This is a genomic window from Hafnia sp., from assembly GCF_036648275.1.
Taxonomy (GTDB): Bacteria; Pseudomonadota; Gammaproteobacteria; order Enterobacterales; family Enterobacteriaceae; genus Hafnia; species Hafnia alvei.
Genome location: NZ_JAVXIQ010000003.1, coordinates 1 through 57,671 on the forward strand (window position 1 = coordinate 1; position 57,671 = coordinate 57,671).

General features: G+C 50.0%; 56 protein-coding genes (1 of these 56 running past the window's edge). 23 read left to right on the forward strand and 33 right to left on the reverse strand.

The window, feature by feature from the left end; all coding sequences use genetic code 11:
- Positions 1-59: 59 nt before the first annotated feature.
- From tusB to fkpA, 5 genes are all read right to left on the reverse strand, one after another.
- Positions 60-347: a sulfurtransferase complex subunit TusB gene (gene tusB / locus RSC70_RS04150; protein WP_040046970.1), complete on the reverse strand. Its 288-nt coding sequence runs from the start codon at positions 345-347 to the stop codon at positions 60-62.
- Positions 348-365: 18 nt separating this feature from the next.
- Positions 366-725 carry a sulfurtransferase complex subunit TusC gene (gene tusC, locus RSC70_RS04155; protein WP_063586279.1) on the reverse strand — a complete coding sequence of 120 codons (360 nt, stop codon included), beginning with the start codon at positions 723-725 and terminating at the stop codon, positions 366-368.
- A 9-nt stretch (positions 726-734) separates the two neighbouring features.
- A complete protein-coding gene (gene tusD, locus RSC70_RS04160; RefSeq protein WP_423785526.1) occupies positions 735-1,124 on the reverse strand; it encodes a sulfurtransferase complex subunit TusD in 390 nt (129 codons plus the stop codon).
- Entirely contained in the window at positions 1,124-1,846 is a 723-nt protein-coding gene (locus RSC70_RS04165) for a helix-turn-helix transcriptional regulator (RefSeq protein ID WP_008815470.1), read from the reverse strand. Before RSC70_RS04165 ends, tusD begins: the two co-directional genes overlap by 1 nt.
- Before the next feature lie 207 nt (positions 1,847-2,053).
- The gene (gene fkpA / locus RSC70_RS04170; protein ID WP_040046973.1) at positions 2,054-2,872 is read right to left on the reverse strand and encodes an FKBP-type peptidyl-prolyl cis-trans isomerase; all 819 of its coding nucleotides are present in this window, start codon (positions 2,870-2,872) and stop codon (positions 2,054-2,056) included.
- 272 nt (positions 2,873-3,144) lie between these two features.
- On the opposite strand from fkpA, the gene RSC70_RS04175 reads away from it, so the two are divergent.
- A complete protein-coding gene (locus RSC70_RS04175) occupies positions 3,145-3,378 on the forward strand; it encodes a SlyX family protein (RefSeq protein ID WP_025799204.1) in 234 nt (77 codons plus the stop codon).
- 65 nt (positions 3,379-3,443) lie between these two features.
- Here the strand turns inward: RSC70_RS04175 and slyD are convergent, their stop codons facing one another.
- From slyD to kefG, 4 genes are all read right to left on the reverse strand, one after another.
- Positions 3,444-4,040, reverse strand: a complete 597-nt coding sequence (gene slyD / locus RSC70_RS04180; protein WP_025799206.1) for a peptidylprolyl isomerase — start codon at positions 4,038-4,040, stop codon at positions 3,444-3,446.
- Between the two features lie 107 nt (positions 4,041-4,147).
- Positions 4,148-4,342, reverse strand: coding sequence for a YheV family putative zinc ribbon protein (locus RSC70_RS04185; protein ID WP_040046974.1), 195 nt, complete (start codon positions 4,340-4,342; stop codon positions 4,148-4,150).
- A gap of 26 nt (positions 4,343-4,368) precedes the next feature.
- Entirely contained in the window at positions 4,369-6,183 is a 1,815-nt protein-coding gene (kefB, locus tag RSC70_RS04190; RefSeq protein ID WP_063586277.1) for a glutathione-regulated potassium-efflux system protein KefB, read from the reverse strand.
- The gene (gene kefG / locus RSC70_RS04195) at positions 6,180-6,734 is read right to left on the reverse strand and encodes a glutathione-regulated potassium-efflux system ancillary protein KefG (RefSeq protein WP_043489384.1); all 555 of its coding nucleotides are present in this window, start codon (positions 6,732-6,734) and stop codon (positions 6,180-6,182) included. Before kefG ends, kefB begins: the two co-directional genes overlap by 4 nt.
- Before the next feature lie 151 nt (positions 6,735-6,885).
- On the opposite strand from kefG, the gene RSC70_RS04200 reads away from it, so the two are divergent.
- A complete protein-coding gene (locus RSC70_RS04200; RefSeq protein ID WP_115349111.1) occupies positions 6,886-8,814 on the forward strand; it encodes an ABC transporter ATP-binding protein in 1,929 nt (642 codons plus the stop codon).
- 269 nt (positions 8,815-9,083) lie between these two features.
- Entirely contained in the window at positions 9,084-9,236 is a 153-nt protein-coding gene (locus tag RSC70_RS04205) for a Hok/Gef family protein (RefSeq protein ID WP_040046978.1), read from the forward strand.
- Between the two features lie 70 nt (positions 9,237-9,306).
- Here the strand turns inward: RSC70_RS04205 and tauD are convergent, their stop codons facing one another.
- From tauD to RSC70_RS04230, 5 genes are all read right to left on the reverse strand, one after another.
- Positions 9,307-10,170, reverse strand: a complete 864-nt coding sequence (gene tauD / locus RSC70_RS04210) for a taurine dioxygenase (protein WP_332541794.1) — start codon at positions 10,168-10,170, stop codon at positions 9,307-9,309.
- Positions 10,167-11,012: a taurine ABC transporter permease TauC gene (tauC, locus tag RSC70_RS04215; RefSeq protein WP_332541796.1), complete on the reverse strand. Its 846-nt coding sequence runs from the start codon at positions 11,010-11,012 to the stop codon at positions 10,167-10,169. Before tauC ends, tauD begins: the two co-directional genes overlap by 4 nt.
- Positions 11,009-11,791, reverse strand: a complete 783-nt coding sequence (gene tauB, locus RSC70_RS04220; protein ID WP_332541797.1) for a taurine ABC transporter ATP-binding subunit — start codon at positions 11,789-11,791, stop codon at positions 11,009-11,011. The genes tauC and tauB overlap by 4 nt, the downstream gene beginning before the upstream one ends.
- A 10-nt stretch (positions 11,792-11,801) precedes the next feature.
- Entirely contained in the window at positions 11,802-12,800 is a 999-nt protein-coding gene (tauA, locus tag RSC70_RS04225; RefSeq protein WP_234618659.1) for a taurine ABC transporter substrate-binding protein, read from the reverse strand.
- 214 nt (positions 12,801-13,014) lie between these two features.
- Positions 13,015-13,620: a LysE family translocator gene (locus RSC70_RS04230; RefSeq protein ID WP_046460040.1), complete on the reverse strand. Its 606-nt coding sequence runs from the start codon at positions 13,618-13,620 to the stop codon at positions 13,015-13,017.
- A 98-nt stretch (positions 13,621-13,718) separates the two neighbouring features.
- On the opposite strand from RSC70_RS04230, the gene RSC70_RS04235 reads away from it, so the two are divergent.
- The 4 genes from RSC70_RS04235 (at position 13,719) to RSC70_RS04250 (ending at position 17,802) form a co-directional block, all read left to right on the forward strand.
- The gene (locus RSC70_RS04235) at positions 13,719-14,699 is read left to right on the forward strand and encodes a hydrolase (RefSeq protein ID WP_332541907.1); all 981 of its coding nucleotides are present in this window, start codon (positions 13,719-13,721) and stop codon (positions 14,697-14,699) included.
- Positions 14,696-14,932 (forward strand): YheU family protein, encoded by a 237-nt coding sequence (locus RSC70_RS04240; RefSeq protein WP_234618660.1) that lies wholly within the window; start codon positions 14,696-14,698, stop codon positions 14,930-14,932. The genes RSC70_RS04235 and RSC70_RS04240 overlap by 4 nt, the downstream gene beginning before the upstream one ends.
- 105 nt (positions 14,933-15,037) lie before the next feature.
- Positions 15,038-16,897, forward strand: a complete 1,860-nt coding sequence (locus tag RSC70_RS04245; protein WP_332541800.1) for a DUF4153 domain-containing protein — start codon at positions 15,038-15,040, stop codon at positions 16,895-16,897.
- A gap of 35 nt (positions 16,898-16,932) precedes the next feature.
- Positions 16,933-17,802 carry a phosphoribulokinase gene (locus tag RSC70_RS04250; RefSeq protein WP_025799235.1) on the forward strand — a complete coding sequence of 290 codons (870 nt, stop codon included), beginning with the start codon at positions 16,933-16,935 and terminating at the stop codon, positions 17,800-17,802.
- Between the two features lie 9 nt (positions 17,803-17,811).
- On the opposite strand, the gene RSC70_RS04255 is transcribed toward RSC70_RS04250, so the two are convergent.
- Positions 17,812-18,993, reverse strand: coding sequence for an amidohydrolase (locus RSC70_RS04255; protein WP_332541802.1), 1,182 nt, complete (start codon positions 18,991-18,993; stop codon positions 17,812-17,814).
- Between the two features lie 15 nt (positions 18,994-19,008).
- Positions 19,009-20,214 (reverse strand): MFS transporter, encoded by a 1,206-nt coding sequence (locus RSC70_RS04260; RefSeq protein ID WP_332541803.1) that lies wholly within the window; start codon positions 20,212-20,214, stop codon positions 19,009-19,011.
- A gap of 191 nt (positions 20,215-20,405) precedes the next feature.
- Between RSC70_RS04260 and RSC70_RS04265 the strand changes: the two genes are divergently transcribed.
- Positions 20,406-21,317 (forward strand): LysR substrate-binding domain-containing protein, encoded by a 912-nt coding sequence (locus tag RSC70_RS04265; RefSeq protein ID WP_332541804.1) that lies wholly within the window; start codon positions 20,406-20,408, stop codon positions 21,315-21,317.
- A gap of 5 nt (positions 21,318-21,322) precedes the next feature.
- Here the strand turns inward: RSC70_RS04265 and RSC70_RS04270 are convergent, their stop codons facing one another.
- Complete coding sequence (locus RSC70_RS04270; protein ID WP_025799244.1) at positions 21,323-21,730, reverse strand: OsmC family protein; 408 nt, start codon at positions 21,728-21,730, stop codon at positions 21,323-21,325.
- 329 nt (positions 21,731-22,059) lie between these two features.
- Here RSC70_RS04270 and crp point away from each other — a divergent pair, with 329 nt between their 5' ends.
- Together crp and RSC70_RS04280 are read left to right on the forward strand one after the other, a co-directional pair.
- On the forward strand, positions 22,060-22,692 hold the full coding sequence (gene crp, locus RSC70_RS04275) for a cAMP-activated global transcriptional regulator CRP (protein WP_004090925.1): 633 nt from the start codon (positions 22,060-22,062) through the stop codon (positions 22,690-22,692).
- A 43-nt stretch (positions 22,693-22,735) separates the two neighbouring features.
- Positions 22,736-24,814 carry a YccS/YhfK family putative transporter gene (locus RSC70_RS04280; RefSeq protein ID WP_040046988.1) on the forward strand — a complete coding sequence of 693 codons (2,079 nt, stop codon included), beginning with the start codon at positions 22,736-22,738 and terminating at the stop codon, positions 24,812-24,814.
- Here the strand turns inward: RSC70_RS04280 and argD are convergent.
- On the reverse strand, positions 24,811-26,031 hold the full coding sequence (gene argD / locus RSC70_RS04285) for a bifunctional acetylornithine/succinyldiaminopimelate transaminase (protein ID WP_149228449.1): 1,221 nt from the start codon (positions 26,029-26,031) through the stop codon (positions 24,811-24,813). The genes RSC70_RS04280 and argD overlap by 4 nt on opposite strands.
- A gap of 225 nt (positions 26,032-26,256) precedes the next feature.
- Between argD and RSC70_RS04290 the strand changes: the two genes are divergently transcribed.
- Complete coding sequence (locus RSC70_RS04290; RefSeq protein WP_332541805.1) at positions 26,257-27,786, forward strand: helicase HerA-like C-terminal domain-containing protein; 1,530 nt, start codon at positions 26,257-26,259, stop codon at positions 27,784-27,786.
- An 87-nt stretch (positions 27,787-27,873) separates the two neighbouring features.
- Positions 27,874-28,449 carry an aminodeoxychorismate synthase component II gene (locus RSC70_RS04295; protein ID WP_063586266.1) on the forward strand — a complete coding sequence of 192 codons (576 nt, stop codon included), beginning with the start codon at positions 27,874-27,876 and terminating at the stop codon, positions 28,447-28,449.
- A gap of 64 nt (positions 28,450-28,513) precedes the next feature.
- Here the strand turns inward: RSC70_RS04295 and ppiA are convergent, their stop codons facing one another.
- Positions 28,514-29,080 (reverse strand): peptidylprolyl isomerase A, encoded by a 567-nt coding sequence (gene ppiA, locus RSC70_RS04300; RefSeq protein WP_040046992.1) that lies wholly within the window; start codon positions 29,078-29,080, stop codon positions 28,514-28,516.
- 437 nt (positions 29,081-29,517) lie between these two features.
- Between ppiA and RSC70_RS04305 the strand changes: the two genes are divergently transcribed.
- The 3 genes from RSC70_RS04305 to tsgA all read left to right on the forward strand — a co-directional run bounded on the left by RSC70_RS04305 (position 29,518) and on the right by tsgA (position 33,259).
- Complete coding sequence (locus tag RSC70_RS04305; RefSeq protein WP_332541806.1) at positions 29,518-30,825, forward strand: 6-phospho-beta-glucosidase; 1,308 nt, start codon at positions 29,518-29,520, stop codon at positions 30,823-30,825.
- A 66-nt stretch (positions 30,826-30,891) separates the two neighbouring features.
- Positions 30,892-31,869: a LacI family DNA-binding transcriptional regulator gene (locus tag RSC70_RS04310; protein ID WP_234618668.1), complete on the forward strand. Its 978-nt coding sequence runs from the start codon at positions 30,892-30,894 to the stop codon at positions 31,867-31,869.
- Between the two features lie 205 nt (positions 31,870-32,074).
- Positions 32,075-33,259: an MFS transporter TsgA gene (gene tsgA / locus RSC70_RS04315; RefSeq protein ID WP_025799261.1), complete on the forward strand. Its 1,185-nt coding sequence runs from the start codon at positions 32,075-32,077 to the stop codon at positions 33,257-33,259.
- Between the two features lie 69 nt (positions 33,260-33,328).
- On the opposite strand, the gene codA is transcribed toward tsgA, so the two are convergent.
- Positions 33,329-34,612: a cytosine/isoguanine deaminase gene (gene codA, locus RSC70_RS04320; protein WP_332541807.1), complete on the reverse strand. Its 1,284-nt coding sequence runs from the start codon at positions 34,610-34,612 to the stop codon at positions 33,329-33,331.
- Complete coding sequence (gene codB, locus RSC70_RS04325) at positions 34,602-35,873, reverse strand: cytosine permease (protein ID WP_130934883.1); 1,272 nt, start codon at positions 35,871-35,873, stop codon at positions 34,602-34,604. The genes codA and codB overlap by 11 nt, the downstream gene beginning before the upstream one ends.
- Positions 35,874-36,233: 360 nt before the next feature.
- Between codB and nirB the strand changes: the two genes are divergently transcribed.
- From nirB to RSC70_RS04360, 7 genes are all read left to right on the forward strand, one after another.
- Positions 36,234-38,786, forward strand: coding sequence for a nitrite reductase large subunit NirB (gene nirB, locus RSC70_RS04330; RefSeq protein WP_043489549.1), 2,553 nt, complete (start codon positions 36,234-36,236; stop codon positions 38,784-38,786).
- Positions 38,783-39,115, forward strand: coding sequence for a nitrite reductase small subunit NirD (gene nirD, locus RSC70_RS04335; protein WP_025799268.1), 333 nt, complete (start codon positions 38,783-38,785; stop codon positions 39,113-39,115). Before nirB ends, nirD begins: the two co-directional genes overlap by 4 nt.
- Before the next feature lie 195 nt (positions 39,116-39,310).
- Complete coding sequence (nirC, locus tag RSC70_RS04340) at positions 39,311-40,114, forward strand: nitrite transporter NirC (RefSeq protein ID WP_332541810.1); 804 nt, start codon at positions 39,311-39,313, stop codon at positions 40,112-40,114.
- A gap of 73 nt (positions 40,115-40,187) precedes the next feature.
- The gene (gene cysG, locus RSC70_RS04345) at positions 40,188-41,570 is read left to right on the forward strand and encodes a siroheme synthase CysG (RefSeq protein ID WP_332541811.1); all 1,383 of its coding nucleotides are present in this window, start codon (positions 40,188-40,190) and stop codon (positions 41,568-41,570) included.
- A gap of 223 nt (positions 41,571-41,793) precedes the next feature.
- Complete coding sequence (locus RSC70_RS04350; protein ID WP_332541812.1) at positions 41,794-43,116, forward strand: collagen-like triple helix repeat-containing protein; 1,323 nt, start codon at positions 41,794-41,796, stop codon at positions 43,114-43,116.
- A gap of 104 nt (positions 43,117-43,220) precedes the next feature.
- Positions 43,221-44,942: a ShlB/FhaC/HecB family hemolysin secretion/activation protein gene (locus RSC70_RS04355; RefSeq protein ID WP_332541813.1), complete on the forward strand. Its 1,722-nt coding sequence runs from the start codon at positions 43,221-43,223 to the stop codon at positions 44,940-44,942.
- 315 nt (positions 44,943-45,257) lie between these two features.
- Positions 45,258-45,431, forward strand: a complete 174-nt coding sequence (locus tag RSC70_RS04360) for a YhfL family protein (RefSeq protein WP_071892161.1) — start codon at positions 45,258-45,260, stop codon at positions 45,429-45,431.
- Positions 45,432-45,691: 260 nt separating this feature from the next.
- Here the strand turns inward: RSC70_RS04360 and trpS are convergent, their stop codons facing one another.
- From trpS to RSC70_RS04420, 12 genes are all read right to left on the reverse strand, one after another.
- Positions 45,692-46,696 (reverse strand): tryptophan--tRNA ligase, encoded by a 1,005-nt coding sequence (trpS, locus tag RSC70_RS04365; RefSeq protein WP_040046997.1) that lies wholly within the window; start codon positions 46,694-46,696, stop codon positions 45,692-45,694.
- Positions 46,697-46,715: 19 nt separating this feature from the next.
- Complete coding sequence (locus RSC70_RS04370; RefSeq protein WP_130933904.1) at positions 46,716-47,432, reverse strand: phosphoglycolate phosphatase; 717 nt, start codon at positions 47,430-47,432, stop codon at positions 46,716-46,718.
- Positions 47,425-48,102: a ribulose-phosphate 3-epimerase gene (gene rpe / locus RSC70_RS04375; protein WP_025799279.1), complete on the reverse strand. Its 678-nt coding sequence runs from the start codon at positions 48,100-48,102 to the stop codon at positions 47,425-47,427. Before rpe ends, RSC70_RS04370 begins: the two co-directional genes overlap by 8 nt.
- Before the next feature lie 39 nt (positions 48,103-48,141).
- Positions 48,142-48,954 (reverse strand): adenine-specific DNA-methyltransferase, encoded by an 813-nt coding sequence (gene dam / locus RSC70_RS04380; RefSeq protein ID WP_040046999.1) that lies wholly within the window; start codon positions 48,952-48,954, stop codon positions 48,142-48,144.
- Between the two features lie 146 nt (positions 48,955-49,100).
- Complete coding sequence (locus RSC70_RS04385; RefSeq protein ID WP_332541817.1) at positions 49,101-50,210, reverse strand: SPOR domain-containing protein; 1,110 nt, start codon at positions 50,208-50,210, stop codon at positions 49,101-49,103.
- A gap of 84 nt (positions 50,211-50,294) precedes the next feature.
- Positions 50,295-51,380: a 3-dehydroquinate synthase gene (aroB, locus tag RSC70_RS04390; RefSeq protein WP_332541818.1), complete on the reverse strand. Its 1,086-nt coding sequence runs from the start codon at positions 51,378-51,380 to the stop codon at positions 50,295-50,297.
- Positions 51,381-51,543: 163 nt separating this feature from the next.
- Positions 51,544-52,062: a shikimate kinase AroK gene (aroK, locus tag RSC70_RS04395; protein ID WP_004090980.1), complete on the reverse strand. Its 519-nt coding sequence runs from the start codon at positions 52,060-52,062 to the stop codon at positions 51,544-51,546.
- 322 nt (positions 52,063-52,384) lie between these two features.
- Positions 52,385-53,692 carry a DNA uptake porin HofQ gene (gene hofQ / locus RSC70_RS04400; RefSeq protein ID WP_332541819.1) on the reverse strand — a complete coding sequence of 436 codons (1,308 nt, stop codon included), beginning with the start codon at positions 53,690-53,692 and terminating at the stop codon, positions 52,385-52,387.
- Complete coding sequence (locus tag RSC70_RS04405) at positions 53,689-54,042, reverse strand: hypothetical protein (protein ID WP_282807605.1); 354 nt, start codon at positions 54,040-54,042, stop codon at positions 53,689-53,691. The genes hofQ and RSC70_RS04405 overlap by 4 nt, the downstream gene beginning before the upstream one ends.
- Positions 54,039-54,548, reverse strand: a complete 510-nt coding sequence (locus RSC70_RS04410; protein WP_282807604.1) for a hypothetical protein — start codon at positions 54,546-54,548, stop codon at positions 54,039-54,041. The genes RSC70_RS04405 and RSC70_RS04410 overlap by 4 nt, the downstream gene beginning before the upstream one ends.
- Positions 54,541-55,071 carry a PilN domain-containing protein gene (locus tag RSC70_RS04415; protein ID WP_332541820.1) on the reverse strand — a complete coding sequence of 177 codons (531 nt, stop codon included), beginning with the start codon at positions 55,069-55,071 and terminating at the stop codon, positions 54,541-54,543. The genes RSC70_RS04410 and RSC70_RS04415 overlap by 8 nt, the downstream gene beginning before the upstream one ends.
- A complete protein-coding gene (locus RSC70_RS04420) occupies positions 55,059-55,901 on the reverse strand; it encodes a hypothetical protein (protein ID WP_103008625.1) in 843 nt (280 codons plus the stop codon). Before RSC70_RS04420 ends, RSC70_RS04415 begins: the two co-directional genes overlap by 13 nt.
- 120 nt (positions 55,902-56,021) lie before the next feature.
- On the opposite strand from RSC70_RS04420, the gene mrcA reads away from it, so the two are divergent.
- A protein-coding gene (gene mrcA, locus RSC70_RS04425) for a peptidoglycan glycosyltransferase/peptidoglycan DD-transpeptidase MrcA (protein ID WP_040047004.1) crosses the window boundary here: on the forward strand, positions 56,022-57,671 show its 5' portion. Its footprint extends 921 nt past the window's final position; 1,650 of the gene's 2,571 nt are visible here — the first part of the coding sequence; its start codon is at positions 56,022-56,024; the stop codon falls past the right edge of the window.

Here is a 57,671-nt window from a genome sequence, read left to right on the forward strand (position 1 = left end):
GGACGCAGAATTTTATGGCTGCCCAGTATAGGTGTCAAGAAATATACAAGATCGCATTCTCACCAAGATACTTGCTGAGGGTGTTTGGCACTCAGTTCAACGAACTGATTATAGTCTAACAACACGATATTGGATGAAATTCGAGCACTCAAACCTCGAGCAATAACATCGACATTCAGCGCATATAGGGATGTGGAGGCAGAAATGAGCTTTTCAAGGGCATGGGTATTTGTGAGCCCGCACAGAACACCATCCTGAAGAAGCACGATAGCGTCATTATTGCCCACAATAGCGCAAAGAGTTGTCAGATCTGCTGAGGTTGGAGACTTTGCCAGCGTATGTAACATGTAAAGTATCACCAAAGACTAAAAGGTTAGCACAACATCGCGTTGTTCAAGGTTTTGTCGAATCTGTGCCGCAGTTCGCAGTTGAACATCAATAATCCACTGCTCATTGTCCTGTAAACCTCTTTCACGCAGTGACTCAGAACAGATATAAACGTCTTCAATATCGTAAAGCGGCATCACGCCAAAGGTTGAAACATAGTCTCGACAAAGAATTTCAGTCGGTTTTTGATTGGGCAAAAGTTGAAAAACGCCATCCCCAATAAAAAACACCTGAATATCTTCACTGAAAGCAGAAGCAGCCAGTAATGCATCCAGCCCTTCACGTCCTGCGCTTGATGTATGCGGAGGCTGAGTAAAAATAAAAGCTAAACGTTTCATCCCATCCTCTCAGAATTGCATGATGCGATCGCAGGTCAATGCAGCTTCAGCCAGTGAACCTAACCCACTTAAGGCAAAGCCATCCTGCAAATTAGCAGCCGGCAGGCCCAACTGTGCCGCTTCATCTTTTGAAACCACGCCGCGGCGCAACGCTGCCGCGACACACACATTGAGCACTACACCATGATCCCGCGCTAATTTCTGCCACGCACGAACGAGATCGAATTCATCACTCGCCGGAGATGTCAGCTGATTAGCGTTGCTCACGCCCTCTCGATAGAAGAATACGCTGACCAATTGATGTTCGCTGGCCACCAGTGCCTGAGCAAACTGGTAGGCGCTACTCGCCGCCTGCGTGCCATAAGCAGGGCCTGTCACAAACAAGGAGTAGCTCAGCATTAGCGATCGCTACCCTGTAGGTCGCCGCTTTTGAACTGACGAATATACAGATACACCGTGTGCTTAGAGATATTCAGACGGTCGGCAACCTGATTAATGGCGTCTTTGATATCAAAAATGCCCTTTTCATGCAGGTTCAGCACAATTTGGCGATTCTTCGCATTGTTCGATACCGAACGGTCGGCATTCACTTCTTCGATCGTAAACTCCAACGTCTGCGCCACCAAGTCGTCTACGGAAGAGGCAAAATTCACGGATGAAGCAACATCTTGCGAAGCCTTAGGAATGAAGGTTTCCATGATCTGAGAGAAAGGCACATCCAGATTCATGTTGATACATAGCAGACCAATAACGCGCTGCTCCTTGTTACGAATAGCAATCGTAACCGACTTCATCAACACACCGCTTTTTGCACGTGTGAAGTAAGCTTTTGACACGCTGCTATCTTCACCGGCCATATCGTGCAGCATGCGCAGGGCTAAATCGGTAATAGGCGAGCCGATTTTGCGCCCCGTATGTTCACCGTTTGCAATACGTACCGCTGAACATTTCAAGTCCTCAAGCGAATGCAAAACGATTTCGCAATGAGAGCCAATGAGCATAGCAAGACCATCAACAACGGCTTCGTATGATTTCAGAATTTCATGATCGGTCTGGCTGAACGGACGCTCATCCAGTAAATCTAGCTCGCTGGTATCACCAGGCATAAGCGTATTGGACATTGAAGACAACCCCCACGGAGGATTTAGCTACGCATCCATCTATGGATGCAGATTCAAGAAAACGTGCTAGTTAGCAAATAAAGTTTAGCAAAGCTGCCCTATTAAATTCCTTGAGGCCAGCGGGGTAAAAGTTTTTTTTACCTTCCAACGATAAAAAACAAAAAAGCCGTGGAATATTCCACGGCTTTTTTTAAACATTCAAGTTAATTACTTGCCTGCTTTCGCTGCGTCAGCTTTTGCTGGAGCTTCTGCTTTCGCATCAGCTTTAGGTGCAGCTTTAACATCCAGCAGTTCTACATCAAATACCAGCGTAGAGTTTGCTGGGATGCCTGGGACGCCAGTTTTGCCATATGCCAATTCTGGTGGGATGACCAGCTTGATTTTGCCGCCTTTTTTGATGTGTTTCAGGCCTTCGGTCCAGCCTGGGATAACGCCATCAAGACGGAAAGACAATGGCTCACCACGGCTGTATGAGTTATCAAACTCAGTACCATCGGTCAGAGTACCTTTGTAGTTAACCACTACGGTATCGCTGTCTTTTGGTTCAGCACCGGTACCTTCTTTATCAACTTGATACATCAGGCCAGTTTTGGTGGTTTTAACATTTTTCTCTTTAGCGAACGCATCACGGAATTTTTTACCCGCATCTGCGTTAGCTTTAGCATCCTGTTCCATCTTAGCCTGTGCAGATGCTTTTACGCGTGCTTCAAAGCCCTGCAAAGTGCCTTCGATTTCTTGGTCGGTCAGCTTGCTTTTACCTGCGAAAGCATCTTGAACACCGGCGATCAGCTGGTCTTTATCCAACTTGATACCCAGTTTTTCCTGCTCTTTCAGGGAGTTTTCCATATAACGTCCCAGAGAAGCACCTAATGCGTATGCTGCCTGCTGATCGTCATTCTTGAATTTGCTGTTAGTTGCTGTCGGCGCAGCATCTGCAGCTTTAGCTGCGTCAGCGGCGAACGCTGATGCATTCAGAGCCAGAGCCATTGTGGTTGCCAGCACAGTAACTTTAAAAAAAGATTTCATCCATTTCTCCAAACTTTAAGGCAAATTACCTTAAATAACGATGAGCTAAATGTAGTTGGGTACTATAGCGGTCTGTTGACGCATAAAACAATCACTAAGCGTGCCAGTCTGATAAATTCAGACTACAACATGCCCAAAAAGTTTCACTCGCTTAGCCAATCAACAAGCGTAACGCGCAATTCGCCTGCTTTACGGGTAAAATAACGATTATGAGGTGAAATTTCACCTATGAAATTGTGAACAGAAACTACACCGTTTTCAGAGGAAAGATTATGCAACCATCGGCTTGGGATCGCGAAGAGCTTGAATCCCGATTTGAAATGCTCGAAAGCCGACTGGCTTTTCAGGAAATAACGATTGAGGAGCTCAACCAAACGGTTATTGCTCTTCAGCTAGAGATGAATAAATACCGCGAACAAATGCATTTACTGGTGGATAAGCTTAAAGCAGCTCAGCCGTCGATGATGGCTCACCCATCAGAAGAAACACCGCCGCCTCACTATTGAGCGATGATTCAACAACAAAAAAGCGGCCAAGGCCGCTTTTTTCATTCTGCTTATCAATCACAGAATTAATGACAGCCGCAACCACCGTTGCCTTTGCCATTACCACCACAGCAACCGCCTTCTTCACCATGGTCGTGACCGTGTTCGTGGCCATGACCACCACAGCAGCCTTCGCCGTGTTCGTGGTGATGATCGTGCTCGCCGTGTACGTGACCATGCTCCAGCTCTTCAGCTGTTGCTTCACGGATTGCGATAACTTCAACGTGGAAGTTCAGGTTCTGGCCAGCCAGCATGTGGTTACCATCAACAACAACGTGGTCGTCGTCAACTTCGGTAATTTCAACTGGAACTGGACCCTGATCGGTTTCAGCCAAGAAACGCATGCCAACCTGCAGTTCATCAACGCCCATGAAAACGTCTTTAGGAACACGCTGAACCAGATTTTCATCATAGTTGCCGTAAGCGTCATTCGCGCCAACGTGAACGTCAAAGCTATCGCCTTCAGCGTGTCCTTCCAGAGCTGCTTCCAGCCCAGAAATCAGGGAGCCATGTCCGTGCAGATAATCCAACGGTGCACTCACCGGAGATTCATCAACTAAAACACCGTCTTCTGTACGTACCTGATAGGCCAAGCTGACCACCAGGTCTTTTGCTACTTTCATGATATCTCCTAGCGTTGGAAACTAAATTGGCGCAGATTGTAGCGGAATTTTGCGCCACTGTACCCACAAGGATAAAAAATCCCTCGCTGAAACGCCACCCTTGCCGCTTATTCTGGCTTAAAAATACCGATCATTTGGTTGTTATGCTGTACATGGTCGCTGACATCCGCCTCTGGCTGGCTTAGCTGATGCCCACACTTAACACACTCAGCATGCTCGATATTATTCTCTCGCCAAACCACCAACGTATCCTGCGCCTTACAGGCGGGGCAGGTTGCTCCTGCAATAAATCTCTTTTTCATTTTGTTACCTTATTCGTAGACCTTTTTCACAGGTCTTCTTCGTCCCAGTCATTCATTTGCCGCCGCTCATGCTGCATCTCACGCTGAAAAATATCCTCCAGCTCGCGTCTGGCCTCTTTGACACGTGAAATTTGCGTCACATCGCCCTGATGATGAGGCATCAGCTCACGCAGCATGCGCATATCCAAACGACGAAAATGCTGCTGTGCCCGATGCGCCTGATGGGGATGCATACCCAACTCCATCAGCGCTTTGCGGCCCAGCTCCAGCGCACTAGAAAACGTTTCACGGCTAAATTGATTCACTCCAGCCATCAACAATTCATGAGCCTCAACGCGGCCACGTGCACGCGCCAGAATTTTTAAATGTGGGAAATGCTGCTGGCACAAATGCACCACGGCGAGGGTGTCTTCTGGCTCATTACAGGTCACAACAATCGCCTCCGCTTTCTCTGCCCCAGCTGCACGCAGCAGTTCAAGCTCAGTGGCATCACCGTAATAAACTTTATACCCATATCGACGCATCATACTGACAGCGCTCACATCACGTTCTAAAACTGTGATCCGCATTTTATTCGCCATCAGCAGGCGACCAATAACCTGACCAAAACGCCCAAAGCCGACGATAATCACCTGAGGATCATCATCCTCCACAAACGGCGCTTCCTCATCCTCTTCCTGCGGGTTGTAGCGTTTTTCTAGAATACGATCGACCAACTGCATTAACAGCGGTGTAGTCACCATTGAAAGCGTCACAATCACCAGCAACAGCGCCATCTGATCGCCCTGCAATAATTTTTGCGTGCTGGCCGCAGAGAACAATACGAAGGCAAATTCGCCCCCTTGGCTCAGCACAGCGGCAAACTGCATACGCACCGAACGACGGATACCGGCAATGCGAGCGAGCAGATATAACACGCCGCCTTTTACCGCTACCAAAATAGCGACGCCAGCCAATACCTCTGGCAAATGGGTGTATAGAATGCCCAAATTCAGCGCCATACCTACGGAGATGAAAAACAGCCCCAGCAGTAGGCCCTTAAACGGTTCAATCGCAATTTCTAGTTCATGCTGGAACTCACTCTCCGCCAGAAGCACGCCCGCGATAAACGTCCCCATCGCCATCGAAACGCCTAACGCATCCATGAACATGGCTGAGCCAAGCACCACTAACAACGCAGCGGCAGTGAAAATCTCACGCACGCCGGTCGCTGCGATGTAGCGGAAAATGGGGCGCAATAAGTAACGGCCACCAATCAGCATGCCCAGTAAAGCGCCCACTTTGATGGCAATAAACGTCCAATCCGTATCTTTGTTGCTGGAGCCGACTAAAACAGGAATTAGCGCCAGCGCAGGGATCACGGCCATATCTTGAAACAGTAATACCGAGAATCCGAGCTGACCGCCTTCGTTGCGGTTCATCCCCTTCTCTCGCATCATCTGCAAAGCCATCGCGGTGGAAGACATCGCCAACCCAATTCCGCCAATAACCGCAGCCTGCCATGAAAAATCCGTTAACAGCAATAAACCGCCTAGAATGACTGCGGTAAGCAAAACCTGCCCAGCTCCCACGCCAAAAATCGAGCGTCGAAGCGACCACAGCTTGCTAGGATTAAGCTCTAGCCCAATGATAAAAAGCAGGAATACAACACCCAGTTCCGAAAAATGCAGGATCTCATCCACATCGCGGATGAACCCTAACCCCCACGGACCAATCGCAATACCCGCAATCAAAAAGCCAAGCACGGTACCAATACCAATCCGCCGCGCAATTGGCACTGCCACGACGGCTGCAAATAGGAACAGCAGTATCGCTGGTAAGAGTGAGCCCTCTTCAGTCATAAACTACCGCCTCCCGCCAAAGGTGATTCCAACCATTGCCCGTAGGCTTTGGCATGCGTTTGCAAAACGTCGGGCTTAAGCCGGCGAGCCCAATAAACCACCATCGGCGTCATCCAATGCATATGGCACATGCCTGCCGTTAGCTCAAATGGACGCAAAACTTCATCCATGGTGTAACGGTTGTAGCCGCCCATTTGATAAGCCCCTTCAGGCTCACCGGTTGTGACAACGCTACGCCAATATTTTCCGCGCAGGGCATTTCCGCCAACGCCGCTGGCAAAACCGCGCGACAGCACGCGATCCAGCCACTCTTTCAATAAGGCAGGACAGCTATAAGTATAAAGAGGATGCTGAAAAACAATGACTTGATGCTCACGCAGCAGTTTCTGCTCATGGTGAATATCAATAAAAAAATCAGGATAGTGCGCGTAGAGATCGTGCACAGTGACATGTTCCAATTGTTGTGCCGGCTGCAGTAGAACTCGATTCGCAACCGAGTCTTGTGATTCCGGATGGGCATACAGCAGCAATACTTTCGGTGGCTGCGACATCTATTCCCCTCCCCAAAGCGTCGTCATCGGTGAGCATTTCAGCTACCATGCAGCGCTAAGATTAAAATTAATAGTGTGCGTGTTCTGAAAACTTATTATTGTTCACGCAAAAACAACCGTAATTTAACACATTTCTAATAGACGGCGCTTTATGATTGTTTTCTCATCGCTACAAATTCGACGCGGTACCCGCGTTCTGCTAGACAATGCCAGTGCAACGGTTAACCCCGGCCAGAAAGTGGGTCTGGTGGGTAAAAATGGCTGTGGGAAATCAACGCTGCTGTCGCTGTTAAAAGGTGAAATGAGTGCCGATGCTGGCAGCTTCAACTTTCCTGGTAACTGGGCGCTGGCGTGGGTCAACCAAGAAACCCCAGCGCTCGACGTGCCCGCTTTAGAGTATGTACTCGACGGTGACCGTGAATTCCGCCAGCTAGAGTCTGAACTCAACGACGCAAACGAACGTAACGATGGCAACGCTATCGCATTAGTGCACGGAAAGCTGGACGCCATTCAAGCGTGGACAATCCGCTCTCGCGCTTCCAGCCTGCTACACGGTTTAGGCTTTAGCCAAAGCCAGCTCGAAGAGCCGGTAAAATCCTTCTCCGGCGGCTGGCGTATGCGCCTTAACCTTGCACAAGCACTGATTTGCCGCTCCGATTTACTGCTTCTCGATGAGCCCACCAACCATCTCGACTTAGATGCGGTGATTTGGCTAGAACGCTGGCTGAAAAACTATACCGGTACATTGATCCTTATTTCGCATGACCGTGATTTTCTCGATCCGATCGTCGACAAAATCTTGCATATCGAACAAGAGCAGATGTTCGAGTACACCGGCAACTATTCATCGTTTGAACAGCAGCGCGCCACCAAGCTTTCACAACAGCAATCGATGTATGAAAGCCAGCAGCAGCGCGTCGCGCATCTGCAAAGCTACATCGATCGCTTCAAAGCCAAGGCCTCTAAAGCTAAACAGGCACAAAGCCGTGTGAAAATGCTAGAGCGAATGGAACTGATTGCACCTGCCCATGTCGACAATCCATTCCACTTCAGCTTCCGCGAACCAGAAAGCCTACCGAATCCATTGCTGCGGATGGAAAAAGTGAGTGCCGGCTACGGTGACAAAACGATTTTGGATTCCATCAAGCTGAATCTGGTTCCCGGTTCTCGCATTGGTCTGCTAGGCCGCAACGGCGCAGGTAAATCCACGCTGATCAAGCTGTTGGCCGGTGAGTTAGCGCCGCAAAAAGGCGAAATCGGTTTAGCCAAAGGCGTGAAGCTGGGCTACTTCGCTCAGCATCAGTTGGAATATTTACGCGCAGATGAATCGCCGTTGCAGCATCTTACCCGCATCGCCCCACGCGAAACGGAACAGCAACTGCGTGACTATTTGGGCGGTTTTGGTTTCCGCGGCGATAAAGTCACCGAGCACACCGCGCGTTTCTCCGGCGGCGAAAAAGCGCGTCTGGTATTAGCACTGGTTGTATGGCAGCGCCCTAATCTATTACTGCTCGATGAACCGACTAACCACCTCGATTTAGACATGCGTCAAGCGCTGACCGAAGCCCTGATCGACTTCGAAGGCGCGTTGGTGGTGGTTTCCCATGACCGTCACTTACTACGTTCAACGACCGACGATCTGTACTTGGTACACGATGGCCAAGTTGAGCCGTTTGCTGGCGATCTGGAAGATTATCAACAGTGGATGATTGACCTGCAACGTCAACAGGCACAGCAAGATTCCAATAAAAGCGAAGGCGAAACTAGCGGAAATAGTGCTCAAGCGCGTAAAGATCAAAAGCGCCGTGCAGCCGAATTCCGCACCCAAACTCAGCCGATCCGTAAGCACATCATGAAGATGGAACAGCAAATGGAAAAACTGAGCGCGCAACTAGCCGTACTCGAAGAAAAATTGGCCGATAGCGAACTGTATGACATCAGCCGCAAGGCGGAACTGACTGAATGCCTACAGCAACAGAATCAAACCAAGGCCGCGCTAGAAGAGGCAGAGATGGAATGGTTAGATGGGCAGGAAACGCTAGAAGTCATGACCCAAGCCTTTGAGGCTGAAAGCGAATAAGCCTCGCAAAGAGGCTGCAATCTATTGCCAGCGATGAAACATTCGCTGGAATCCACTTCGCATAATCTAACAAACCCGCTGTTAAGCACCCGAAAGCGTATTTACTCTGCGCTTGGGTGCTTAGGACTGTCTGTCTTAAGCATAGAGTGGTATGGCAGATAGGAAAAAGCCCCACCTGATATTTAATCAAGGTGAGGCCAACCCTCATACTCAGCAGTGTGAGGTTAGCCTCTTCCCCGTTGCAAAACAAGGAAAAGGAAAACCAAAAAATGCCACAAAAAACTGTTATTTGGTGTCTATTGATCGTCTGTATAACTCTATTGGCGTTCATTGGGATCACACATGGATACCTGTGTGAAATACACATCAAAAACGGTAATAAAGAGGTTGCCGCCGTTTTAGCCTACGCATCTAAACGGTAAGCACCTTTACGTCGAGGTATTCCGCAAGGAATACCTCGTTCGTTGGCTGCACTCTGTTGTGTATCAGTCTCTAAGCACCCTTCGTTTCACTGCGATAAAACGGCTTATCCCCCAGAATAGTCGCTCGATGCATAATTCGGCGCTGAGGCAAATAGTCTGCATTGGCATAATGCTGCGTCACGCGGTTATCCCAAATCGCGATATCGTCCTGCTGCCAACGCCAGCGAACTTGGAATTCAGGCTTAGTCGTATGTCGGAAAAGGAACTGCAACAGCGCATCACCTTCCTGCTGAGGAATACCTACCAGACGCGTGGTAAATCCTTCGTTAACGAATAGCGCCTGACGCCCACTCACAGGATGCGTCCGCACCACCGGATGCAACAGCGGCGGATGCTGACGTTTTGCCTGCTGCCAGCGCTGGTGTTCTTCTTCCGAACGCAGATGTTTATATTCAGGGAATGACTTTTCAAAATCATGCTCGGCTTGCAGGCTGCTCAATAATATCTTGAGCTGAGGTGAAAGCGCCTCGAAGGCGGCAATGCCGCTCGACCACAACGTATCGCCGCCTACTTCTGGCAGACGTTTTGCTGCCAAAATCGCGCCCAGCGGAGGATTCTCGATAAAGGTCACATCGGTGTGCCAGTTATCGTTGTCCGGAGGATTATCGTTATGCGTATCGAGCTCAATGATCTCCTCCACGCCCGCCGCATGCGGATAGACCGGATGTATATGCAGATCGCCAAAACGTGATGCTAGCTCGCGCTGCTGTAACGGCGTAATGGCCTGCCCACGCGCAAACAATACCTGATGCTTTAGCAGTGCGTGATAAAGCTGTTCAAACTGTGAATCACTCAGCGGGCGGGTGAGGTCTATATTGCTAACGACTGCACCAATGGCAGGGCTTAAAGGCTGAATAGCGAGACGTTCATTCATTTTTTCACTCCATGCCACGGGGTTAAGCGGCGCTGCAAGGCTCTCAGGCCCAATTCCAATGCAAAAGCAATCAACGCGATAACGCTAATGCCAGCGATAACAACATCCGTAGCTAAAAACTCACCAGCGGACTGAATCATAAATCCTAAACCGCGCGTCGCGGCAATCAGCTCTGCGGCCACCAGCGTAGACCAACCCACGCCGAGCCCGATACGCAAGCCGGTTAAAATCTCCGGCAAGGCATTGGGAAGCACCACATACCACAACACCTGCCAGCGATTTGCCCCTAACGCTTGAGCCGCGCGCACGCGAACCTGCTCTACGCTCCGCACACCTGCGGCAGCAGCCAGTGTGACAGGCGCAAAAATCGCGAGATAAATCAGCAATATCTTGGATGTTTCACCAATGCCAAACCAGATAACCATCAACGGAAGATAGGCCAGCGGCGGTACCGGACGATAGATTTCAATAATGGGGTCTAAAATACCGCGCACGGTGGGGTTGAGCCCCATCGCAATTCCCACGGGAACGCCAATAACCACGGCGGCAAGCAGCGCGACCAGAATGCGCCCCAGGCTAGCGGCTAAATGCTGCCCCAGCGTGGCATCCATAAAACCTTGCGTGCTGATACTCAGCAGCTGCTTAAACACCTGCTGAGGTGCGGGCAGAAACAGCGGGCTGATAAACTGCATCGCGGTGACGCCCCACCACACCAATAAAATAGCCAGCAACGTGAGTGCACTGATGATTACGTTTGATGGGATAGTTCTTTTCTTCTGGTATACGGTCAGCTTATGCGCGTTATCAGCGGTATTACCCTTCAGCGTAGAATGAAGACTCATGACCAAACTCCTTGCGTATGCGGTGTCCGCTGCTCGAAGACGCGGCTAAGCACATATTCACGACGTTCAATAAACGCAGGATCGGATTTAATCGCTCGGCATGGCTCACCATCGGCATAGCGCTGGCCAAAACTCAGCGCCAAGCGTTCAACAATGCGCCCAGGTCCCGGCGACAACAGGATCAGCTCAGAGGCTAAAAACACCGCTTCTTCAATGTCATGGGTAATCAGTAAGATCTGTTTACCCGTTTTACGCCAAACGCCTAGCAGCAATTCTTGCATTTGCTCACGCGTGAACGCATCGAGCGCGCCAAAAGGTTCATCCAATAACAACAGTTGGGGATTGGCCGCCAGTGCACGGGCGATGCCCACCCGCTGGCGCATTCCGCCCGATAGCTGCCAGATAAAGTGCCGTTCATAACCTTCTAGCCCAACCAAGCGCAGCATCCGCAGCGCAATAGCGTTTCGTTCATCGCGTGCTACACCTTGTAGCTGCAAACCAAACACCACGTTTGCTAAAACATTTCGCCACGGCAGCAGGCCTTCATTTTGAAATACCACGCCACGCTCAGCGCTTGGCCCAGTGACTTCACGGCCAGACAGCGTTATCGAACCCGAATCTGGCTGGCTAAATCCCGCCACCAAATTCAATAATGTGGTTTTTCCACACCCAGACGGCCCGAGTACCACCACCAGTTGTCCACTCGCAATTTGTAATGAGACGTCTTCCAGAACAGCTTTTCCATCATAGGAAGCACTGAGATGATTCACTGACAGCATGGGTAACTCCTTATGACTGAGGCTCAGCCTGCACTTGCTTCACAAACTGGTTATTCACAAAGCTACGGTAATCTGCGGCCACCTGAGGAATTTTGCCCTGCTGCTGCAAAAACACGGCGGTATCATGAATGGCTTTATCTACCGGCTGGCCCAGCTCATTAACCTGCTCGGCAACGGGCAGATAACGGTTTCCCTTCACCAATCCTGGAACCTGATCTTGCGGTACACCGCTCAGTTTGGAGAGCTTGTCGACATTCTGTCCGTCTTTCAGCCACTGTTCAGGCGCTGCCAAATAGGCCTTCTGTGCCGCTAACGTCGTGCGCGCAAATGCGGTTACAACATCGGGATGCTGCTGTGCAAAGTCTTTACGTACAACCCATACGTCCAGCGTCGGTGCGCCCCATTTGCCAACCTGTTCTGAGTCAGTTAATACGCTACCTGTTTTCGCCAATTCGTTAACCGCTGGAGCCCAGACATAAGCGCCATCGATATCACCACGCTGCCATGCCGCCGCAATCGCCGGTGGCTGAAGGTTTAAAATGGTGAGCTGATCGGGTTTGATACCCCAATGCTTAAGCGCCGCAAGCAGGCTATAGTGCGTGGTTGAAACGAAAGGAACGGCAATACGCTTACCGATAAGATCCTGCGGAGATTTAATCTCTCTTTTCACCACCAGCGCTTCTGAGTTCCCCAACTGAGAGGCCAGCAGGAACACTTCAATGGGCAAGCCTTGGCTCACCGCCGCGGCCAACGGGCTAGATCCGATATTGCCAATCTGCACGTCACCGGAAGCTAAGGCTTTCACCACGCTTGAGCCGCTATCGAACTTGCGCCAATCCACCTTCGCGCCAGAGGCTTTGGCAAAGGCGTTATCCGCCTGTGCCACTTTGGCCGGTTCTGCGGAAGTTTGATACGCCACGGTCACATCAAGTGCATAGGCACTCGTTGCGGCTAACGAGAGGGTGAGAAACGCAGCCACGCTACGTAAAGAAAAGGGTTTATTCGCCATCATCTGCTCCGCTTATTTTTCTGTGTCAGGAGCACAATGCCCTGCGTTGAACACAGTTTTAGCTGAGCGCGATTTAGTTAAGAAGGAATAAAAAAGTATTCTTTATTCCAAATAGAGATAATTGAAGTTTGGCGTCTGAGCGACTAGGGTCAATGTTATCGACGGCATATCACTAAGAAATGAGAGCGTCTCCAGCGAACCGGAGACGTAAGAATCAATGCCAAATGAGCAAGACACAGGCGGCGGTCAGCAATCCCATGGAGATATTAAACGTAAACCAGGCGCGGCGGCTGTTCAGCAAGCGGCCAATCACGGTGCCAAAACCTAGCCAAATAATACCGGAGACTAAATTGACCAAGACCATCGCGACGCTGATCGCAATAATGGAATGATTATATTCAGAACCCGCAAGGCTGAAACTGGCGACGGCCCCTAATCCCATCAGCCATGCTTTGGGGTTTAAAAACTGAAGCAACCAGCCTTGGTACCAGTTAACCGGCTTTTTGACTTTTACCGCGGTAGGGTCAAGCTTTTCATAGCTGGAGGTCGCTATTTTCCAAGCGATGTACAGCAGATATAAGCTGCCCAATATTTTTAGGGCGGTATGCAACGTAGGGTAAACCAGCAGCAGGCTACCAACGCCAAACGCCACTAAAAGCAGCAGCGACTGCATTCCAAGCATAATGCCCAACATCAACGGCACCGAACGCATAAAGCCAAAGTTCGCCCCCGACGAGGTCAGCAGCATATTATTTGGCCCAGGCGTGATCGCCGCGACCCACAAAAACCCTAGCATTGAAAGAAATAGACCAAGTTCCATTTGTTGGGCACTCCCACCCCTTTATGTTTGTCGTGACCTTGAAGCTATCAGTGTGATATTGATCGCACAAGAACGATGACATGAAAATTAATCACCTTATGAATAATCAATTCTCTCCTATGCGCGGAATAAGTAATCCGCACCTGCAAACCATTTTGCCAAGGTTATTCCGGCGCAAGCCGCTATTACAGCCACACTGGCAGCGCTTAGCCTTACCCGACGGTGACTTTATTGACCTAGCGTGGAGCGAGCCGCCCGAACAGGCGCAGCATAAGCCGCGAGTGGTGCTATTTCATGGTTTGGAAGGGAGTTTCTACAGCCCCTACGCACATGGTTTGCTGCACGCATGGAAAGAAGCCGGATGGCTAGGCGTGGTCATGCATTTTCGCGGCTGTAGCGGCGAGCCAAATAAAATGAACCGCATCTACCATTCAGGCGAAACCGAAGATGCTCGCTTCTTCCTCAACTGGCTACGCGAAACTTACAGTGAGGCGCCGACTGCCGCCGTGGGTATTTCACTCGGCGGCAATATGCTGGCTTACTATTTAGGCCAAGAAGGCGCCAATGCCACGCTCAATGCCGCCGTTATTGTTTCCGCCCCGCTGATGTTGGAGCCCTGCTCATATCGGCTAGAACAAGGCTTTTCGCGCGTTTATCAAAGTTATCTCTTAGGCCAGCTCAAGCAGAACGCTCAGCGTAAGCTCGAACGCTACCCAAACACCTTACCGTTGAACTTAAAAACGCTGAAAGGCTTAAAACGCATTCGCGATTTTGATGATGTGATTACCTCGCGTATCCACGGATTTGATAACGCCACGGATTACTACCGTCGCTGTAGCGCCCTGCCGCTGTTGCCAAAAATCACCGTGCCGCTGCTCATCATCCACGCTAAAGACGATCCGTTTATGACGCCGGAAGTGATCCCACGGCCAGAAGATTTACCGCCTAATATTGAATATCAGCTCACCGAATTTGGTGGACACGTTGGCTTCATCGGTGGCAGTTTTAACAAACCTCAGATGTGGTTAGAACAACGCATCCCCTCTTGGTTAACCCCATTTTTGGAGAACACGCAGTGATTATCCCTTGGGAAAACTTGGCCGCAGATACGCTGGATAGTTTGATCGAATCCTTTGTTCTGCGCGAAGGCACGGACTATGGCATACATGAAAAGTCATTGACGCAAAAGGTTGAAGACGTGCGTCGGCAGCTAAAAAATGGTGAAGCCGTTTTAGTGTGGTCAGAGCTGCACGAAACGGTCAATATCATGCCTAAAGGGCAGTTCCGAGATGCACCGGAAGAGTATGAGTAGCCTTTAAACATCCGGTTAATAAAACCAATATTAAGTAAAGGCATCCAAATATTTTGACTGGTTTGATGTCAAAAAGCGGCGCTTAAACAATCAGGAGAAGCAGGGATGTCTCTACGTTCACAAAACGTCACCCAACATAGTTTCGAATCTAAAATATCGCCCTCGGATTTACCGTTCAACACTCGCATATTGATTATTATCGCGTGTCTCATGCAGGGTGCTTTGCTCTACCTAAGCAACGACTTCAGCACTCAAGAGTGGAGATTAGCCCATAAGACCACGCTGCTGTATGTGCAGGTATTATCACTATCTCTACCTTTGTTGTTCGTCTTGTCGGTTAATACATTACGCAACAAAACGCTCTGGAAAGCGCTGCTCGCCTATACCGTTGTTTTTGTCGCCATGACTACGTGGGTAAATTGGAACGACGTCGGCATAAGGGATTATGGAACCAACATCCTGACCACATTTTATTTTTCTCTTGCCGCGATTATCTTTGTCACCCTGCCATGGCTGCAGGTGCGAATAGAAAACCCAAACTCACCAGCCAACTACGCTGATTTGCACGACTCTATTTGGAAAAATACCATCACCGTTGTATTAACCCTGCTTATTGCGGGCTTGATGTGGGGAATTTTGTCGCTGGGCGCAGGCCTCTTCAAATTGATTGGTATTGATTTCTTTTACAATCTTTTCTTTAAGCACCAAATATTCACATACTTTGCCAATAGCTTAGTTCTCGCCATCGGCGTTCTAATCTGTCGGACCAACCAAAAGTTAATCATCACGGTACGCAAACTACTCTCTCTGGTGGTGAAAGGCTTGCTTCCGCTGCTGTCGTTTTTCGCGCTGATTTTTATCTTCAGTTTACCGTTTACAGGGATAAACACCTTAGCCAAGCAGTGGTCGTCAGCCACTACGCTACTTACCACCATGTCTCTGCTATTGGCTCTGTTGGTTAATGCGGTATACCTCAGCGCCGACAATGCTGAGCAGAAACCCTATCCAAGAGCCATTCGCTATATCATCAACGGCTCCCTGCTTGCTTTGCCCATCTACGCGATATTGTCCACGTATTATTTAGGTCTACGGATCGTGCAATACGGCTGGACACCCGAGCGGCTATGGGCTGCTGTCGTTGTTGGTTTATCGCTTTGTCTGAGCATCGCATACGCAACCGCCGTAGTACGCAAAAACACAATCTGGCTTCACTCTCTGGGCAATATCAATAAAAAGATGATGTGCCTGATCGGGGTTATTCTCATTCTGTGCAATTCGCCAATCCTCGACCCGTATCGTATTAGCGTAAACAACCAGATGCAGCGTTATGCCACAGGAAAGGTATCACCGGATAAGCTGGATCTCAGCATGCTACGTTTTGACGCAGGCCGTAGAGGCAACGATGCCCTTCAAGCACTACGCCACGATGCCAAATTTATCAGCGATCCCGGTCGAAAATTAAAACTGGAAAAAATACTGATACAAACCAATCGCTGGGGGGGTTATGACAATGATGGTAATCAACAAAAACCCGCGATACTTACGGTGGAGAACGCACGTAAAAACATACAGCTCGCCGCAGGAGTCACTCCGCCAGCCCCAAGTTGGTGGGCATCGCTATCAGAAAATAGCTATCGAGCAGAGCGCATGGATGATTGCTATCTGCTAGCCAATAGCTGCGTTTTAACAACGTTGGATCTGAACGGGGATGGGAAACAAGAACCTATCCTATGCAGTTTCAGCGATCCCCAAGCGCCATTCTGTCAAGTTTATGCCCAGCGTGAGGGGAAATGGACCGTGATTAACAAAATGGACTTTGATGACTACTTAGCTCAAAACAAGCACGATAGCGCTAAGCTCAAAAGTCTCATTTTGAATGGCCAATTAAAAACAAAACCAAAAGAGTGGAGCGATATCCAGATTCAGGATACAACCATAGAGATGAATTATTACGGTGTAAGATAAACCGTTAATCCCCAATCACTGGAGCCGTGTTATCTATGTCAGCCAAACACCCGATTATTGCAGTAACCGGCTCCAGTGGTGCCGGTACCACCACCACCAGCGTCGCCTTCCGTAAAATTTTTCAGCAATTCCATCTCAAGGCTGCTGAACTGGAAGGCGACAGTTTTCACCGCTATACGCGACCAGAAATGGACGCGGCAATTCGTAAAGCTCGCGAACAAGGCCGCCACATCAGCTATTTCGGCCCCGAAGCCAATGACTTCTCTTTTCTAGAACAAAGCTTTCTTGAATACGGCCAGCACGGTCGCGGGCGTTCCCGTAAATATCTGCATACCTACGATGAAGCCGTTCCCTACAATCAGGTTCCGGGTACGTTTACCCCATGGGAAGCGCTGCCAGAACCTACTGACGTGCTCTTTTACGAAGGGCTGCACGGCGGCGTTGTCACCCAGCAGCATAACGTGGCGCAGCACGTCGATTTACTGGTAGGCGTGGTGCCAATCGTCAATCTGGAGTGGATCCAAAAATTAGTACGAGACACCGGCGAGCGCGGCCATTCACGTGAAGCCGTGATGGATTCGGTGGTGCGTTCAATGGAAGATTACATCACTTACATCACGCCGCAGTTCTCTCGCACCCATATCAACTTCCAGCGCGTGCCTACGGTCGATACTTCCAACCCTTTTGCCGCCAAAGCGATCCCTTCCTCCGATGAAAGTTTCGTCGTGATCCATTTTCAGGGCTTAGACAACATTGATTTCCCTTACCTATTAGCGATGTTGCAAGGGTCATTTATTTCACACATCAACACGTTGGTGGTTCCAGGTGGAAAAATGGGGCTGGCGATGGAATTGATCATGACGCCGCTGGTGCAGCGCCTGATCGAAGGGAAAAAGATCGAATAACCGCGCCGATTATTCAGCCATTAATAGATACTGAATAAAACCCAGATGTAGCTTCAAGCCGATACGCATAGCGTCCTCATCCAATTTAAATTTTGGATTGTGGACGCCATAAACCGCACCCAAATTTTCATTCCCGCTGCCGATAAACAGAAAACAGCCCGGTACTTTCTCCAGATAAAAAGAGAAGTCCTCGCCGCCAAACATCGGCGCGGGCATTTCAAGCACGGTTTCTTTTCCGAGTTGCCGTTCAATAACCTCACGCGCAATCCGGCTCGCCTCAACGTCGTTATTGCCGATGGTATAGCCTTGCGTCCAGCGAATATCATAATCCGCGCCGTGCGCCTGCGTAATTCCGGCGACGGTTTGCTCAACAAGCTGCGGCACCTTTTCCCGCACGCCCGCCACATGAGTGCGCAAAGTGCCAGCCAAAGAAGCCGTTTGAGGGATCACGTTGTAGCCGCCCTCTGATTTAAACGTCGCCACGGTTAATACCGGTGTCTGCAAAGGATCGATTTTACGCGCGACGATATTTTGCATCGCTGTGACCACCTCAGCACCAATCACCACCGGATCGATACACAGCTGCGGCATGGAGCCGTGACCGCCTTTTCCTTTGATGGTGATATCAAAGTTGTCGCTGGATGCGCAAAATACCCCCGATTTCCAGCCCACGACGCCCGTCGGGAAATTCGGCATGACGTGCAAACCAAAAATCATGTCCACGCCGTCTAAAACACCGAGCTTAATCAGCTCTTGTGCGCCACCGGGCGGAACTTCCTCGGCGTGCTGAAATATAAAGCGCACCTGCCCACGTAATTGGCAGTGACATTGTGCTAAAACACTGACCGCCCCCATCAGCATGGCCGCATGTGAATCATGTCCGCATGCGTGCATCACACCAGAATGCGTTGAGGCAAAAGGCTCTTCGCTCTCTTCCTGAATTGGCAATGCATCAATATCAGCGCGTAACGCATAGCGAGGGCCGCTCAATGCCCCCACTAAATCAACCACCACGCTGTTATTCGTCGGGCGCGATATCGAAATGTTCTCTACATGAGACAGCTCGTCAGCAATATAGTCGGCTGTTTTCTGCTCTTGGAAGGAGAGTTCAGGGTTTGCATGAATGTGCCGACGCCAACGAATAACATCCGGCATAACAGATAACAACATAGCATCAAGTTCAAATTTCATCGTACATCTCCCCCGTTACGCAGCTTCACGAACCGGGCTATAAGTTTTACCTGCCAAGGGCAGGATCACCAGCCCAGAGACAATCATGACCACAACCAGAAAAACAAAAGTAGAAAAATAGCCTTGGCTCATCTTCACCAGATACCCCATGGCAATCGGCGCAACAAAACCGCCCAAGGTGCCGCCGGTATTAATAATCCCCATCGCGGCGCCCATGACGTCAGCCGGCAAACGTTTCATCGGTAAAGTGAAAACGGTGACAAACGACGCCATGAGGAACACATAGCCGAAGAATAAAAACAGGCTGGCCGAAATAGCCGAAGACGTGGCGTAAACCAACCCAATACACACCGCGCTCAGCAATGAACACGAACAAACCACTTTGTGCTCTTTACCCTGCATGTATTTACCAACGAAATAACCGGTGCACAAAGATGAAATCCACATCCCCAGACCGCCCGCCGCGGCCACTAAGCTGGATACGCCCAACGGCAGCCCACGATTTTGCACCAAGAATTTAGGCAACCATGCCATCAGCCCGTAGGAAGGAATGTTCAAACAAAAAATGGCGATAAACAGCAAAATAACGATAGGGCTTTTCAGCAGTTGGCGATAAGGCACGCTTTTCTGCTGGATAGCAGATGTTGGCAATGCCCGCTGTGGATTTGGCACCAGCCACAAAATACAGCCCGAGATGATAAAAGCCAAAATCCCCAACGACGCAAAAGACCCGCGCCAGCCAATATGTTCAAGGCAATATACCGCCACCAACGGGCCTAACGTCATTGCCAACCCCGCCGAGGACAGCAGAATAGACTGCGCAAAAGTGCGCTGCTCAACGGGGAAATTGGCCGTCACCGCTTTCGCACAGGAGGTCGGGTAGCCCGCATGTCCCATACCCGCCAGAAAACGAAACGTCAGCAATAAACCAAAAGTGAACCCCAACCAGCCAAAGCACATAGCAAATCCGCCCAGCAGGAACAGTGAGCTACACAAGACTTTTTTGAATCCAAAGCGATCGTTAAGCCAACCGGCGGGGATCTGAAAAATAGAATAGGCGAGGAAAAAAACGCCGGTGATATAGCCTAATTGTTCAGGCTGGAGCGAAAACTCACGTTCGATAGGCAGCAGAGCAAACCCCACCACGGTTTTGTCGATATAAACAATGGCGTAACCGATAAACAGTAAAAAAATCATCAATGAACGGCGCTGAAATTGCATAGCCAAACTCCTCGCTGAACGGCGTCAACCCTGACAGAGGCTCAAACGCATAGGGGTGCTTATGTGATGTGCATCGTTTTCATTTTATTAACTGCGCGCCAGATGGCATTGATGAAAATATCGTCTTTACCCACACCGTGTAAGATGTCATTTTTTTTGGGGTGATGCTTTTTATTGATAGGGGAAGCGCGGTGAAATATCTGCCAAAAATTCAGCAGCTAAAAACGTTTCAGGAAGTGATTCGCCGTGGAAGTATTCGCGCCGCCGCGCGTGCGCTAAGCCTGTCACAGCCAGCAATAAGCAGAGCAATCAAAGAATTGGAACATACGCTGAATACACAGCTTATCGTGCGCGGGGCCAAAGGAATGATGCTAACTGAAACAGGAAGCGCATTTGCGGCACGCTCGCAGCTTATTTTGGAAGAACTACAGCGTGCGGCAGATGAAATTGAACAAATAAGCCAATATTCTCAAGGCTCGGTGTCTGTTGGCTTTTCATCGCTGATTGCTTTAACCGTGTTTCCTCAGGCTGCGGATACCTTTAAGTCTCAGTTTCCGCAGGCCAATATACATGCCAAAGAGGCTCAGCTCTCGACGCTTCTACCAGCCTTACGTGAAGGAAGGCTCGATTTTGCCATCGGCACGCTAACAGCCGAAACTACGCCAATAGATCTGGTTCGTGAGCCATTATTTGAATCGCCCTTTTGCATTATCGCTCACCGCGACAACCCATTTGCTCAAGCGAAATCGTTAGAAGAGCTGAAGCACGCAAAATGGCTGATACCTGAAACCGATATGGGTTACTACCAGCAGCTAGAATCAGCTATGGGGAATTTTTACCACCAGCTTAGCCAATCACCCATCCGAACGGACTCCGTGGTGTGCGGATTAAGCCTGGTGCAACAGGCACAATATCTGACCATCGTGGCTCGGGCGATGCGGGCACCGCTGGGATTAGGTAATACGCTTTGTTCATTGCCTATCGACGATTTACCTACCGCCCAGTATTGCGTGTTTTATTCACAAAAATCGCCGCTCACCTTAACGGCGCGGCGATTCTTGGATTTATTACGTTGGGAATGCCAGAACTATGTTTGGGAGTAAAGACGTTACTCAACCACGATAGTTTCAAAGCTGTGGGTAATATTCACCGCTTGACCCAACATCAACGCTACCGAGCAATACTTCTCGGCCGATAAGGCGACTGCGCGTTCAACGGCTTTATCGGTCAGCCCTTTGCCAGTAACAACGAAATGCAGATTGATATGAGTAAACAAGCGAGGGGCTTCTTCGCGGCGCTCAGAGGTTAATTTCACTTCACAGTCGCGCACGTCCAGTCGCCCTTTCTGCAAAATAGAAACCACGTCAATCGCACTGCATCCACCCGCAGACATCAGCACCATTTCCATTGGGCTTGGTGCTTTATCGCCAGCGTTTCCATCCATAAGAATCTGGTGTCCTGAAGCGGATTCACCCAGAAAAGTCATCCCTTCAACCCATTTCACTCGTGCCTGCATGTTTATCACCCCTTTGGTTAAATTTTGGCATCAGACTACGCTTTCTATAAAAAACAGGCAATCCGAGGCCTCACTTCTTGATGCTGAAGCGAGACAACACAAGACACCTGCACAAAGCTGTGCTACAAACTATGCCGAAATGGATCTTTATGGATTGAAACGGGTATAGATCAATAACTCTAGGAAATAATTACCTTAGCCTATTACTCTATATCTCGATTATGAAGTGCTATACAAGTTAATAAGCAAAGCCCCGTGCCACGATAAGCACACTGTCAGGATCAGTATCCCGATATTAGGGCAGCGATAACAACAGAGGATAATAGCGAATGGTTCTCGGCAAACCGCAAACAGACCCGACTCTTGAATGGTTCTTGTCTCATTGCCATATCCACAAGTATCCGTCCAAAAGTACCCTGATCCACCAAGGTGAAAAGGCTGAAACCCTGTACTACATCGTTAAGGGCTCCGTTGCTGTATTGATTAAAGATGAAGAAGGCAAAGAAATGATCCTTTCTTATCTGAATCAGGGCGATTTCATTGGTGAACTAGGCTTATTTGAGGAAGGGCAAGAACGTAGCGCCTGGGTTCGTGCAAAAACCGCCTGTGAAGTGGCTGAAATTTCTTACAAGAAATTCCGCCAGCTCATTCAGGTCAATCCAGATATTCTGATGCGCCTTTCTGCTCAGATGGCTAGCCGTTTACAGGTTACCTCTGAAAAAGTCGGCAACCTTGCATTCTTGGACGTAACCGGTCGTATCGCTCAGACCCTGCTGAATCTGGCCAAACAGCCAGATGCCATGACTCATCCAGATGGTATGCAGATCAAGATCACTCGTCAGGAAATTGGCCAGATCGTTGGCTGCTCCCGTGAAACCGTTGGTCGTATTCTGAAGATGCTGGAAGATCAAAATCTGATCTCCGCACACGGAAAAACCATCGTCGTTTACGGCACTCGCTGATAGATGACACCCGTGTAGCCATGCTGCACGGGTTTCTTTAGCTATGTGGCGGCGGTTCATCTACCACCCGGAAGTCAACTACGCACTGCGTCAAACGCTGGTGCTGTGTCTTCCTGTGCTATTCGGCCTGTTGATAGGTAATCTACAACTTGGGCTGATGTTCTCTTTAGTTCCCGCCTGCTGCAATATCGCCGGGCTCGATACTCCGCATAAACGCTTTATTAAACGATTAGTCGTTGGCGGCAGCCTATTTGCCTTCAGCAGTTTTCTGCTACAACAATGCTTACTCTGGCAAATTCCCCTACCGCTGATCATGCTCGGTTTAGCCCTGTTGCTAGGCGTTAACGGTGAAATTAGCCCACTACACGCACGGCTTATGCCTGCCGCGCTGGTTGCCTCTATTTTTACCCTGAGTATGGCGGGAAGCGTGCCGATCTGGCATGGGCCACTGCTGTATATTGTCGGCACTATTTGGTATGGCGCTTTCACATGGTTTTGGTTTCTGCTGTGGAAAGGACAACCGATCCGCGAAAACCTCAGCCAACTCTACGTTCAGCTTGGCGACTACATGGAAGCCAAATACAGCCTGCTAACTCAGCATATCGATCCTGAAACCGCGCTGCCCCCGTTGCTGCAACGCCAGCAAAAAGTGATGGATCTTATTGCTCAGATCTATCAGCAAATGCACATGCTTTCGTTGGTGCATAATCCTGAATACAAACGCCTGCTGCGCTATTTTCAGGTCGCATTAGATTTGCAAGAACACATCACCGTTAGCCTGTCTCAGCCGGATGAAGTACAAAAGCTGGTCGAAAAAAGTCAGGCCGAAGCGATTTTACGCCGCAATGCTCAGGTCATTACAGAACGACTCAAAACGGTTGCCGACGATATTTTGTATCACCGTTATCCTCAACATTTCTCGATGGATAATGAGTTATCTGCGCTAGAAAAACTGTCTAATCAGCACCCAGACAACCCCGTTGGCAAATTCTGTTATTACCATTTTAGCCGTGTGGCTCGTCTGCTAGAGCGCCAACGCCCATTATATCAACGCAATCTGATGTCTACTCAGCAACGGCTTCCTTTCTGGCCTGCGCTGCGCGCCTATCTTTCGTTGAAGTCAGTAGCACTGCGCAACGCCGCCCGATTAGGCATTACGCTGGCGGCGGGCAGTAGCCTCGGCATGTTATTCCATCTGCCAAAGCCCTATTGGGTTTTGCTGACCATCATGCTGGTGATCCAAAATGGCTATAACGCGACGCGCGTTAGGATCCAGCACCGTGCGCTAGGCACCTTTGTTGGGTTAATTGTTGCCGCAGGGCTACTGCAGCTCAACCTGCCGTTGAACGTCACGCTAAGCTGCATGCTGGTGATAACCATCGCCGCTTATTTGGTTCTCAGGAAAAATTACGGGCTGGCCGTGATCGGTTTCACCATCACAGCGGTGTATACGCTTCAGCTGTTACAGCTTAATGGGATTCATTTCTTGGTTCCGCGCCTCATAGATACGGTTCTCGGCTGTATTCTTGCGTTTGCCAGCACCATCTGGCTGTGGCCACAGTGGCAAAGCGGCTTGCTACGCAAAAATGCGCATCAGGCATTGGAAGCCTACCAAGACGAGCTGCGCCTTTTACTCTCGCCTGAGCCTAAAACGTCCGCGCTAGCCTATGCACGTATGAAGGTAAATCAGGCACACAATGCCGTCTTTACTTCGCTGAATCAGGCGATGCAGGAACCGGGATTTGATTCACGTTATTTAACGGATATGCGCCTGTGGATCACCCACAGTCAGTTTATCGTTGAGCATCTCAATGCCATGACGATCCTCGCACGCGATCACTACATGCTCACCGAGAATCTGGCACAGGATTATTTACAGCGTTGCGAAATTGCGTTGCAGCTTTGTCAGCAACGTTTAGAGCACGATGGCCCAACGCTCAATGACAACGCCGCCGTATTTCAGTCTGACGATCAAGAAACTAACGGTATGCCCGTTACGCAAATTGAAGTGCATCTACGACGCATCATTGCGCACTTACGCGCCATGCATACCATTTCGTCGATAGCATGGCGGCAACGGCCACATCACGGGATTTGGATGAGCCGTAAACTCAGGGATTAATTGCCACCCACGACTTTGGCAATCGCTTTTTCCAGCCGTGCCATGCCCTCATGGATATCGGCAAACTCGATAACCAACGATGGTGCAAACCGCAAAATATCCGGCCCCGCGTTCAGCAGCATAAGTCCTTCACTCGCGGCGGCATGCAAGATATCTCGCGCCTTACCGTGATAGGCAGGGCTCAGCTCAGCACCCAGCAACAACCCCATGCCACGCACCTGAGTGAAGATGTTGTACTGGGCATTGATCTTCTCCAGCGCTTCCACAAATAGGCCGTGGCGCTCTTCAATTCCCGCCATCACCTCAGATGTATTAATCACGTCCAAAGCCGCCTCAGCAACCGCACAGGCCAGTGGATTACCGCCATAGGTAGTACCGTGGGTGCCCACCTGCATGGCACTGGCAATTTCATGAGTTGTTAACATGGCGCTAATAGGAAACCCTCCGCCCAATGCTTTGGCGGTGGTGAGAATATCCGGCGTCACGCCGTAGTGCATGTAAGTAAATAGTTTACCGGTTCGGCCCATGCCGCTTTGTACTTCATCAAAAACCAACAGCGCCTGATGCCGATCGCAGAGTTCACGCACGCCTTGCAAGAAGCTTTGCGTCGCAGGCATCACGCCGCCCTCACCCTGAACGGGCTCAAGCACCACCGCACAGGTATGATCGTCGATAACGGCGCGAACGGCGTCTAAATCATTAAATGGCACATGTACAATGTCGGCAGGTTTCGGACCAAAGCCGTCTGAATATTTTGGCTGACCACCTACGGAAACCGTAAATAACGTGCGGCCATGAAAGGCGTGGTGGAAGGCAATAATTTTGGATTTAAAAGGGCTAATTTTGCTAGAGGCATAGTAGCGAGCCAGTTTGAACGCCGCTTCGTTTGCCTCCGCGCCGGAGTTTGCAAAGAAGACACGCTCGGCAAAGGTGGCATCAATCAGCTTTTGTGCCAGACGTAGCGCAGGCTCATTGGTGAAAACATTACTTACATGCCACAGCTTTTCGCCTTGCTCATGCAGCGCAGCAACCAGCGCAGGATGGCAATGCCCTAATGCAGTCACGGCAATCCCCCCCGCAAAATCCACATACTCTCGCCCTTGCTGATCCCACACTCGGCTTCCTTTACCGCGCACAGGAACGAAATCTGCCGGTGCATAGATAGGCAACATCACCTTTTCAAATGTGTCTCTTGCAACTGCCTGCTGCTTCGCCATTACTTTTCCACCTTATTCGCATCGCCAACAACGACCTGCTGGCTACCAAATGAAAATATAATCATAAAATATGCATAATAAATCATTTTATGGCAACCGTAATTTGCGTTTGTTTTGCCAAAATCTCCCCGTTCAATAACAGCGGTTAAAGTTGAGACTAAGGTTCAGCGTGCTTATACTTTGAACTTGGAAGTTACGTTCCGCCTCTTCACTTAAGGACTGACCATGAGCGCTCCGCTTACCATTGCTAAGAATCAAAAAGTCACGCTGCAACTTCTTCCGGCGCTGGCCAACCGCCACGGATTGATTACCGGCGCAACGGGTACGGGGAAAACCGTGACCCTACAAAAAATGGCAGAGCAGTTCTCTCGTATTGGTGTTCCCGTATTTTTGGCCGACGTAAAAGGCGACTTATCCGGCATCGCCGCTGCCGGCACGCCTTCCGATAAATTACAAAAAAGATTAGATGCTTTGCAGGTGACCGACTGGTCGCCGCAGGCGTGTCCGATCATTCCGTGGGATATTTTTGCCAAAAAAGGTCATCCTATTCGTGCCACGGTGTCAGATTTAGGCCCGCTGTTGCTATCTCGCCTGCTGGACTTAAACGACGTGCAATCCGGCGTGTTACAGCTGGTGTTTAAAATTGCCGATGACAGCAACCTGCTTCTGCTCGATATGAAAGACCTTCGCGCCGTGGTGCAGTTCGTTGGGGATAATGCCAAACAGTTCACCACCCAGTATGGCAATATTTCTACCGCGTCTATCGGCGCTATTCAGCGCGGATTACTAACGCTGGATCAGCAAGGTGGCGATCATTTCTTTGGTGAGCCCATGTTAGATATCAAAGATCTGATGCGCTGCGACGCCAACGGGCAAGGCATTATTAATCTGCTGGCCGCCGACAAACTGATCAATCAGCCGAAACTCTACTCGGTATTTCTCCTGTGGCTGCTGGCCGAGCTGTTTGAACAGCTGCCTGAGGTCGGTGACGTTGAGCAACCAAAGCTGGTGTTCTTCTTCGATGAGGCCCATTTGCTGTTTAACGACGCGCCTAGCGCCCTGCTGGATAAAATAGAGCAGGTAGTACGCCTGATCCGTTCTAAAGGCGTCGGGATCTATTTCGTCACCCAGAACCCACTGGATATTCCTGACAATGTTCTCGGCCAACTGGGCAATCGCGTTCAACATGCGCTACGCGCGTTTACCCCACGCGATCAAAAAGCCGTGAAAGCCGCAGCGCAAACCCTGCGCGCAAATCCCGAATTCAGCACCGAGCAGGCCATTACCGAGCTGGGCGTAGGCGAAGCGTTGGTTTCATTCCTGGATGAAAGCGGCCGTCCAACCATCGTTGAGCGCGCGATGGTTATCGCACCCGAATCCCGTATGGGGCCGTTAACCGCCGATGAATTGAATCACGCCCTAAATCATTCACCGTTATATGGCCGCTATGACGAAGCCGTCGATCGTGAATCTGCCTATGAAAAAATCACCCAGCAGGGCTTCAGTACGGTTGAAAGCGGGGATGAGAAGGCCAGCGCTGACGACGTGAAAAAACCAGAGGCCAACGCGCAAGAAGGCGGCGGATTGATGGGCAGCTTAAATGAAATTCTGTTCGGCACCACCGGCCCTCGCGGCGGTAAGAAAGATGGCGTGGTACAAACCGCCGCAAAAAGCATGGCGCGTCAGGTAGGAAGCTCGCTCGGCCGCCAAATTTTGCGCGGCGTTTTAGGCTCGATTATGGGCGGGCGTAAATAACCCCCTGCTTTCTTATGCTCTTACTTATGCCCCGCATGATTTATCATCGGGGCATCTGATGTCATTTCCGAACAAAGCGAACCTCTGATGCTGTTGTTGATCGATAACTACGACTCCTTTACCTACAACCTCTACCAATACTTTTGTGAACTCGACGCCGACGTTATCGTCCGCCGCAACGACGATCTCACTCTTGAACAAATTGAAGCGCTGGCGCCTTCACATTTAGTGATATCACCTGGGCCTTGCACGCCAAACGATGCAGGAATTTCTTTAGCAGCCATCACACACTTTGCGGGGAAAATACCGTTGTTAGGCGTGTGCTTAGGTCATCAGGCATTGGGGCAGGTTTTCGGCGCCAACGTGGTTCGCGCCCGTCAGGTCATGCATGGCAAAACCAGCGCGATTCGCCATACCAACAGCGGCGTATTCCATGGTTTAAATAACCCGTTAACGGTAACGCGCTACCATTCACTGATTCTGGAAAAAGAGACGCTGCCCGATTGCCTAGAGATTACCGCGTGGAGTGAACGCAACGGCGAACCTGACGAGATTATGGGCGTGCGACATCGCACTCTAGACGTTGAGGGCGTACAGTTTCATCCAGAAAGTATTTTAAGCGAGCAGGGCCACCAGCTATTGAAGAATTTTTTGCAGCGCTAGAAACAAAATTCCCGCCAACAGCGGCGGGAATCTCAGCTCATAACATCAAACCGAATATCAGAGATTATGGCAGTACTTTTGCCGAGGTAATCACGATCGGCTTAGAAGGGACATTCTGGTATGGACCGACGTTCTCAGTACGCACCTGAGCAATTTTGTCGACAATATCCATCCCCTTCGTCACTTTACCAAATACCGCATAGCCAAAATCACGCTGGCCGTGATCTAAGAAAGCATTGTCGGCAACGTTAATGAAGAACTGGCTGGTTGCACTGTCTTTTTCAGCGGTACGCGCCATAGCGATGGTGCCGCGCAGGTTACGCAAACCGTTATCCGCTTCATTTTTGATTGGTGCATTCGTGGTTTTCTGCTGCATGTCGGCAGTAAACCCACCGCCCTGCACCATAAAACCTGGGATCACACGATGAAAAATCGTGTTGTTGTAATACCCGCTGTTCACGTAGTCGAGGAAGTTCTTCACCGACACCGGCGCTTTTTGACTATCCAACTCAATTTCAATATTACCAGCGGTCGTCGACAGTAAAACATGGCTGTTGGCAGCCAATGCGGCCGGAGCCAATACCGTCAGCGAAAATAGCGCGGTTAGGGTGACGAATACTCTCTTGAACATGACACATCCTTTCTCAGCGGGCTTTTTCAAAGCAGGTGAACAACAAATTAACTTATCGATTCTAATTAGGCGCTAGCCTATTAGCTACCCATTTACTCACATTTACTCACATTTACTTAACGATGGGATAAGTCTGAAAAAATGCCGCCTCTTAGCGACGAAAAACACCTAATTTTGCAATCAAGATCACACTTCATCCTCTACCTAATTATTCAAAAATGAATTTTTGCGAACTGACTCGCAAACCGATTAATGGAAGTTGCTAGTCTTAAACTCAAATGAGAGCGCTCTCATTTTATGATCAACGCAAAATACGCTATCTGATTTATCAGGTTTATGAGGCGGGTGATAAACCCAACGCTATTTATCTCGCTGCTCCTCGTGTTGTCCTGATGATCATCGAAATCCTCATTGCCAGATAAAACGGAGACACTCGCATGATCCCGATAAAAGTTGCCATCATCGGCGGAGGCAGTAGTTATACACCGGAGTTGGTTGAAGGCATTATCCAGCGGGCTAAGCAAATTCCGCTGTCTGAGCTGGCGTTGGTTGACGTTGAAGCAGGCCGCCACAAGGTTGAGATCATTGCCGACCTCACACGCCGAATGCTGGCACGCAATGGCTTTGAGCAGGTGAAAGTCAGCGTTCATTTCACCCCCGACGATGCTATTCGTGGAGCCAGTTTTGTATTAACCCAGCTGCGCGTAGGCCAGTTACCGGCGCGTGCGGCGGATGAACGCCTCGGCTTAAAGTTTGGATTAATTGGGCAAGAAACCACCGGCGTCGGCGGTTTTGCCAAAGCGCTGCGCACGATCCCCGTGATGCTAAACATCGCCCGTAAAGTTGAACAGCTGGCACCCGATGCCTGGATCATTAATTTCACCAATCCAGCAGGTATCGTTACCGAAGCGGTTTCTCGCTATACCAAGGCCAAAATCATTGGCCTGTGCAACGTCCCCGTCACCATGCACCACATGATTGCCAAAATGCTGCAACGACCATATCGAGACGTCCAGCTACGTTTCGCTGGCCTCAACCATATGGTTTGGGTGCATCAGGTCACCGCTGATGGGCAAGACCAGACGCAACGGGTGATCGACATGCTCTGCGACGGCGCAGCACTCACCATGAATAACATCAAAGAAGAGCCGTGGCCGCCGGAGTTTCTGCGCGCGCTAGGTGCCATACCCTGCCCCTATCACCGCTATTTCTATCGAACCCGCACGATGTTGAAGGATGAAATCACCGAGGCAAGCGCCGAAGGCACCCGCGCTGAACAAGTGATGGAAGTCGAGAAAGCGCTCTTTGCGCTGTATGCCGACCCGAATTTAGACCACAAACCAGAACAGTTAAGTTTCCGCGGTGGCTCATTTTATTCAGAGGTTGCGCTGGAGCTCATGTGTGCGATCCACAATAATCTTGGCACCCGTTTAGTGGTCAACACGCCAAACCGTGGGGCTATTCACGATCTGCCTGCTGATGCCGTTATTGAAACTGACTGCATTGTGGATGCCCAAGGCGCGCACCCTCTCGCATTCGGTTCACTCCCCGTTTCCATGGTGGGCCTCACGCAACAGGTAAAATCGTTCGAGCGTCTGACGATCGAAGCCGCCGTACACGGTGACAGAAAATCTGCGCTGCTAGCGCTAGTCACTAACCCGTTAATCGGCGATGCGGGACTGGCTTCACCTTTATTGGATGAAGTACTGGCCGTAAACAAAGCGTATCTGCCACAATTTAATTAACCTCAATACCTTCGTTGCTTCGCCGCAAGAAGGAACTTGGATTCAATCATCATAAGGAATTTGACCATGACGACGCTTGAAGACGTTGCAGCATTTGCCGGCGTATCTCGCGCCACCGTTTCACGCGTGGTGAATGGCGATAGCAACGTCAAAGAAAAAACGCGTCTCATGGTTGAAGCCGCCATCACCGAGTTAGGTTATAGCCCACACCCAGCCGCACGGGCACTGGCGTCTAACCAAAGCCAAACGATCGGCTTAGTCACAACCTCTTACCGCGGTGGTTTTTTTGGCGCGCTAATGGATAACGTGCAAAGTGAAGCCGAAAGCCGCCGTAAACAGCTTCTAGTGACTCAGGGAAAAAATAGCGCTGACAATGAATGGCAGGCCATTCAGCGTTTATACAACCTACGCTGTGATGGGCTGATCCTGCACGTGAGAGCGCTGAGCGATGAGCAACTCTGTACGCTAGCGCAAGAAGGCAAAGCCTTTATGATTTTGGATCGTTTGGTGCCGGGCCTTGAAGATCGCTGCGTCGCCTTCGATCATCACCGCGCCAGCCAAATGGCCACCAAACAGCTGATTGATTTAGGCCATACAAAAATTGCCTGTATCAGCGGCCCTTCCTCTCGTCATTCCAGCCAGCTACGCCGCCAAGGTTTTCTCGATACGATGAACGCCGCCGGGCTGCTGCCCGTGGCCTGTTTAGAAGGTGATTATGATATGCAAAGCGGTTATCAGATGGCGGACAAACTTTTGCAAAGCCGACGACCGACCGCGATCTATTGCTGCAATGAAGAGATGGCGATTGGCGCACTGCTGGCGATCACCGAGCATCGCTTAACGATCCCAAACGATATCTCACTGATTTGCTATGACAGCGGCGAACGGGCGGCCTTTGTGCGTCCTGCATTAACCAGTATTCATTTCCCTATCACCGATATGGCTCGCCATGCCACCGAGCGCCTTATCGATCCCGAATGCATACCGGAAGTTTTTATGCCGACCATCATCGATCGTGGTTCGGTCATTGCCGCCAAAAGGTAATTTGTGACGATCTGAGTTCAATAATTTCTACTCAGATCGCTTTTGTAAGAAACTCATTCATATCGTTACAGCAAAAAATCGACATATATCACAAAAATCGCCTACAACTATGCTAGGATTCGCCGCCTTGTGGGATCGATTATTCTTAGTTTGATCCTTCGTAAATACTTTCCTATTTCTCAATACTACTGACACGGGCCTTGCTATGACCAACAGCAACCGCATTCGCCTAACATGGATCAGTTTCTTCTCCTATGCGCTTACCGGTGCATTGGTGATCGTCACCGGGATGGTGATGGGCAATATCGCAGAATACTTTAATCTGCCGATTTCCAGCATGAGTAACACTTTTACGTTTCTTAATGCCGGTATTTTGGTCTCAATTTTCCTTAACGCATGGTTAATGGAAATTATCCCTCTTAAACGCCAGCTGATATTCGGCTTCGTGCTGATGATCTTAGCCGTTGCAGGCCTGATGGTCGGCCACAGTCTGGTGATGTTCTCTCTGTGCATGTTTGTACTGGGCGTGGTGAGCGGGATTACCATGTCTATCGGTACCTTCCTCATCACCCATATCTATGAAGGTCGCCAGCGCGGTTCACGCCTGCTGTTCACCGACTCCTTCTTCAGTATGGCAGGGATGGTGTTCCCCATCGTTGCCGCTACGCTGCTGGCGAATCATGTTACGTGGTACTGGGTTTACGCCTGCATCGGTGTGCTGTATCTGGCCATTTTCGTCCTGACGCTAATGTCTGACTTCCCTATTTTGGGTCAGAAAAAAGACGATCAGAGCGAGCCTGTGGTAAAAGAGAAATGGGGTATCGGCGTTCTCTTCCTGTCGATTGCCGCACTGTGCTACATCCTCGGCCAGTTGGGCTTTATCCAGTGGGTTCCAGAATACGCCAGCAAACATTTCAACATGAGCATCGAAGAAGCTGGCGCATTAGTCAGTAACTTCTGGACTGCTTATATGGTTGGGATGTGGATCTTCAGCTTCATTCTGCGCTTCTTCGACCTGCAACGCATCGTGACCGTTCTGGCTGCGCTCTCTACCGTGATGATGTACCTGTTCGTCACCACCGAGCAGGTTGGCATGCTGAGCCTGTACATTCTGGGTCTGGGCTTTGTCAGCAGCGCAATTTACACCACGCTGATTACGCTAGGCTCGCTGCAAACCAAAGTGTCTTCACCAAAACTGGTGAATTTCATTCTGACCTGCGGCACCATCGGTACCATGTTGACCTTCATTGTGACTGGCCCTATCGTGGCGAAAAGCGGTGCTCACGCAGCGCTGGCAACAGCCAATGGCTTGTACCTTGTGGTCTTCGTGATGTGTTTACTGTTGGGCTTCGTGACGCGTCACCGCCTGCACGGCCACAGCACTAAATAATTCGGGTTCTTCCTGATAAAAAAAACCGGCCTATAACAGGGCCGGTTTTTTATTGCCGCAATAACGCGATTAACGTTTAAAGTCGACGGTTTCAGGCTGCCCTAAATGCAGCGTGGTTTTCGCTGGCTGAGTGCAGGCAATCACTGCGCCGTGACGAACGGAATAACGAACAGGAACCTGACGGCGCACTGCATCAAAACCACTGTCTGCCGGTAATACGATCAGATTCGCACTGTTCCCCGCTGCAATACCATAATCCGTTAGATTCAACGTTTTCGCACTGTGGTGGGTAATCAAATTCACACCATCGTCAATTTGACCATAGCCCATCAGTTGGCAGACATGCAGCCCCATATGCAATACCTGCAGCATATTTGCCGTACCCAGCGGATACCATGGGTCAAACACGTCATCATGACCGAAGCAAACGTTAATGCCAGATTCCAGCATCTCTTTCACGCGGGTAATACCACGGCGCTTTGGATAGGTATCGAAGCGCCCTTGCAGATGGATATTAACCAGTGGGTTCGCCACAAAGTTAATCCCAGACATCATCAGCAAGCGGAATAAACGCGAAGTGTAGGCGCCATTATAGGAGTGCATCGCCGTTGTATGGCTCGCGGTTACGCGTGCGCCCATGCCTTCTCGATGTGCCAACGCGGCAACCGTTTCAACAAAGCGCGATTGTTCGTCATCAATCTCATCGCAGTGAACGTCGATCAGACGGCCATATTTTTGCGCCAACGCAAACGTCTTATGCAAAGACTCCACGCCGTATTCGCGGGTAAATTCAAAGTGTGGGATAGCGCCAACCACGTCTGCGCCCAAACGCATCGCCTCTTCCAACAGCGCTTCACCGTTGGGATACGACATAATTCCTTCCTGTGGGAAAGCAACGATTTGCAGATCAACCCACGGAGCCACTTCCTGCTTCACTTCTAACATCGCTTTTAGCGCCGTTAGCGTGGCATCAGAAACATCCACGTGAGTACGCACATGCTGAATACCGTTGGCGATTTGCCATTTCAGGGTTTGCCATGCGCGCTGTTTCACATCTTCATGGGTCAATAACGCTTTGCGCTCGGCCCAGCGCTCAATACCTTCAAACAGGGTTCCAGACTGATTCCAGCTTGGCTGCCCCGCCGTTTGGGTGGTGTCCAGATGAATATGTGGCTCAACAAAAGGCGGTAACACTAAGCCCTGTTCAGCGTCCAAACATTTCGTTGAAGCAGGCATCACGCCAGATTGCGCTTCAATTGAGGTTATTTTGCCGTCTTGAAGATGGATCTGCCAGAGCCCTTCCTTCCCCGCTAAGCGAGCGTTAATCACCGCCTGTAATGTGTTATTCGGCACCGTTTGCCTCCGCATTTGTTATTGTTGATCCTGCTGTCATTGCAGTTTTACGATTTAGAATTGGATTAAGCACTAGATAGCTCAACGCCCCGCCCAGCACCGCATTCACCGGAACCACACCCGGCAGCCAATGGCCAGCGGCAATCCCCAGCGCGACGGCCAGAATAGCGACCCAGTTTACGTTCATCATACGCGCGGTAGCAAAGTGCTCATAGCGGCGACGGTTCATCAGGTAGTCAGCGATGATAACGCCGCCCACCGGAGGGATAGCCGCAGACAAAAACGTCAGCCAGCCAACAAAATTGTTATACAGCCAAAGCGCGCAAATAGTGCCGATGATGCCGTTAATGATCGACAGCGTTTTACTCGACATACCAGTAATGTTGGCAAAACCCAATCCCGAGGCGTAAAGCGCATTGTCATTGGTGGTCCAGATATTCAGCCCTAGCACCACAATGGCGGGCAGCAACAGACCTTGAGCAATCATGACATCAGAGATATCCGCCATGCCCAATGCCGCCGCACCGGCCGCACCGAAAATAAACATCAAAGAGTTGCCGAGGAAAAACGCCACCATCGAAACCAGCACCGCCATTTTGGCATTACGCCCGAAGCGCACAAAGTCGGCGGTTAGCGTTCCCGCGCTGACAAAAGAGCCCACCACCAGCGCCAAAGCCACGTTAAAATCTAAAGGCTCAGCCGGAACCACAGATTTCAGCGCGTCTAATCCGCCCATGCCATGCACCGCGAGCCAGACTGAGTAGCCTCCTAAGCAAGCAATAGCAGGAACCGCAATCACCGAAAGCACCGTCAACGCTGAAATGCCAAAGAACACCGTCACCGTCATCAGCAATCCAGAGATTGCGATCAACCAATTAATATCCAGCCCGGTGGCTTTTCCTACTGGAATGGCAAACATCGCCACGCCGACGCCAAACCACCCTACCTGCGTTCCGCCCAGCAGCAGTGATGGCAGCCAAGAACCTTTAACACCAAAAGAGAATCGCGCAAGAAGATGTGTGGTGAGGCCCGTTTTAGCGCCGATGTAACCGAGAATAGAAGTATAAATACCGAGGAGAAGATTACCGAGGAGTACTGCGAGGAAGAAATCATGATAACTAAGACCGGTTCCGAGAGCGCCTCCGGTCCACATACTGGCGGAAAAGAAGGTTAATCCCAGCATGACGAACGTCAATGCTAATACCCCTTTCCGCGCCGACTGCGGTACAGGCCCCTGACTATAGTTGTTATCTTGCGACACGACATTCCTCCTTTCGCTGTTTTCAGGCCAAAAAATCCGCCGCATTCTATTCCTCTGCCGACAAAAAGCAATCGTTTTCGTATGGGCAATAAGAATTTTATAGGTTTCCTATGATTGAGCCGCTCCGGTTACAAGATTGCTTAAAAATAAAACAAAATAGCATTTCACTTTTCATGGCTCATTTATTATCAAACTGACACGTTTCAGCTAAAGTTGCGAAAAATCCACAACTTAACAAAATATCAATGAAATCAGTCAACTACCACCTTAGAGGTATATGAGGGTCAAATTGATTTACATCAATAAATACAAACTACGGAGGATTATGGTAGGCGTAGGATTTTAAAATTTGAGGCAAAAATGAGCAAAATTAGACTCGCCATTATCGGTAACGGGATGGTCGGCCACCGCTTCATCGAAGAACTATTAGAAAAGGCTGAACCGAATCAATTTGAGATTACCGTTTTCTGTGAAGAGCCTCGTGTCGCCTACGACCGAGTTCATCTTTCTTCCTACTTCTCACATCACACCGCCGAAGAGCTGTCGCTCGTTCGAGAAGGCTTCTACCAAAAGCACAACGTCACCGTGCTGGTCGGTGAACGTGCGATTACGATCAATCGCAGTGAGAAAATTATCTATTCCAACTCTGGCCGTACTATTCAGTACGACAAGCTGATTATGGCAACCGGATCATACCCGTGGATCCCGCCAATTAAAGGCAGCGAAGGCCAGGATTGCTTTGTTTATCGTACCATCGAAGATCTTAACGCCATTGAAGCCTGTGCACGCCGTAGCAAACGCGGCGCCGTGGTCGGCGGCGGTCTCCTCGGCTTAGAAGCCGCTGGTGCGCTGAAAAATCTGGGCGTGGAAACTCACGTTATCGAATTTGCGCCTGTATTAATGGCTGAGCAGCTCGACCCGATGGGCGGCCAGCAACTGCGTGAAAAAATCGAGCGTATGGGCGTGCGCGTTCATACCAGCAAAAATACCCAAGAAATTATCCATTCCGGCAGCGAAGCGCGTAAAACCATGCGCTTTGCCGATGGCACCGAGCTTGAAATCGACTTCATCGTTTTCTCAACCGGTATCCGCCCGCAGGATAAACTCGCACACCAATGTGGATTAGCCACCGCGCGTCGCGGCGGGATCGTGATTAACGATCAGTGCCAAACCTCCGATCCTGACGTGTACGCGATCGGCGAATGCGCATCATGGAACGACCGTACTTTCGGCTTGGTCGCTCCTGGCTACAAAATGGCTCAGGTCACCGTTGACCACCTACTTGGCAACGAAAATGGCTTCCACGGCGCAGATATGAGCGCCAAGTTGAAACTGTTGGGCGTAGACGTCGGCGGCATCGGTGATGCACACGGCCGCACCGAAGGCGCTCGCAGCTACGTTTATCTTGATGAAAGCCAAGAAATCTACAAACGCATTATCGTCAGTGCAGACAACAAACGCCTGCTCGGCGCGGTGTTAGTGGGCGATACCAGCGATTATGGCAATCTGCTTCAGCTCACGCTCAACGATATTGAACTGCCAGAACACCCAGACAGCCTGATCCTGCCTGCGCACGCGGGCAAAGGTAAACCGGCGATCGGCGTGGAATCATTGCCAGAAACGGCGCAAATCTGCTCCTGCTTTGACGTCAGCAAAGGCGACATTATCAAGGCGGTCAACGCAGGCTGTCATACCGTTGCAGCGATTAAATCGGCAACGAAAGCCGGTACCGGCTGCGGTGGTTGTATTCCACTCGTGACTCAGGTGCTCAACGCCGAATTGGCTAAGCAAGGTATTGAAGTCAATAACCACCTATGCGAACACTTTGCCTATTCACGCCAAGAGCTGTATCACCTCATCCGCGTAGAAGAGATTAAATCCTTCAACGAGCTGCTGGAAAAATACGGCAAAGGCTACGGCTGTGAAGTGTGTAAACCAACGGTCGGTTCTCTGCTGGCTTCATGCTGGAACGACTACATTCTGCAACCGGAGCTCACCCCGCTGCAGGACACCAATGACAACTTCCTTGCCAACATTCAGAAAGACGGCACCTACTCGGTGATCCCTCGTTCTGCTGGTGGTGAAATCACCCCAGAAGGCCTGCTGGCCATCGGCCAGATCGCACGCGAATACAATCTGTATACCAAAATCACCGGTTCACAGCGTATCGGTATGTTTGGTGCACAGAAAGACGATTTACCTGCTATCTGGAGCAAACTGATTGAAGCGGGCTTTGAAACCGGTCATGCCTATGCCAAAGCACTGCGCATGGCAAAAACCTGCGTCGGCAGCACATGGTGCCGTTACGGCGTAGGCGACAGCGTTGGCTTCGGCGTGGAATTGGAAAACCGCTACAAAGGCATTCGTACACCGCACAAAATGAAATTCGGTGTCTCCGGCTGTACGCGTGAATGTTCAGAAGCACAGGGCAAAGACGTGGGTATTATCGCCACCGAAAATGGCTGGAACCTCTACGTATGTGGTAACGGCGGGATGAAACCGCGCCATGGTGATTTATTGGCTGCCGATCTCGATCGCGAAACGCTGATCAAATACCTCGATCGTTTCATGATGTTCTACATCCGTACCGGCGATAAATTACAGCGTACGTCTGTTTGGTTAGAAAGCTTGGAAGGCGGTATCGACTACCTGCGTTCTGTCATCATCAACGATAAACTCGGGATGAATGCGTTGCTGGAGCAAGAAATTGCCCGCCTGCGCGAAAAAGTGATCTGCGAATGGACTGAAACCGTGAACACCCCTGAGGCGCAGGTACGCTTCGCTCACTTCATCAACAGCGATCAACGTGACCCTAACGTTCAGATTGTGTCTGAACGCGCCCAGCATCGTCCTGCACGCCCAGACGAGCGTATTCCTGTCACCCTGATCGCAACCGAGGAGGCTAACGCATGAGCCAGTGGATTAATGTTTGCCCGTTAAACGATATTCTACCCGGCACCGGCGTGTGCGCTTTGGTGGGCACTCATCAGGTGGCGGTATTCCGTCCTTACCAAGATGAGCAGGTTTTTGCCATCTCCAATATCGATCCCTTTGCCGGTTCAAGCGTGCTGTCTCGCGGCCTGATTGCTGAACATCAGGGCGAACTGTGGGTTGCTAGCCCGCTGAAAAAACAGCATTTCCGCTTGGTCGATGGGCTTTGCCTCGAAGATGAAGCCCATTCCGTACCGCATTTTGCAACCCGTCTGGTTGACGGGTTTGTGCAGGTACGTTCGGCGGATTAATTATCGCAAGATCCCCCTCCTAACCTCCCCCCTCTCGGGGGGAGGGACTGACGGTGCTATACCGAAACATAAATACTTGCCCTCTCTGACACAGATGAGGACAGGTAAACGGTGCGCAGCGTTTTTCCCTGCAAAGGGGAGATTAAGGGGATCAGCCAAGAATTCGTTTTTAAACCTTAAATCATGGAAGCCAGTATGTTTACCGACACCATCAATAAATGCGCAACCAATGCAGCACGTATTGTTCGCCTGAACAAAGATAACCCGTTTGGATTTTGGATTAGCTCTGCGATGGCGGGGGCTTATGTTGGCCTCGGCATCATCCTGATCTTCACGCTCGGCAATATGGTTGAACCGGCACTGCGTCCTCTGCTTATGGGCGCAACGTTTGGTATCGCCTTAACGCTGGTGATCATTGCCGGTTCTGAGCTGTTTACCGGCCACACCATGTTCCTGACGCTGGGTGTGAAAGCCGGCACCATTAGCGGAGGCCAGTGGTTAGCCATTCTGCCGCAAACATGGTTGGGCAATCTGATCGGTTCAATCTTCGTCGCCGTTTTATATTATTACGGTGGCGGAAATTTATTGCCTGTAGATAGCAGCTTAGTGCACACCGCCGCACTAGCGAAAACCACGGCACCTGCTGCCGTGCTGTTCTTCAAAGGGGCGCTGTGTAACTGGCTGGTCTGTTTAGCGATTTGGATGGCGCTGCGCACTGAAGGTGCAGGCAAATTCTTGGCCATTTGGTGGTGCTTGCTCGCATTTATTGCCTCTGGCTACGAGCACTCGGTTGCCAACATGACCCTTTTTGCCCTATCTTGGCTCGGCAACCACAGCGAATCCTTTACCCTGAGCGGTATCGGCCATAATCTGCTGTGGGTAACTCTGGGTAATACATTATCCGGTGCGGTCTTTATGGGCCTTGGCTACTGGTATGCAACGCCGCGCACACAGCGCCCGGTAACGGAAGCCACAGCACAAAAAAATCAGACTGCTTAATGATTTTATGGCGCATCGCTCAGGCGGTGCGCTATTTTTTGCCGAAGCAAATTTCCGTAGTGAGGATTGTTGGATGGACTATTTACCGATTTTTTGCCAACTGCAGCAAAAAGCCTGCCTGCTCGTCGGCGGTGGCGAAGTCGCTGAACGCAAAGCACGACTGCTGATGGATGCAGGCGCAGATATCATGGTTAACGCCAAAGAGTTCACCCCACAATTTGATCTATGGGCACAAGATGGCAAGCTAAAACAGGCACATGGCGAATTTTCTCCCGCTTTGCTCGAAGGTGTTTGGCTGGTTATTGCTGCAACCGATGATGAGAACGTTAACGATCTTGTTTATCAGCAAGCCAGCGAACGTCAGATCTTCTGCAACGTGGTTGATGCGCCTAAACGCGCCAGTTTTATCATGCCCTCTATTATCGACCGCTCCCCGCTGATGGTCGCGGTTTCTTCAGGCGGTAAATCGCCGGTGCTTGCTCGCCTGCTACGTGAAAAGCTTGAAGCTATTTTGCCTCAGCATTTAGGCCAGCTAGCTCGCTTAGCCGGTGACCTACGCCAGCAGGTGAAAGATAAATTCTCAACGATTACGCTACGCAGGCGTTTTTGGGAACGTCTGTTCGCCCACGATCGTCTCGCTCAGTCTTTAGCAAACCAAGACGCAGAGATGGTTGATAAGCATCTCACCGATCTATTTGAACAGCCATTGGAGCAGCGTGGCGAAGTGGTTCTGGTTGGCGCAGGGCCAGGAGATGCAGGGCTACTGACACTGAAAGGCTTGCAGCAGATCCAACAAGCTGACGTGGTGGTTTATGACCGTCTGGTCTCTGACGACATCATGAATTTAGTCCGCCGTGACGCTGAACGCATTTTCGTTGGCAAACGCGCAGGCTTCCATTGCGTGCCTCAGGATGAAATCAACCAAATCCTGCTGCGCAACGCTCGCAATGGCAAACGCGTGGTGCGCTTAAAAGGTGGCGATCCCTTTATTTTTGGTCGCGGTGGCGAAGAGCTGGAAGTGCTAGCAGATGACAGCATTGCCTTCTCCGTTGTCCCTGGGATTACGGCAGCGTCCGGCTGCTCAGCCTACAGCGGCATTCCACTCACCCACCGCGATTACGCTCAAAGCGTACGCTTGGTCACGGGTCATGCCAAAAAAGATACCTCGCTCGATTGGGCAAATTTAGCGGCTGAAAAACAAACCTTAGTGTTTTATATGGGATTGAACCAAGCCGCTGAAATCCAGACACAGTTAATCAAGCACGGAATGAGTGAGTCCATGCCTATTGCCTTGGTGGAAAACGGTACGTCGGTGCAGCAAAAAGTAGTCACCGGAGAACTTGCTGCTTTAGGCGAACTGGCACAACAGGTCGAAAGCCCGAGCTTGATTATCGTTGGTGCCGTCGTTTCACTACGCGATAAACTCAATTGGTTTAGTGGGATAACTAATAAATAAATCTTAATTATTGTCAGATAATTGGATTAATACCTCCGCAAAACCTCGCATCCAAATAAAGCCTTGAGAGCAGCAAGCTCAAGGCTTCACATCAATTAAAAACTAAAAATTCATATTATTCATCACAGAAGAAAATAAAGTATTCCTTCACATGGCGCTGGATAATTCTAACTCTTACACTTGAATTACGCCGCTTTGGCGTTTTCATCTGCGGAGTCATCCTATGAGCCAGAAAACTTTTGGCCGCCTAAGTACCATTGGGGTGGCAATAATTTTAGCGCTGTCGCTTGCTGCCTGTAGTGGCGGCGGCGGTGGTTCGCACAATACGGCAAAAAATGGTTCTCCCGGCACCGTTGGCGGTGGGTCTGATGGCGGCGGAGGTTCTGGTGGTGGAACCGGCGGGGGTTCTGGTGGCGGAACCAGCGGAGGTTCTGGTGGTGGAACCGGCGGAGGTTCTGGTGGTGGAACCGGCGGAGGTTCTGGTGGTGGAACCGGCGGAGGTTCTGGTGGTGGAACCGGCGGAGGTTCTGGTGGTGGAACCGGCGGAGGCTCTGGTGGCGGAACCGGCGGGGGCTCTGGTGGCGGAACCGGCGGGGGCTCATCCTCACAAACAGCAGCGGCTAATATTATCAAAGATACTGGCGGTGCTCTCAACGGCGTAGGTAGCCAGATTAGTTCGCTGGGTACTCAGCTTCCTCTTCCCACCAATAACCCAGTGACATCTACGGTACAGATAGTCACCAGCACCGGTGGCGGCGCTGTCTCCAATATAGGTTCTGGTTTACAAAACGGGCTCGGTAACAGCTCAAATGCCAACGGATTAGGAACAACCGTCGCAGGTGTCACGAAAGCTACCGGTAACGTCGGATCAGGTGTTACGGGCATTGGCAACAATGTCAGTGCATTAGGTGGTAACACACCGCTCAATGGTGTGACACAAACCGCAGGTGGCTTAGTAAGCGGAACCGGAGGCCTCGTCACCAATGTCAGTAACGGGTTAACTACCAGCGTACAAACGGGAGCCCTTTCCGACACAACTACCGGCGTAACTAGTGTGGTAAATCCTGTTCTTTCTCAGACTCAAACCGTAACGCAGACCGTCGGTGGAGCCACTGGACTTGGCACACCGGTGAATGGACTCCTCACCAGTGTTGGAAACGGTGTCAGCGGCGCTGGCTCACAGCTGAGCACCAGTGTCCCTGCCTTAAATGGTGCTGGCCAAGCAGTAACAAGCGTGGGCAATGCGGTGACCGATAGCGGTGGGTTAGTGAAGCCAGCGACTTCTGGCAGTAGCGCTGGTGGCCTTGGTTCGATCACGGCAGGTTTAGGCGCTGGAGTTTCTGCAACAACGCCTGCTGGCAGCGCTGGCTTAGGTGGCGGATTAATCACCACCGTAAGCGGTATAACCTCTGGAGTAACGAGCGTCACTGGGGCTGGGGCTGGGGCTGGGGTTTCGACAACAGGAGCATCTGGTGCGACAAGCAATAACGGCTCTAGTGGATTATTGGGTGGAGTCTCTGGATTGCTCACACCTAAGAATAAATAACATATCAAGTTATTATGGCGATCCCGTAGGTTTATTGCCAAGCGGTCCGGGATCGCCAATTTGCTCGTTGAGTTTCTTTGATTTTTCTTCATAAGGAACCCGCTATGAAATTAAAAACTCTGGCCGTTGTGCTCTCTGGTATGACGATTGGCAGCAGCTTTGCGGAAATACTTCCTGCTTTTATCGATCCTAATAATCCAACAAAACTAGCAACTCAGGCAGGAAAACCGCTCCCTCAGCCTTCAAAGGTCGATGTTCCCAAAGTATCCTCCCCTTCAAACAATATCCCTACGCTCACACCGAATACGCTTATTGATGTGAGGCATATTGTTTTTATTGGTGGAACCCGCTATCCGTTACAGGAATTGATTCAGCCCTATACAGGGGTTATTGGTCAGAAAGTGCCCTTAAGTACCCTTATCACCATCACCAACACCATAACCCAGAGATATCAAAAAGACGGCTATGTTCTTTCCTATGCCTATCTTCCCGCTGATAATTTTCACAACGGTAACGTGCAGGTTGGTTTGGTCGAAGGCTATATTGCTAATACAAGAATCCAAAGCGATAACGCAGCCGTTGGCGGCTGGCTGACAAAACTGTCAAAACGCATCATGGAAGAGAAGCCGCTCACACAGAAAACCTTTGAGCGCTATAGCATTTTGATGTCGAGAACCCCTGATACCAAAGTCACCGCCAGCGCCGCGCCGCCCAATAACATCTTTGGCGCAGCAGAAATGGTGGTTGACGCGAAGCACCCACGCAACTGGGATGTCAATACCACATTCGACTCACGTAAAGGCGAAAGCCTCGCTTTCGTGAACGCCACGTTCAGCGGATTTAGCAACTATGGCGAACAACTTGCCGTTTCGACATTAGTCCCACTCGATAAAAGTACCCGCAAAAGCCTGCTAGGGTTGAACTACCAGCAATATGTCAACGACAGCGGGCTACTTATGCAGATTAAAGGGAGCTTTGTTCAACAAAATCCTGACGACTACACCACGATTCTTACAACAAGCAACGGTATTTCTCTTGATGCTAAAGAGAAACAGACCCAGTACAACGGAGGCGTCGCATTCAGTTATCCATTGATGCTAACTCGTCAACAGCAATGGACTGTGAATGGCGAACTCGACTATCTCGACAAACGCTACGACTACAAACTGCGGGTCAGAAATGCGACCCAGCAGGCTGCCTTGCCCGATGCCAATTTCCATACACGCTATCCAGCGGCAGAGTTTTCCCTCAATGGCTATCGTGAATATACCCAGTCCTATTGGAGTACACGATTTGGTATACGACAAGGCATTAACGACTTCGGCGCAACCAATACCAATTCCCCCGCAGACCTATCATTTACGAGCTATAGATGGAATGGAGAAGCGGCTTACCTGTTTGATAAAAAGTGGCGCTTAAGCACTTCGCTTGAAGGTGATTGGACAGATAATACGCTACCTGAACCAGAGCGAGTCTCATTTGGCGCGCAGCGCTATGGCCGAGGCTATCCAGATGGCGAAGCCAGCGGCGATTATGGCTATGGGGGACAAATAGAAATGCGCTATCTGCATAATAGAGAACAGGGGGAATGGCTAAAGACCGTGCAACCTTATGTGTTGATGGATACGGCACATACCCAGTTTAACCAAAGCGGCCTGCCCACTCAGAACCTTGCCTCCTATGCCGTTGGTGTCATGTTGGGTGATAGCAAGCATTACTCATTAACCTTTGAAGGTGCACGTCCGATTGCTGACCTCCCCAGCGATAGCAATCGCCGAGATTGGCGTTTTAGCGCCACCTTTACCTATAACTTCAGAAATGACTAAACGTTATTGATAGCTGAAGTTAAATTAATAATTTTAGACTAATTAAAAGTATACCTCCTCTATATTCAGGGAGGTATATTAACAACCTAATACATGTCAGCCTATAAATAGCATCATATTTATAACACATTGGGCTTACTTAAATCAGCCTTCATGAATTAGTGATAGATAAATTCATTAACTAACTTGTCAGTATATTCTTTATAACCTATAGTGCAGCCGATCTATTTCAAGACCTAGTTTATATTTATTATTCTCATCCCGATGGAATATATTTAAAAACTATAAATACGCATTTAAGATAAGGAATATCTAATGAACAAGCTGATTAAAATTGCTATTGTTGCTGCAGTTCTCTCAACGCTAACCGCATGTAGCGGGCACATTGATAACAAAGAAAAAAACTGTAGCTATGACTACTGGTTCACCCCTGCCCTTTCTATTTCTAAAATGATCGGCGGCTGTGGCCCAGTGGAAAAACAACCATAGAATTATTTGGTTGAATGAGCAGTTCAGAGATTAATATATTTATGCTTGTCAGTTTATTACTGATGAGCATAAATAATATGAAGTTACGCCGCCTATTTTTATTGTTTATTCCCTTTCCTATTTCAATCCAAATAAACAAGAATAAATTTCTTAATACTATAAATTCATATTTCAATAAATAGAAAGATTATGGGATTATTGGAAATAAAAAACCCGCTATCGATAAGCGGGTTTATGCATTATGGCATAGCTGTCACACCTTACGGCTGAGCGACAAAACCAATAGCATCGTAGACTTTTTTCACCGTTTCTTGTGCACGCGCACGCGCTTTCTGAGCCCCGTCACGCATGACCTGCTGCAAGAAAGCCTCATCATTACGGAAACGGTTATAACGCTCCTGCAATTCAGTCAGCATTTCAGAAACTGCTTCGGCAACGGCACCTTTTAAATGGCCGTACATCTTGCCTTCAAACTCTTGTTCCAATTCTGGGATAGTTTTACCCGTGACGCCAGCGAGTATATCCAGCAGGTTTGAAACACCGGCTTTGTTCACGACGTCATAACGCACTACTGCTGGCTCATCAGAATCAGTTACCGCACGTTTGATCTTCTTAATAACAGACTTAGGATCTTCCAGTAAACCGATGACGTTATTGCGGTTATCATCCGATTTGGACATCTTTTTGGTCGGTTCTAACAAAGACATCACGCGAGCACCGGACTTAGGAATAAACGGCTCTGGCACTTTAAAGATATCACCATACAGCGCGTTGAAACGTGCTGCCACATCACGGCTCAGTTCCAGATGCTGCTTCTGATCTTCACCCACCGGTACCTGAGTGGTTTGGTACAGCAAGATATCCGCCGCCATCAGTACAGGATAATCGAACAATCCCGCATTGATATTCTCAGCATAGCGCGCCGATTTATCTTTGAACTGGGTCATGCGGCTCAGTTCACCAAAGTAGGTGTAGCAGTTAAGCACCCAGCCGAGCTGAGTATGTTCAGGAACATGAGACTGAACAAAGATGGTGCTTTTCTCTGGATCGATACCACAGGCCAGATACAGTGCCAGCGTATCCAAGGTCGCTTTACGCAGTTGCTGAGCATCTTGACGCACGGTAATCGCGTGCTGATCGACGATGCAATAAATGCAATCGTATTCATCCTGCATCTGCACCCACTGGCGCAGAGCACCCATGTAGTTACCAATGGTCAGTTCACCAGATGGCTGTGCGCCACTGAAAACGATGGGCTTACTCATGTCACAGTTCCTATACGTCTTAGCTTAAAGGGGGCAGCCCGATCAGGGGCAACAAGTCAGAAAATTGGTTTAGCACACAGCTTGGCTCACTACGTTCGATGGGCTCACCGTAGTTATAGCCATAGGTCATCCCCACCGATGGACACCCAGCAGCATGCGCGGCCTGAATGTCGTTACGAGAATCACCGACAAACAGCAATTCACTCGCCAGTACGCCAGTTTTAGCCAGTACCAGATATAACGGGGCGGGATGGGGTTTTTTCTTCACCACGTCATCACCACCCACGATATGAGTGAAATAACCATCGATGCCGAGGGAGATCAGCAGTGGTCGCACAAACGGCGTAGGCTTATTGGTAATAAGAGCTAGCAAATAGCCATGACGAGATAACGAAGCAAGCGTTTGTGCCACTTCAGGGTAAAGCTGACTGCCGGTTTCAACCGTGCTGGCATAATAAAAATCAAATGCGGCTCGGGTACGCTGACACAGTGCATCGGTTGGTTCTTGATCCGCCCAAACTAAGGCGCGATTCACCAGCATATCTGCGCCGTTTCCGATCCAGTTCTTTACACGCTCCAATCCTGGAATAGGCAGCCCTAATTCCTTCATGGCTTTGTCCATCGCAGCCGCTAGGCCCGAAGCACTATCCACCAGCGTGCCATCCAAATCGAAAGCAATCGCCTGAATGCCTTCAAAACGTTTGGTTATGAACTGGGTAGAGCCGGAGCTACTCATTACACGCCTTGGCAATTTCGCCACGCATCTGAGTGATAATCTGTTCGTAATCTGGATGGCCAAAGATCGCGGAGCCAGCAACAAACATGTCTGCACCAGCGGCAGCAATGGCACCAATATTATCGACCTTCACACCGCCATCGACTTCTAAACGAATATCGCGGCCGCTGGCATCGATAAGCTTACGTACCTGACGCAGTTTATCCAACGTCGCAGGGATAAACGACTGACCACCGAAGCCGGGGTTTACTGACATCAGCAGGATCACATCCACTTTATCCATTACGTATTCAAGATAGCTCAGCGATGTCGCAGGGTTGAACACCAAACCAGCTTTGCAGCCCAAGGATTTAATCAGCTGCAATGAGCGATCAACGTGCTCAGAGGCTTCAGGATGGAAAGAGATAATGCTAGCGCCTGCCTCAGCAAAGTCAGGAATGATGCGATCGACTGGCTTCACCATCAAGTGCACATCAATAGGCGCAGTAATACCGTAGTCGCGCAGTGCCTTACACACCATCGGGCCGATGGTTAAATTCGGGACATAATGATTATCCATTACGTCAAAATGAACAACGTCAGCGCCTGATGCCAAAACTTTGGCAGTATCTTCCCCCAAACGGGCAAAGTCTGCAGACAAAATCGACGGGGCAATTAAATACTGTTTCATCCGTTTCTCCATGTGCTCGGTTCAGACACTGTGCAAATTTCAGGAATACAGCGCCAGCAATTCGTCTACTTTGTTACGTCCACCGACTTTGCTGCTAATCGTTCGACGTGCGCTCACAACAAACAGATCGGCCTGTGCATACCAGTGGCGTGTCAGTTCGGTATCATGATTGGAGATCAGTACCGGGATCTTATGCTGCAACGATAAATTTGATGCCACTTCAGCGAGCTTTAATTGATCTGTCATGCTGAAACTGTTGGTGTGATAAGCCGTAAAATTCGCGGTTGCAGACAGTGGAGCATAAGGCGGATCACAATACACCACCGTTCCATCCACCGCTTGGCTCATCGACTGCGTGTAGTGTTCACAGACAAAAGTCGCTTTCTGCGCTTTCTGCGCAAACCAATACAATTCAGCTTCAGGGAAATAGGGTTTCTTGTAGCGACCAAACGGTACATTGAATTCACCACGAGAGTTATAGCGGCATAATCCGTTATAACAATGGCGGTTCAAGTACAGGAACAACACCGCTCTACGGTATGGATCCTGGCTCTGATTAAACTCAGACCGCAGAGCATAAAACATTTCAGATTGATTAAACTCTCCGCTAAACATCACTTTAGCGTCACGTACGAAGTTATCAGGCTGAGTTTTAACGATGTTGTACAGACTGATCAGGTCAGCGTTAATATCCGCTAACAGGTATTCCTCATAATCCGTATTCAAAAATACGGAACCGGCCCCAACAAAGGGCTCGATCAACCGCTTTCCGGCAGGCAAATATCGACGAATTTCGTCTACCAGTGGATACTTTCCACCAGCCCATTTTAAAAAAGCGCGGTTTTTCTTCATGCCGTCAGTAAGCTACTTTTACAATTCAAATCGGCGGATCAAACACTGTTCTAGACAGCACATCAGCGCGCATTTATACCGTTCTTATTCGCAGCTGCGAAGACCAAAATGGACTCGCAGCTGTAATAACTGAGGTATACCACTGTTTATTTTTTAACGTCTTTTTGTACCTGACTCATCGGACGCACCCAAGGGTTCTTCGCCTGAACATCAGCAGGGAGCGTAGACACCGCCCGTTTTGCTTCAGCTGAACTTGAGTAACTTCCGCTCACCAGTACATACCAAGGCTTGCCGTTACGGGTAGTTTCATAAACCCAATAATGAGCCAAATTCTGTTTTTTCGCATAGGCGTTCAGAGAGTCTGACCGCGAGGCGCTGCTCAGCTGTAACGTATAGTGGTTAGAAGGCGCACCTTTCAATGACGCATTCGCACCGCTAACGGCAGAACTCACCGCGTGCGTCGCCGGTTTAGTTGCCGTCGTTACTGGCGTCTTGGTGTTCGTTGGTTTCGCAACGTTTGCCGTATGAGCAGGCGTTTTGCTAACCGTTGTTTTACCAGAATGTGGCTTGGCTGTATTACTGTTCGCCGTAGATGCTGGTTTGGTCTGGATCGGGCGAATATTTTGCGCGGTACCGCCGTTAGTAACAGGCTTAGAAACAGCAGCACCCGAGCCCAACGTAGCCGGAGCCGTTGGCAATGTTGAAGCATTAGCTCCACCATCAATACCTTGTACCGCAGAGTCAACCTGACCTTGCTGTTGAGTCAGTGCATCCGACATATTATTGCCCGCCAGATCAATACGCTGTTGCCCTTGCTCACCTTGAACTGGTGCGGCCTGAGTTGGCGTATTGGAAATCGGCGGAACTGAAACATCTTGCGGCTGCGCAGCGGGCGCGTTACCAGCGTCAGCGGAATGGTCAATCATACCTGAGTTGTTAACACCGCTACCATCGTGGGCATCAGTGGTATTACTCGCAGTATTATTGGATAAGGTAGAAGATCCCGACAGGCTGATATCTTTGGTTCCGCCGTTGTTAGCCTGCTGGCCTGCCTCACCTTTCGAGGGTGATTTCAACGCTGAACCAATGCCGATGATCAACACCAACAGCACTAAAATACCGATCCCCATCATCATATGCTGACGAGATACCGCTAATTTTGGCGCTGAAGGACGAGCCTTGCGTGTGCGAGTCGGACGACGATCGCTTGCGTCAGGCTTTAGATCTTCATCAGGTTTGAACTCTTCTTCTTCCATATCCACCCTCCAGTCAGAGGCAAAACCGGTGGGGCGTTTTGATTCTCACCGGTCAATTCAATATTCAATGATTCAACAACATCATCAACCGCGGCAATCCGCAATCGCAGCCAAGACAATCTCATGGGCTACGCCTGAACGTACTTCTGACTGACCAACCGCTGTTGGCAGCACCAGACGCAGTTCACCCGCCAGCACCTTCTTATCACGCATCATGTGTGGTAAATAAGATTCTGGAGTCATACTTTTTGGCCCGGTAACCGGCAGCCCCGCACGCGCTATTAGCGTTCTTACGCGAGCGACATCCGCTTCACTGAATTGGCCCAGACGACGCGCCGTTTCAGCGGCCATCATCATACCCGCCGCAACAGCTTCACCGTGTAACCAATTACCGTAGCCCATTTCTGCTTCAATCGCATGACCATATGTATGGCCAAGATTCAGCAATGCACGCACACCCTGCTCTTTCTCATCCGCAGCAACAACTTCGGCTTTTAGCTCACAGCAGCGACGAATGCAGTACGCCATTGCTTTATTATCAAGTGCCAACAGCTCATCCAGATGCTCTTCTAACCATACGAAGAATTCACCATCAAGAATGATGCCGTACTTGATAACCTCAGCTAAGCCTGAAGCAAGTTCGCGCGCTGGCAGCGTTTTCAAACAGTCAATATCCACCACGACAGACGCGGGCTGGTAAAAGGCCCCGATCATGTTCTTACCCAGTGGATGGTTAACGGCTGTTTTCCCGCCAACGGAAGAGTCAACCTGAGACAACAATGTTGTTGGCACCTGAATAAAACGCACTCCGCGCTGATAGCACGCAGCCGCAAAACCGGTTAGATCGCCAATAACACCGCCGCCCAAAGCGATAAGCGTGGTATCACGCCCGTGGGGCTTTTGCAGCAATGCAGTAAATACTTGCTCCATCACAGACAACGTTTTGTATTGCTCGCCGTCCGGCAAGATCACCTGATCTACCCGAACACCGGTCTGCTCAAGCGCATGTTTGACACGTTCAAGATATATCGGTGCCAATGTTTCATTGGTCACTAACATAGCCTGATCGCCTGCCTTTAAAGGCAGAAATGAAGCAGGCTCCTCAAACAAACCAGAGGCTATCGTTATCGGGTAGCTACGCTCCCCAAGAGTGACGGTAATCCTTTCCATGGTGTGCTCAGAACCTTTTTCAGATTAAGAATTCAGTATATAGCCAAATTAGCTGGGTAGTTGCAGCCAGCAAGTGAACGAACCCCGACCAACCTACACCAGTAAGTTATTCCGGCGAACGCACACAGCTAACGTCGCGGCAACCCAAGTAACAAGGGTATAATTAGTTGCTTTCCAGCATATGAATAATCTGGTTAGCAACAACTTTAGCACTTTGATCATCCGTACGGATGGTCACATCAGCAATTTCTTCGTACAGCGGATTGCGTTCTTTTGCCAAGTCTTCCAGCACTTCACGCGGTGTATCTACCTGCAACAACGGACGTTTTTTATCACGCTGCGTACGAGCCAATTGCTTCTCGATAGTGGTTTCAAGATAAACAACCACGCCGCGAGCTGACAAGCGGTTACGGGTCTCGCGAGATTTCACGGAACCACCACCAGTTGCCAGAACAATGCCTTGTTTTTCAGTCAGTTCATTGATGACTTTTTCTTCACGATCGCGGAATCCTTCTTCACCTTCCACGTCGAATACCCAGCTAACATCAGCGCCGGTGCGTCGCTCAATTTCTTGATCGGAATCGAAGAACTCCATATTCAGTTGCTGAGCTAACTGACGACCAATAGTACTTTTGCCGGCACCCATAGGCCCAACCAGAAAGATATTGCGTTTCTCTGCCATGTTTTTCGGTACTACTAAGACAATTCGTTAATGATAACCCGCCCCGCCAATCAAATTAGCGACGGGACCTAAACTGAAACCTCATGAGCGATAGTGTGAGATCAGACGAAAAATTATCTCAACACTCTAGGTAGTTTGGCAACCGAATAAATCACAGCGCACGCCAAAGGTTAAATCACGGCGATAACGCTTTGGCCGGGGTACGGAAAAGCTCGGTGCTTAATTCGCTACCCTTGTAAGCTAAATCAAGCGCAGCGTCAAACGCGGAAACCATTCATGTGATAAAAATTTTTACCTTTTGAGCAAAAAAAGTATTGAATGCTTATTTCCTGAGTAATGCAGTGGGCATTTCCGTTTTTACTAGCCTTGGCGTGATAAAAATCACCAGTTCTCGCCGTTTTGCCTCTTCCGTTGAGTCGCGAAACAGTGCGCCAAGCAAGGGAACATCGCCCAATTTCGGCACCTGTGTTTTTCCATGCACAGTTTGCCGTTGAAAAATCCCGCCTAGGATAACAGTTTCGCCATCATTCAGGGTGACCTGTGTTTTGATCTCCTGCTTATCGATGGCCAAAGCCTCACCGTCACCCTGCTTAATACTCCTGCCCGGCATATTTTGCGTAATCTGCAACATCAGCGTGATTTTGCCATTACGCATCACTCGAGGCGTTACCTCCATTCCCAACACCGCCTCTTTAAACTCTATCGAGGTCGATCCACTGGCGCCGCTAGAAACCTCATAAGGAATTTCAGTTCCCTGCTTAATACTTGCCGTTTGTAGATTGGTCGCCATCAGATGAGGACTGGCAATAATTTCCACGTTATCTTCTTGTTCCAGAGCCGAAAGCTCCAACTCTAATAAGCGACCACCGATACGCGCAACTTGAAAACCTGCATTAAATGCACGCCCTTCCACCGGCAATCCCATGTTGAATTGGTTCAGCCGAAAGCCGCTTGAGTCAGACGCTGCGCTATCATCAGACTCCGAGGTCCCCCAACGAATCCCTAGCTCATTCAGGCTTTCACGATTGATGGTCACAATATGCGCAGTTAACTGCACCTGTGAGACGGGTTGATCGAGTTCCGCAATCCAAGCCTGAGCCGCTCGGGTGTTTTCGGGAAAATCCCGCACCAAAATCGTATTAGTGCGTGGGTCGGCACTGATACTGCCTTGCGCGCTTAACAACCCACTTTTTTGCTGCGTCAGGCTTTTGACCACGGCGTCCACATCCGCCTGCTGCAATGCAATGGAGACGGACGTTTTCTCCTGATCTTTCTCTTGCTGCTGTTTTTTATGCACCAACTCTTGCCGTCTATCGACGGCCTCGGCTGTCTGCACAAAGAGAATATTGCCTGTTTGTTCAATTGATAACTGATTCATACGTGCTATTGCTTGTAATGCCCGCTGCCAAGGCACATCAACCAATTTCACTGAGGTATTACCCTTAACCTCTTCGCTCACGATTAAATTAAGGTGACGATTATCCGCTAGCGCCTGCAGCACGTTAACCAAAGGCGCGTCAAAGAAGGCTAGGGTTATCGGTGCACTATCACGCGACGGCGCGGCGAATGCCGAAAACGCGCTAAGCCAGAGCAAACAACCATACCAAAATTCCTTTTTTACCTTTTTCATTCCATGGGCTCCCTTTCAGCGCTTATCGTCGGACAACTAAACGGATAAACAGCAGGCTTTTTGAACACCGAAAATTCATTGTTTTTCGATATGTCTTCCGCATCACTACGCAGCGAGAACAACGGCACAGCAACCATGGCGTCTCCGTTCGTTAACGCCACCCACACTCGCCAACAACGGCCATCACCAATCACGCCCAAAACCTGCCCCGTATCTGGCTCAACGGATATTGATGGCGGTATCAAAGGATGAAAAGGATCTCTATCCGCCTGAGAGGTGCTGATCGACATCACACCGAGGCATACAAGCACAGGAACTTGCCAGCCATGACAAAAGAGCGCTGTCTTCATATTCCATCCCCCGCGAGTACGAGCTGTCCTGAGATCGTTTCAGATTCCGACTCAAGTTCTAGCTGTGTGATTAGCCGAGCACAGCCAACCAGTTCATTCAGTAATTGCACAAGCTGAGGAAAACTTAGCGAGCCTTTCACGCCCCAACCTGCCCCTTTTTCACCACGAGCACGCGGATCTTTCTGCCACGTCATCTGCTGAGCAAAACGTTCACTAACGGGTAAATCAGCACACTGCGCCACTAACGGTCTTATCGATATGGCGTTAATAGAAAGCTGCAACAGCAAAGCCTGCTGGTTTAAAACCTGAGTACTCAATCGCTCCCACGCGGCTTGTGCATCTTGTTGACGCTGCCAAGAAGATGATTCAGCCCGTTGAGATAATGCGGCCACGCCAAGTCCACCTAACGCGCCGCAAAATAGAAAGATGGCGCAGACAACCGCATAAAAATGATGTGGGCTTAACTCACATAACCAGTCAATCACGCGATCGGCAACGCTATTCATGCTGACCACCTTCAAGCAAAAATTTTTGCAGCCCTGATTCAGCCACACTCATTTTCATAAGTTGCAACTCGGGTAAAGCGGCACTTTGATTGAGGTGTTGTGTAAAGGCAGAAATTGCGGCTGGCGTTGACGTCGTCCCTTCAATTTCTAAGCGCGTTGAGCGCCATGAAAGACGTGTCAGCCACACCTGTGCCGGGATATGGCGTTGTATCGCTAAAATAAAGGTCAGGATCTGCTGGTTGATTTCACGGTTGCGCTCGTCTTGTTGGCTCTGACGCAATTGATTTTTGGCCTGTAGCGCCCATGCGGCTAGTCGCACCTCTTGATGCAGTAACTGCTGGCTCCGGCGTTGCGACACGGCTGTTACAGCCTCCCAACGTTGAACTCGACGATGCACTTGATAAGCGGAATAACTGGCTATCAATATCAGCAGAACCACCGCGGCAACCAAACACAGCATACAAAACCGTAGTCGCTGAGCACGTAAAGTCGAAAACCAAGGGCAAAGGTTTATCTGCTCCATGAGGTTCTCTCCTCACACAGCGCCAGCCCGACGGCCAAAGCAAACAACTCCGGCTGCGAAGGTAAAGGCGGTTGTAGATAGGTCAGAGCACGAAATGGCGACCAGTCTGAGGCGTTGTCAGCGGCACAGGTTAGTGTCTCTGCGCCGCGGATCCCTTGGAGTGCAGCGTTCGAAACGGCTCGCTCGATGAGTTCAGGCATTGATTCATGGTTCTGACGCGCGATAAACCCAAACGCCAGCGGCTGAGAAAAAGGTGCTGCCCACGTCAGCACATGCTCTCCAACATGCAGTAATAATGCAGTTGGCGACTGCCCGCTAAGGGCTGCCGCTCGCCGTAATGCACAAGGGGTGATATCCGCAACGCTCGGCGTCAGACCAGCAGCAATCAAGGGTGTTTGCCAATCGCGCATATCTTGCTGGCGCACAGCGGTCATCAGCCATGCTTTCGGTTGAGAAGGCAAACGAGTGTAGTCACAAACAAACTCAGATCGAGGCAGCATAAGGCTGCGCTCTGCGGCTAAATCGAGAATGTTGCGCTGTAAATTAACCGGCAAATTCATCTCTGGCGTCGAAATGCTTTGCTGCATAATAATTTCCGGCGATAGGCCGATACGTACCGAGGTTTTGCCTGGAAGCTGGCGACGTAAGTCAGAAAGTCGATTATTCAGCCATTCCGATTGGCATAATCGTCCACTTTCGACCACATTTATGTGTGATGAAAACTGCCACCAACGCCTGAGCTGCCAGCCTTTACGCTGATAACTTACTGCCACGGCACAAAATGTCCGAGGCTGAATATCTATCCCTAACTGCCAAGTCCGTGCGAACATATGCAGCGATCTCCGTATCGTCAATGAAAGAAAAGAACGTATCCTCCGTGCTAGGTTGCCTTTATACTACTGCGCGTTTGTTTATAAACTGCCCAATTGACAAGTGATGGGAAATTCTAGGTGAAGTTCGTAAAGTATCTAATCATTCTTGCAGTCTGTTGCATTCTGCTGGGAGCGGCCGCAGTATTTGGTCTGTACAAATACGTTGAGCCACAGCTGCCCGATGTCGCGACGCTTAAAGACGTCCGTCTGCAAACACCGATGCAAGTCTATAGCGCCGATGGGTATCTCATCGCGCAATACGGTGAAAAACGCCGTGTACCTCTGCCGCTGAAACAAGTTCCGCCGCAGATGGTAAATGCCTTTATCGCGACTGAGGACAGTCGCTTCTTCGAACATCACGGTGTTGACCCGGTGGGGATTTTCCGCGCCGCTTCCGTGGCGTTATTCACAGGTCATGCCTCGCAAGGTGCGAGTACCATCACCCAACAGCTGGCGAGAAACTTCTTCCTGAGTCCAGAACGTACGCTGATGCGTAAGATCAAAGAGGCTTTCCTCGCGATCCGCATTGAGCAACTGCTGACTAAAGATGAAATTCTCGACCTGTATCTCAATAAAATTTATCTGGGTTATCGTGCCTACGGCGTTGGCGCCGCTGCACAGGTCTATTTTGGCAAAACCGTCGATCAGCTGACGCTGAGCGAAATTGCCATGATTGCCGGTCTGCCAAAAGCACCGTCAACGTTTAATCCGTTGTATTCTCACGATCGCGCTCTCGCCCGCCGTAACGTGGTGCTGAGCCGTATGCTGGATGAGAAATACATCACCCGCGCTGAATATGACCAAGCACGTAGCGAACCGTTAGAAGCGCGCTACCACGGGCCAGAAATCGACTTCTCTGCACCTTACCTATCTGAAATGGTGCGTCAGGAGATGCTGAAACAGTACGGTGAAAATGCCTATACCGATGGCTATAAGGTTTACACAACCGTCACCAAGCGCCTGCAGTTAGCCGCTCAAAGCGCATTGCGTAACAACGTTATCGCCTATGACATGCGCCACGGCTACCGTGGGCCGTCTAATGTGCTGTGGAAAGTAGGTCAGCCAACATGGTCGCGTGAGCAAATCATGAACTCGCTAAAAACATTGCCAACCTATGGGCCATTGCTGCCTGCGGTTGTCACTGAATCCAGCGCAGATGAAGCCACCGTCATGCTAGCCAACGGCGATAATGTCACGCTGCCAATGGCGACAGTTCGCTGGGCGCGTCCGTTCAAAACCGATCGCGTCCAAGGCCCTACGCCGCGTCGCGTCAACGATGTTATCCAGCCGGGCCAACAAATTTGGGTTCGTCAGGATGAAGATCAGAAATGGTGGTTAGCGCAGGTTCCAGATGTGAACTCGGCGCTGGTTTCCCTTAACCCGCAAGACGGTGCTGTCAAAGCACTGGTGGGTGGTTTTGACTTCAACCAAAGTAAATTTAACCGCGTCACTCAGGCTCTGCGCCAAGCAGGCTCTAACATCAAACCGTTCTTATATACAGCGGCGATGGACAAAGGCTTAACGCTGGCATCGATCCTGAACGACTTACCAATTTCTCGCTGGGATGCGGGTGCTGGCACCGATTGGCGTCCTAAGAACTCGCCGCCAACGTATGCAGGCCCAATTCGCCTGCGTCAGGGCTTAGGTGAATCGAAGAACGTGGTGATGGTGCGTGCGATGCGTGCGATGGGAGTTGATTACGCAGCGGAATATCTGCAGCGCTTCGGC

Bases quoted from the DNA above. Each gene is read 5' to 3' on its own strand.
- RSC70_RS04270 (WP_025799244.1), bottom strand. From the start codon at position 21,730: ATGCAGGCACGAGTGAAATGGGTTGAAGGGATGACTTTTCTGGGTGAA.
- RSC70_RS04370 (WP_130933904.1), bottom strand. From the start codon at position 47,432: ATGAGTAGCTCCGGCTCTACCCAGTTCATAACCAAACGTTTTGAAGGC.
- crp (WP_004090925.1), top strand. From the start codon at position 22,060: ATGGTTCTCGGCAAACCGCAAACAGACCCGACTCTTGAATGGTTCTTG.
- RSC70_RS04175 (WP_025799204.1), top strand. From the start codon at position 3,145: ATGCAACCATCGGCTTGGGATCGCGAAGAGCTTGAATCCCGATTTGAA.
- RSC70_RS04405 (WP_282807605.1), bottom strand. From the start codon at position 54,042: ATGAAGACAGCGCTCTTTTGTCATGGCTGGCAAGTTCCTGTGCTTGTA.
- fkpA (WP_040046973.1), bottom strand. From the start codon at position 2,872: ATGAAATCTTTTTTTAAAGTTACTGTGCTGGCAACCACAATGGCTCTG.
- tusC (WP_063586279.1), bottom strand. From the start codon at position 725: ATGAAACGTTTAGCTTTTATTTTTACTCAGCCTCCGCATACATCAAGC.
- RSC70_RS04165 (WP_008815470.1), bottom strand. From the start codon at position 1,846: ATGTCCAATACGCTTATGCCTGGTGATACCAGCGAGCTAGATTTACTG.
- tsgA (WP_025799261.1), top strand. From the start codon at position 32,075: ATGACCAACAGCAACCGCATTCGCCTAACATGGATCAGTTTCTTCTCC.
- RSC70_RS04415 (WP_332541820.1), bottom strand. From the start codon at position 55,071: ATGGAGCAGATAAACCTTTGCCCTTGGTTTTCGACTTTACGTGCTCAG.
- RSC70_RS04230 (WP_046460040.1), bottom strand. From the start codon at position 13,620: ATGGAACTTGGTCTATTTCTTTCAATGCTAGGGTTTTTGTGGGTCGCG.
- RSC70_RS04350 (WP_332541812.1), top strand. From the start codon at position 41,794: ATGAGCCAGAAAACTTTTGGCCGCCTAAGTACCATTGGGGTGGCAATA.
- kefB (WP_063586277.1), bottom strand. From the start codon at position 6,183: ATGACTGAAGAGGGCTCACTCTTACCAGCGATACTGCTGTTCCTATTT.
- RSC70_RS04185 (WP_040046974.1), bottom strand. From the start codon at position 4,342: ATGAAAAAGAGATTTATTGCAGGAGCAACCTGCCCCGCCTGTAAGGCG.
- tauC (WP_332541796.1), bottom strand. From the start codon at position 11,012: ATGAGTCTTCATTCTACGCTGAAGGGTAATACCGCTGATAACGCGCAT.
- hofQ (WP_332541819.1), bottom strand. From the start codon at position 53,692: ATGAAAAAGGTAAAAAAGGAATTTTGGTATGGTTGTTTGCTCTGGCTT.
- RSC70_RS04360 (WP_071892161.1), top strand. From the start codon at position 45,258: ATGAACAAGCTGATTAAAATTGCTATTGTTGCTGCAGTTCTCTCAACG.
- RSC70_RS04305 (WP_332541806.1), top strand. From the start codon at position 29,518: ATGATCCCGATAAAAGTTGCCATCATCGGCGGAGGCAGTAGTTATACA.
- slyD (WP_025799206.1), bottom strand. From the start codon at position 4,040: ATGAAAGTAGCAAAAGACCTGGTGGTCAGCTTGGCCTATCAGGTACGT.
- RSC70_RS04420 (WP_103008625.1), bottom strand. From the start codon at position 55,901: ATGTTCGCACGGACTTGGCAGTTAGGGATAGATATTCAGCCTCGGACA.
- argD (WP_149228449.1), bottom strand. From the start codon at position 26,031: ATGGCGAAGCAGCAGGCAGTTGCAAGAGACACATTTGAAAAGGTGATG.
- tusB (WP_040046970.1), bottom strand. From the start codon at position 347: ATGTTACATACGCTGGCAAAGTCTCCAACCTCAGCAGATCTGACAACT.
- kefG (WP_043489384.1), bottom strand. From the start codon at position 6,734: ATGTCGCAGCCACCGAAAGTATTGCTGCTGTATGCCCATCCGGAATCA.
- tusD (WP_423785526.1), bottom strand. From the start codon at position 1,124: ATGCTGAGCTACTCCTTGTTTGTGACAGGCCCTGCTTATGGCACGCAG.
- rpe (WP_025799279.1), bottom strand. From the start codon at position 48,102: ATGAAACAGTATTTAATTGCCCCGTCGATTTTGTCTGCAGACTTTGCC.
- dam (WP_040046999.1), bottom strand. From the start codon at position 48,954: ATGAAGAAAAACCGCGCTTTTTTAAAATGGGCTGGTGGAAAGTATCCA.
- RSC70_RS04385 (WP_332541817.1), bottom strand. From the start codon at position 50,210: ATGGAAGAAGAAGAGTTCAAACCTGATGAAGATCTAAAGCCTGACGCA.
- trpS (WP_040046997.1), bottom strand. From the start codon at position 46,696: ATGAGTAAGCCCATCGTTTTCAGTGGCGCACAGCCATCTGGTGAACTG.
- RSC70_RS04200 (WP_115349111.1), top strand. From the start codon at position 6,886: ATGATTGTTTTCTCATCGCTACAAATTCGACGCGGTACCCGCGTTCTG.
- nirB (WP_043489549.1), top strand. From the start codon at position 36,234: ATGAGCAAAATTAGACTCGCCATTATCGGTAACGGGATGGTCGGCCAC.
- tauB (WP_332541797.1), bottom strand. From the start codon at position 11,791: ATGCTGTCAGTGAATCATCTCAGTGCTTCCTATGATGGAAAAGCTGTT.
- RSC70_RS04245 (WP_332541800.1), top strand. From the start codon at position 15,038: ATGTCTCTACGTTCACAAAACGTCACCCAACATAGTTTCGAATCTAAA.
- cysG (WP_332541811.1), top strand. From the start codon at position 40,188: ATGGACTATTTACCGATTTTTTGCCAACTGCAGCAAAAAGCCTGCCTG.
- RSC70_RS04260 (WP_332541803.1), bottom strand. From the start codon at position 20,214: ATGCAATTTCAGCGCCGTTCATTGATGATTTTTTTACTGTTTATCGGT.
- RSC70_RS04250 (WP_025799235.1), top strand. From the start codon at position 16,933: ATGTCAGCCAAACACCCGATTATTGCAGTAACCGGCTCCAGTGGTGCC.
- RSC70_RS04280 (WP_040046988.1), top strand. From the start codon at position 22,736: ATGTGGCGGCGGTTCATCTACCACCCGGAAGTCAACTACGCACTGCGT.
- nirD (WP_025799268.1), top strand. From the start codon at position 38,783: ATGAGCCAGTGGATTAATGTTTGCCCGTTAAACGATATTCTACCCGGC.
- nirC (WP_332541810.1), top strand. From the start codon at position 39,311: ATGTTTACCGACACCATCAATAAATGCGCAACCAATGCAGCACGTATT.
- RSC70_RS04290 (WP_332541805.1), top strand. From the start codon at position 26,257: ATGAGCGCTCCGCTTACCATTGCTAAGAATCAAAAAGTCACGCTGCAA.
- RSC70_RS04255 (WP_332541802.1), bottom strand. From the start codon at position 18,993: ATGAAATTTGAACTTGATGCTATGTTGTTATCTGTTATGCCGGATGTT.
- aroK (WP_004090980.1), bottom strand. From the start codon at position 52,062: ATGGCAGAGAAACGCAATATCTTTCTGGTTGGGCCTATGGGTGCCGGC.
- RSC70_RS04295 (WP_063586266.1), top strand. From the start codon at position 27,874: ATGCTGTTGTTGATCGATAACTACGACTCCTTTACCTACAACCTCTAC.
- RSC70_RS04235 (WP_332541907.1), top strand. From the start codon at position 13,719: ATGAATAATCAATTCTCTCCTATGCGCGGAATAAGTAATCCGCACCTG.
- RSC70_RS04205 (WP_040046978.1), top strand. From the start codon at position 9,084: ATGCCACAAAAAACTGTTATTTGGTGTCTATTGATCGTCTGTATAACT.
- ppiA (WP_040046992.1), bottom strand. From the start codon at position 29,080: ATGTTCAAGAGAGTATTCGTCACCCTAACCGCGCTATTTTCGCTGACG.
- tauA (WP_234618659.1), bottom strand. From the start codon at position 12,800: ATGGCGAATAAACCCTTTTCTTTACGTAGCGTGGCTGCGTTTCTCACC.
- RSC70_RS04310 (WP_234618668.1), top strand. From the start codon at position 30,892: ATGACGACGCTTGAAGACGTTGCAGCATTTGCCGGCGTATCTCGCGCC.
- RSC70_RS04410 (WP_282807604.1), bottom strand. From the start codon at position 54,548: ATGAATAGCGTTGCCGATCGCGTGATTGACTGGTTATGTGAGTTAAGC.
- tauD (WP_332541794.1), bottom strand. From the start codon at position 10,170: ATGAATGAACGTCTCGCTATTCAGCCTTTAAGCCCTGCCATTGGTGCA.
- RSC70_RS04355 (WP_332541813.1), top strand. From the start codon at position 43,221: ATGAAATTAAAAACTCTGGCCGTTGTGCTCTCTGGTATGACGATTGGC.
- aroB (WP_332541818.1), bottom strand. From the start codon at position 51,380: ATGGAAAGGATTACCGTCACTCTTGGGGAGCGTAGCTACCCGATAACG.